The 57671-nt window shown below is 49.9% G+C and carries 55 protein-coding genes and 1 pseudogene (2 of these 56 cut by a window edge); 23 read left to right on the top strand and 33 right to left on the bottom strand.

All coding sequences use genetic code 11. From position 1 onward, the window contains the following. The 4 genes from HMPREF3119_RS05105 to HMPREF3119_RS05120 form a co-directional block, all read left to right on the top strand. Window positions 1-1034, top strand: partial view of an aminotransferase-like domain-containing protein gene (locus HMPREF3119_RS05105; RefSeq protein ID WP_070578716.1) — the 3' portion only. Its footprint begins 304 nt before the window's first position; only the last 1034 of its 1338 coding nucleotides appear in the window; its start codon lies off the left edge, out of view; its stop codon occupies window positions 1032-1034. A 4-nt stretch (window positions 1035-1038) separates the two neighbouring features. Beyond that, a complete protein-coding gene (locus HMPREF3119_RS05110) occupies window positions 1039-1485 on the top strand; it encodes a GNAT family N-acetyltransferase (protein ID WP_070578719.1) in 447 nt (148 codons plus the stop codon). 669 nt (window positions 1486-2154) lie between these two features. Then, window positions 2155-4851 (top strand): magnesium-translocating P-type ATPase, encoded by a 2697-nt coding sequence (gene mgtA / locus HMPREF3119_RS05115; protein ID WP_070578722.1) that lies wholly within the window; start codon window positions 2155-2157, stop codon window positions 4849-4851. Between the two features lie 82 nt (window positions 4852-4933). Next, the gene (locus tag HMPREF3119_RS05120; protein ID WP_049241023.1) at window positions 4934-5419 is read left to right on the top strand and encodes a GNAT family N-acetyltransferase; all 486 of its coding nucleotides are present in this window, start codon (window positions 4934-4936) and stop codon (window positions 5417-5419) included. 13 nt (window positions 5420-5432) lie between these two features. On the opposite strand, the gene HMPREF3119_RS19640 is transcribed toward HMPREF3119_RS05120, so the two are convergent. Beyond that, window positions 5433-5840, bottom strand: a complete 408-nt coding sequence (locus HMPREF3119_RS19640; RefSeq protein WP_015422704.1) for a hypothetical protein — start codon at window positions 5838-5840, stop codon at window positions 5433-5435. Between the two features lie 143 nt (window positions 5841-5983). Next, window positions 5984-7105, bottom strand: coding sequence for a ribosomal protein uL16 3-hydroxylase (locus tag HMPREF3119_RS05125; protein WP_070578725.1), 1122 nt, complete (start codon window positions 7103-7105; stop codon window positions 5984-5986). Window positions 7106-7729: 624 nt separating this feature from the next. Between HMPREF3119_RS05125 and HMPREF3119_RS05130 the strand changes: the two genes are divergently transcribed. Next, window positions 7730-7996: a VF530 family protein gene (locus HMPREF3119_RS05130; RefSeq protein WP_070578729.1), complete on the top strand. Its 267-nt coding sequence runs from the start codon at window positions 7730-7732 to the stop codon at window positions 7994-7996. A 55-nt stretch (window positions 7997-8051) separates the two neighbouring features. On the opposite strand, the gene HMPREF3119_RS05135 is transcribed toward HMPREF3119_RS05130, so the two are convergent. Both HMPREF3119_RS05135 and HMPREF3119_RS05140 read right to left on the bottom strand, forming a co-directional pair. Further along, window positions 8052-9422, bottom strand: a complete 1371-nt coding sequence (locus HMPREF3119_RS05135; RefSeq protein WP_004237571.1) for a rhodanese-like domain-containing protein — start codon at window positions 9420-9422, stop codon at window positions 8052-8054. 8 nt (window positions 9423-9430) lie between these two features. Next, complete coding sequence (locus HMPREF3119_RS05140) at window positions 9431-10423, bottom strand: YeeE/YedE family protein (RefSeq protein WP_046024580.1); 993 nt, start codon at window positions 10421-10423, stop codon at window positions 9431-9433. A gap of 540 nt (window positions 10424-10963) precedes the next feature. Here HMPREF3119_RS05140 and HMPREF3119_RS05145 point away from each other — a divergent pair. The 4 genes from HMPREF3119_RS05145 to HMPREF3119_RS05160 are packed head-to-tail and all read left to right on the top strand — an operon-like array spanning window position 10964 to window position 15755. Next, window positions 10964-13111 (top strand): TonB-dependent receptor plug domain-containing protein, encoded by a 2148-nt coding sequence (locus HMPREF3119_RS05145; protein WP_070578731.1) that lies wholly within the window; start codon window positions 10964-10966, stop codon window positions 13109-13111. A 9-nt stretch (window positions 13112-13120) separates the two neighbouring features. Beyond that, window positions 13121-14032, top strand: a complete 912-nt coding sequence (locus HMPREF3119_RS05150) for an ABC transporter substrate-binding protein (protein WP_070578734.1) — start codon at window positions 13121-13123, stop codon at window positions 14030-14032. Then, window positions 14029-15012 (top strand): FecCD family ABC transporter permease, encoded by a 984-nt coding sequence (locus HMPREF3119_RS05155; protein ID WP_015422705.1) that lies wholly within the window; start codon window positions 14029-14031, stop codon window positions 15010-15012. Before HMPREF3119_RS05150 ends, HMPREF3119_RS05155 begins: the two co-directional genes overlap by 4 nt. Beyond that, a complete protein-coding gene (locus tag HMPREF3119_RS05160; RefSeq protein ID WP_070578737.1) occupies window positions 15009-15755 on the top strand; it encodes an ABC transporter ATP-binding protein in 747 nt (248 codons plus the stop codon). Before HMPREF3119_RS05155 ends, HMPREF3119_RS05160 begins: the two co-directional genes overlap by 4 nt. A 41-nt stretch (window positions 15756-15796) precedes the next feature. On the opposite strand, the gene HMPREF3119_RS05165 is transcribed toward HMPREF3119_RS05160, so the two are convergent. The 6 genes from HMPREF3119_RS05165 to HMPREF3119_RS05190 form a co-directional block, all read right to left on the bottom strand. Further along, window positions 15797-16897: an alkene reductase gene (locus HMPREF3119_RS05165; protein WP_070578740.1), complete on the bottom strand. Its 1101-nt coding sequence runs from the start codon at window positions 16895-16897 to the stop codon at window positions 15797-15799. 76 nt (window positions 16898-16973) lie between these two features. Then, the gene (locus HMPREF3119_RS05170; protein WP_004237580.1) at window positions 16974-17570 is read right to left on the bottom strand and encodes a TetR/AcrR family transcriptional regulator; all 597 of its coding nucleotides are present in this window, start codon (window positions 17568-17570) and stop codon (window positions 16974-16976) included. A 37-nt stretch (window positions 17571-17607) separates the two neighbouring features. Next, on the bottom strand, window positions 17608-18960 hold the full coding sequence (gene yegD / locus HMPREF3119_RS05175) for a molecular chaperone (protein WP_070578836.1): 1353 nt from the start codon (window positions 18958-18960) through the stop codon (window positions 17608-17610). Between the two features lie 133 nt (window positions 18961-19093). After that, a complete protein-coding gene (locus HMPREF3119_RS05180) occupies window positions 19094-20023 on the bottom strand; it encodes a Dyp-type peroxidase (RefSeq protein ID WP_004237582.1) in 930 nt (309 codons plus the stop codon). A 152-nt stretch (window positions 20024-20175) separates the two neighbouring features. Further along, window positions 20176-21006: a haloacid dehalogenase-like hydrolase gene (locus HMPREF3119_RS05185; protein WP_004237584.1), complete on the bottom strand. Its 831-nt coding sequence runs from the start codon at window positions 21004-21006 to the stop codon at window positions 20176-20178. After that, the gene (locus HMPREF3119_RS05190; protein WP_049245758.1) at window positions 21003-22400 is read right to left on the bottom strand and encodes an amidohydrolase; all 1398 of its coding nucleotides are present in this window, start codon (window positions 22398-22400) and stop codon (window positions 21003-21005) included. Before HMPREF3119_RS05190 ends, HMPREF3119_RS05185 begins: the two co-directional genes overlap by 4 nt. 140 nt (window positions 22401-22540) lie before the next feature. On the opposite strand from HMPREF3119_RS05190, the gene HMPREF3119_RS05195 reads away from it, so the two are divergent. Continuing rightward, a complete protein-coding gene (locus HMPREF3119_RS05195) occupies window positions 22541-23002 on the top strand; it encodes a YehS family protein (protein WP_070578742.1) in 462 nt (153 codons plus the stop codon). Window positions 23003-23039: 37 nt separating this feature from the next. On the opposite strand, the gene HMPREF3119_RS05200 is transcribed toward HMPREF3119_RS05195, so the two are convergent. Next, a complete protein-coding gene (locus tag HMPREF3119_RS05200) occupies window positions 23040-23645 on the bottom strand; it encodes a rhomboid family intramembrane serine protease (protein WP_004239338.1) in 606 nt (201 codons plus the stop codon). Between the two features lie 124 nt (window positions 23646-23769). Between HMPREF3119_RS05200 and HMPREF3119_RS05205 the strand changes: the two genes are divergently transcribed. Further along, the gene (locus HMPREF3119_RS05205; protein WP_165763939.1) at window positions 23770-24177 is read left to right on the top strand and encodes a TonB-dependent receptor domain-containing protein; all 408 of its coding nucleotides are present in this window, start codon (window positions 23770-23772) and stop codon (window positions 24175-24177) included. Here the strand turns inward: HMPREF3119_RS05205 and HMPREF3119_RS05210 are convergent. Continuing rightward, window positions 24147-24335: pseudogene (locus HMPREF3119_RS05210) on the bottom strand (LysE family transporter); the annotation flags it as partial. The gene HMPREF3119_RS05205 and the pseudogene HMPREF3119_RS05210 sit on opposite strands and share 31 nt — an antisense overlap. A 128-nt stretch (window positions 24336-24463) precedes the next feature. On the opposite strand from HMPREF3119_RS05210, the gene HMPREF3119_RS05215 reads away from it, so the two are divergent. Beyond that, entirely contained in the window at window positions 24464-25552 is a 1089-nt protein-coding gene (locus HMPREF3119_RS05215; RefSeq protein ID WP_070578750.1) for an efflux RND transporter periplasmic adaptor subunit, read from the top strand. Continuing rightward, window positions 25549-28635: an efflux RND transporter permease subunit gene (locus HMPREF3119_RS05220; protein ID WP_070578753.1), complete on the top strand. Its 3087-nt coding sequence runs from the start codon at window positions 25549-25551 to the stop codon at window positions 28633-28635. The genes HMPREF3119_RS05215 and HMPREF3119_RS05220 overlap by 4 nt, the downstream gene beginning before the upstream one ends. Window positions 28636-28708: 73 nt before the next feature. Here HMPREF3119_RS05220 and HMPREF3119_RS05225 read toward each other — a convergent pair whose 3' ends face one another. The 5 genes from HMPREF3119_RS05225 to HMPREF3119_RS05245 all read right to left on the bottom strand — a co-directional run bounded on the left by HMPREF3119_RS05225 (window position 28709) and on the right by HMPREF3119_RS05245 (window position 32896). Beyond that, window positions 28709-29509 carry a hypothetical protein gene (locus HMPREF3119_RS05225; protein ID WP_004237591.1) on the bottom strand — a complete coding sequence of 267 codons (801 nt, stop codon included), beginning with the start codon at window positions 29507-29509 and terminating at the stop codon, window positions 28709-28711. A gap of 192 nt (window positions 29510-29701) precedes the next feature. Next, entirely contained in the window at window positions 29702-30190 is a 489-nt protein-coding gene (locus tag HMPREF3119_RS05230) for a RidA family protein (protein ID WP_004237592.1), read from the bottom strand. A 40-nt stretch (window positions 30191-30230) separates the two neighbouring features. Continuing rightward, a complete protein-coding gene (locus HMPREF3119_RS05235) occupies window positions 30231-31655 on the bottom strand; it encodes an NAD(P)/FAD-dependent oxidoreductase (protein ID WP_070578756.1) in 1425 nt (474 codons plus the stop codon). 365 nt (window positions 31656-32020) lie between these two features. After that, complete coding sequence (locus HMPREF3119_RS05240; protein WP_015422708.1) at window positions 32021-32485, bottom strand: YaiI/YqxD family protein; 465 nt, start codon at window positions 32483-32485, stop codon at window positions 32021-32023. A gap of 48 nt (window positions 32486-32533) precedes the next feature. Beyond that, complete coding sequence (locus HMPREF3119_RS05245; RefSeq protein ID WP_036417200.1) at window positions 32534-32896, bottom strand: DUF4184 family protein; 363 nt, start codon at window positions 32894-32896, stop codon at window positions 32534-32536. A gap of 137 nt (window positions 32897-33033) precedes the next feature. Here HMPREF3119_RS05245 and HMPREF3119_RS05250 point away from each other — a divergent pair, with 137 nt between their 5' ends. The 3 genes from HMPREF3119_RS05250 to HMPREF3119_RS05260 all read left to right on the top strand — a co-directional run bounded on the left by HMPREF3119_RS05250 (window position 33034) and on the right by HMPREF3119_RS05260 (window position 35875). Then, window positions 33034-33465 carry a hypothetical protein gene (locus tag HMPREF3119_RS05250; RefSeq protein WP_064483112.1) on the top strand — a complete coding sequence of 144 codons (432 nt, stop codon included), beginning with the start codon at window positions 33034-33036 and terminating at the stop codon, window positions 33463-33465. 117 nt (window positions 33466-33582) lie between these two features. After that, window positions 33583-35190 carry an ABC-F family ATPase gene (locus HMPREF3119_RS05255; protein ID WP_071592711.1) on the top strand — a complete coding sequence of 536 codons (1608 nt, stop codon included), beginning with the start codon at window positions 33583-33585 and terminating at the stop codon, window positions 35188-35190. A 229-nt stretch (window positions 35191-35419) separates the two neighbouring features. Further along, the gene (locus HMPREF3119_RS05260; protein ID WP_004237600.1) at window positions 35420-35875 is read left to right on the top strand and encodes an Lrp/AsnC family transcriptional regulator; all 456 of its coding nucleotides are present in this window, start codon (window positions 35420-35422) and stop codon (window positions 35873-35875) included. 48 nt (window positions 35876-35923) lie between these two features. On the opposite strand, the gene sugE is transcribed toward HMPREF3119_RS05260, so the two are convergent. Then, window positions 35924-36244 (bottom strand): quaternary ammonium compound efflux SMR transporter SugE, encoded by a 321-nt coding sequence (gene sugE, locus HMPREF3119_RS05265; protein WP_004237601.1) that lies wholly within the window; start codon window positions 36242-36244, stop codon window positions 35924-35926. Window positions 36245-36419: 175 nt separating this feature from the next. Between sugE and HMPREF3119_RS05270 the strand changes: the two genes are divergently transcribed. After that, complete coding sequence (locus HMPREF3119_RS05270) at window positions 36420-37016, top strand: TetR/AcrR family transcriptional regulator (RefSeq protein WP_004237602.1); 597 nt, start codon at window positions 36420-36422, stop codon at window positions 37014-37016. On the opposite strand, the gene HMPREF3119_RS05275 is transcribed toward HMPREF3119_RS05270, so the two are convergent. The 6 genes from HMPREF3119_RS05275 to HMPREF3119_RS05300 form a co-directional block, all read right to left on the bottom strand. After that, a complete protein-coding gene (locus HMPREF3119_RS05275) occupies window positions 37003-37494 on the bottom strand; it encodes a P-loop nucleotide/nucleoside kinase family protein (protein WP_070578759.1) in 492 nt (163 codons plus the stop codon). The genes HMPREF3119_RS05270 and HMPREF3119_RS05275 overlap by 14 nt on opposite strands. 197 nt (window positions 37495-37691) lie before the next feature. Next, window positions 37692-38597, bottom strand: coding sequence for a DMT family transporter (locus HMPREF3119_RS05280; protein ID WP_004237604.1), 906 nt, complete (start codon window positions 38595-38597; stop codon window positions 37692-37694). A gap of 294 nt (window positions 38598-38891) precedes the next feature. Beyond that, window positions 38892-39407, bottom strand: a complete 516-nt coding sequence (locus HMPREF3119_RS05285) for a DUF3828 domain-containing protein (RefSeq protein WP_004237605.1) — start codon at window positions 39405-39407, stop codon at window positions 38892-38894. Further along, a complete protein-coding gene (locus tag HMPREF3119_RS05290) occupies window positions 39404-39766 on the bottom strand; it encodes an aminoglycoside adenylyltransferase domain-containing protein (protein WP_070578762.1) in 363 nt (120 codons plus the stop codon). The genes HMPREF3119_RS05285 and HMPREF3119_RS05290 overlap by 4 nt, the downstream gene beginning before the upstream one ends. Before the next feature lie 64 nt (window positions 39767-39830). Next, window positions 39831-40334 carry a DUF4274 domain-containing protein gene (locus HMPREF3119_RS05295; RefSeq protein WP_004237607.1) on the bottom strand — a complete coding sequence of 168 codons (504 nt, stop codon included), beginning with the start codon at window positions 40332-40334 and terminating at the stop codon, window positions 39831-39833. Then, entirely contained in the window at window positions 40331-40918 is a 588-nt protein-coding gene (locus HMPREF3119_RS05300) for an NUDIX hydrolase (RefSeq protein ID WP_004237608.1), read from the bottom strand. Before HMPREF3119_RS05300 ends, HMPREF3119_RS05295 begins: the two co-directional genes overlap by 4 nt. Before the next feature lie 153 nt (window positions 40919-41071). Here HMPREF3119_RS05300 and HMPREF3119_RS05305 point away from each other — a divergent pair, with 153 nt between their 5' ends. Continuing rightward, complete coding sequence (locus HMPREF3119_RS05305) at window positions 41072-41722, top strand: GNAT family N-acetyltransferase (protein ID WP_046024572.1); 651 nt, start codon at window positions 41072-41074, stop codon at window positions 41720-41722. On the opposite strand, the gene HMPREF3119_RS05310 is transcribed toward HMPREF3119_RS05305, so the two are convergent. Then, window positions 41692-42681 carry a LysR family transcriptional regulator gene (locus HMPREF3119_RS05310; protein ID WP_004237610.1) on the bottom strand — a complete coding sequence of 330 codons (990 nt, stop codon included), beginning with the start codon at window positions 42679-42681 and terminating at the stop codon, window positions 41692-41694. The genes HMPREF3119_RS05305 and HMPREF3119_RS05310 overlap by 31 nt on opposite strands. A 137-nt stretch (window positions 42682-42818) precedes the next feature. Here HMPREF3119_RS05310 and HMPREF3119_RS05315 point away from each other — a divergent pair, with 137 nt between their 5' ends. Continuing rightward, entirely contained in the window at window positions 42819-44105 is a 1287-nt protein-coding gene (locus HMPREF3119_RS05315; protein WP_004237614.1) for an amino acid permease, read from the top strand. A gap of 40 nt (window positions 44106-44145) precedes the next feature. After that, window positions 44146-45321: a cystathionine beta-lyase gene (metC, locus tag HMPREF3119_RS05320; protein WP_070578765.1), complete on the top strand. Its 1176-nt coding sequence runs from the start codon at window positions 44146-44148 to the stop codon at window positions 45319-45321. Window positions 45322-45559: 238 nt separating this feature from the next. On the opposite strand, the gene HMPREF3119_RS05325 is transcribed toward metC, so the two are convergent. Further along, the gene (locus tag HMPREF3119_RS05325) at window positions 45560-46150 is read right to left on the bottom strand and encodes a phosphatase PAP2 family protein (protein ID WP_004237617.1); all 591 of its coding nucleotides are present in this window, start codon (window positions 46148-46150) and stop codon (window positions 45560-45562) included. Between the two features lie 520 nt (window positions 46151-46670). On the opposite strand from HMPREF3119_RS05325, the gene HMPREF3119_RS05330 reads away from it, so the two are divergent. Further along, window positions 46671-47888 (top strand): hypothetical protein, encoded by a 1218-nt coding sequence (locus tag HMPREF3119_RS05330; RefSeq protein WP_070578768.1) that lies wholly within the window; start codon window positions 46671-46673, stop codon window positions 47886-47888. A gap of 46 nt (window positions 47889-47934) precedes the next feature. On the opposite strand, the gene HMPREF3119_RS05335 is transcribed toward HMPREF3119_RS05330, so the two are convergent. The 5 genes from HMPREF3119_RS05335 to HMPREF3119_RS05360 form a co-directional block, all read right to left on the bottom strand. Beyond that, window positions 47935-48927, bottom strand: a complete 993-nt coding sequence (locus HMPREF3119_RS05335) for an ABC transporter substrate-binding protein (protein ID WP_004237620.1) — start codon at window positions 48925-48927, stop codon at window positions 47935-47937. Between the two features lie 15 nt (window positions 48928-48942). Beyond that, entirely contained in the window at window positions 48943-51102 is a 2160-nt protein-coding gene (locus tag HMPREF3119_RS05340) for a TonB-dependent receptor (protein WP_070578772.1), read from the bottom strand. Between the two features lie 132 nt (window positions 51103-51234). Then, complete coding sequence (locus HMPREF3119_RS05345; RefSeq protein ID WP_070578775.1) at window positions 51235-52380, bottom strand: MFS transporter; 1146 nt, start codon at window positions 52378-52380, stop codon at window positions 51235-51237. Between the two features lie 265 nt (window positions 52381-52645). After that, window positions 52646-53104: a nucleoside deaminase gene (locus HMPREF3119_RS05355; RefSeq protein ID WP_070578778.1), complete on the bottom strand. Its 459-nt coding sequence runs from the start codon at window positions 53102-53104 to the stop codon at window positions 52646-52648. Between the two features lie 3 nt (window positions 53105-53107). Further along, on the bottom strand, window positions 53108-54079 hold the full coding sequence (locus HMPREF3119_RS05360) for a LysR family transcriptional regulator (RefSeq protein ID WP_080939490.1): 972 nt from the start codon (window positions 54077-54079) through the stop codon (window positions 53108-53110). A 72-nt stretch (window positions 54080-54151) separates the two neighbouring features. Here HMPREF3119_RS05360 and HMPREF3119_RS05365 point away from each other — a divergent pair, with 72 nt between their 5' ends. Then, window positions 54152-55372, top strand: a complete 1221-nt coding sequence (locus tag HMPREF3119_RS05365; RefSeq protein WP_046024565.1) for an MFS transporter — start codon at window positions 54152-54154, stop codon at window positions 55370-55372. On the opposite strand, the gene HMPREF3119_RS05370 is transcribed toward HMPREF3119_RS05365, so the two are convergent. Together HMPREF3119_RS05370 and HMPREF3119_RS05375 are read right to left on the bottom strand one after the other, a co-directional pair. Beyond that, a complete protein-coding gene (locus HMPREF3119_RS05370; protein ID WP_004239294.1) occupies window positions 55325-55723 on the bottom strand; it encodes a VOC family protein in 399 nt (132 codons plus the stop codon). The two genes, HMPREF3119_RS05365 and HMPREF3119_RS05370, sit on opposite strands and share 48 nt — an antisense overlap. A gap of 107 nt (window positions 55724-55830) precedes the next feature. Continuing rightward, on the bottom strand, window positions 55831-57252 hold the full coding sequence (locus HMPREF3119_RS05375; protein WP_036417222.1) for an MFS transporter: 1422 nt from the start codon (window positions 57250-57252) through the stop codon (window positions 55831-55833). 134 nt (window positions 57253-57386) lie between these two features. Between HMPREF3119_RS05375 and HMPREF3119_RS05380 the strand changes: the two genes are divergently transcribed. Next, window positions 57387-57671 carry the start of a helix-turn-helix transcriptional regulator gene (locus HMPREF3119_RS05380; RefSeq protein WP_004237629.1) on the top strand. The gene runs 513 nt beyond the window's last position, so 285 of the gene's 798 nt are visible here — the first part of the coding sequence; its start codon is at window positions 57387-57389; the stop codon falls past the right edge of the window.

The following is a 57671-nucleotide window of genomic DNA, read 5'->3' on the forward strand; positions in this document are numbered from 1 at the left end:
CATTACTGCGCCACACGCTGCGCCGGTTATCCATGAGCGGCCATCTGGAAAGTCTGCTGCATTACCTGCCTCACGCCGGGCGGCATCAGGAGAGGGTTGTTGTTGCTGATCACCTGAAGTTGCGTGGTTTTTCTGCCGTTGACCCGGATACTGTTGTCATGGTCAGCGGAGCCCAGCACGGTCTGGCCTCTGTTGTACTGAGCATGTTCAGCCCCGGTGATGTAATTGCGGCGGATGCACTGACTTATCCCGGCTTTAAAGCACTGGCACAAACCTGTCATATCGAATTGGTTCCGGTGCCGGTTACCCCGGAAGGCCCGGATTTGGCAGCGCTGGCACAATTATGCCGCCAGCGGAAAATCCGCGGCTATTTCACCATGCCGACACTGCATAATCCGCTCGGCTGGGTGATGGATCTGACATTCCGTAGGAAGCTGATAAGTCTGGCCCGGGAAAACCGTTTTTTTCTGATAGAAGACGGCTCCTATGCTTTTCTGCAGAAACCAGCACCAGCTCCGCTGGCAGAACTGGCGCCGGATATCACATTTTATGTCACCGGATTTTCCAAAAATATCGCCACCGGCTTGCGGGTCGGATTAATTGTTGCTCCTCCGGAATATATTGCTGAGCTGGAAAAAATTATCCGCATCACTACCTGGAACACACCAGCACTGATGACCGGTATTGTCCGTGAGTGGCTGGAGCAGGGAGAAGCCGAAAAACTGGAGCAGAAAAAGCGCCGCGATGCCAAAGCCCGGCAAAAAATTGTCAGCCGGATTTTTGCTGATTTACCCCATATCGCACATCCGGCCGGCTATTTTTTGTGGATCCCGTTACCGGAAAATGTACGCTGCGATGCGGTTATCAGCCGCCTGAGAGCGGCCAATATTGCCGTCAGTCCTGCAGAGTCTTATGCCGTAACCCGCGATATCCCGCAGGCTATCCGTGTGGCTGTCAGCACACTGCCGTATGATGACCTGGAATCCGCGCTGATGGCTGTCAGAGACACCATTACCTATCTGATGGATTTATGATGTTATGAAAAGCATTCACGAATGGCATGACCGGCACTATACCGTAACAACGGATATCACCAGGCTGGATATCGGTAAAATTCATGACTATCTGACGCATTCCGCATGGACGGAAGGGATCAGCCGGGAGTTGGTCAATGAAAGTATATTGAACAGCCTGTGTTTCGGGTTATTTGCCGGTACAGAACAAATCGGTTTTGCACGGCTTGTCACCGATGGGGTTACATTCGGGTATCTCTGCGATGTTTATATTATCGATGAATATCAGAAACAAGGACTCGGCCGCTGGCTGATGGAGTGCTGTCAGTCACATCCGGTGATGAACCGGCTGAGACGCATTATGCTGGTCACATCGTCAGCGCCGTGGTTATATGAAAAATCGGGTTACAGCCCGGTCAACCGGGAGAATTATATCTGGCAGATTGTCAGACCGGATATTTATAAACAGTGAAAAGGGATACTGTTTTATCGTATATACGCTGTTAAATCAGTGTGTTGTTTAACTAAATAATACTATTATATATATTGTTTCTCCCTCAGAGAAAACGATTTACTTTGTGATTTTACGGGAATATACTCCATGTGTTTATTTCTTGCGGAGAACACGTAATTGGACAGTCATAGATTATTTATCAAAATACATTGATCCTGCCGGTAATTCTGTTTTCCTCTGACTGCCGGCAGTAATACTGCGGCAGTACCTCTCTTTATAATGGTACTTCCTTATTTAATTTCGCTTATCTTTCACGGGATAGGCCCGAAAGGACGGATTTATCATGAATCTCTATATGCTGGCGTTATTCCCTCCTAACTGATTGTTTTTCGGTTAATTCATTTTAAATTGCCGTGTTTGCGCACCGTATCCTGCTATTCCGTCTATTCAGAACGGAAGGGGCATGGCTTTTTATTAAAAAATCCACAGTACGTATTCATTTATGAATAAGCGTACAGGCTATCTTTTGCTGATAAGGAATATATGGACACACCACCCGGTCCCGGAAATATATCATTTCCCGGACTGTCCGTTATCATGACAGTTATTTAAATTAATTGTTAAATCAGACAGTCCGGTGAAAAATAAATGACTCAGTTTATCTGAGGAAATAAAAGGAATCGTACCATGACTGTCAACGTTAACCGCACTGTCACTCCGGCTGTGCGCGATAATAATGCTTTCCCTGCGGCGGTATATGCCGCAAAAAAACCAGACGAAACATTAGCAGAATTACATTCTGATATGCTGGGGCTGGATGAAATTGATGCCCTTGACCGCCTGATAGAACATCAGGAAAACGTGGTAGCACATGACAAAGCACCTCCCGCGTTTATTCAGTTTATTTCCGCATTTCATAATCCGTTTATTTATGTATTGCTGGCGCTGGCCGTTATCAGCTTTATGACGGATTATCTGATCCCCCTGCAACAGGGCGAAGACACTGACCTCACCGGTGTACTGATCATCGGAACGATGGTTTTTCTGAGTGTGGTACTGCGTTTCTGGCAGGAATACCGGACCAACAAAGCCGCAGAAGCCCTGAAATCACTGGTAAAAACCACTGCCACAGTACTCCGGCGTAAAAAAGGACGATCTGTCCGGGCAGAACTGCCGGTAAAATGTCTGGTTCCGGGGGATATAGTAGTTCTGAGCGCCGGGGATATGATACCGGCGGACTTGCGGCTGCTCCGTTCCCGTGATCTTTTTATCAGCCAGGCCATTCTGACCGGGGAATCGGTTCCGGTAGAGAAATATGATACTCAGGGAGATATCCATGAAAAAGATGCCGCAACGATAACGGAAAACGGACAATCACTGACGGAATCGGGCAATATCTGCCTGATGGGCACCAATGTGGCCAGCGGCACGGCACTGGGTGTTGTGGTGGCAACCGGTGACAAAACCTATTTTGGCTCACTGGCGAAATCCATTGTCGGGACACGCTCACAGACGTCATTCGATCGCGGGGTGAATAGTGTCAGTATCCTGCTGATCCGCTTTATGTTGGTGATGGTGCCGGTTGTCCTGCTGATTAACGGATTTACCAAAGGCGACTGGTTTGACGCCACACTCTTTGCTCTTGCTGTCGCAGTCGGGTTAACCCCGGAAATGCTGCCGATGATTGTCAGCTCTAACCTGGCAAAAGGCGCAATTGCAATGTCACGGCGAAAAGTTATCGTTAAACGGCTGAATGCAATACAAAATTTTGGTGCGATGGATATCCTGTGCACGGATAAAACAGGGACGCTGACACAGGACAATATTATCCTCGAGCATCATCTTGATACGGAAGGTAATACCGATGAAGCCATACTGGGACTGGCGTGGCTGAACAGTTTTCACCAGAGCGGCACACGTAACCTGATGGATCAGGCGATCATCCGTTTTGGGCGCGGCAAAGCCGAAACAGAATCTCTGCACAGTTATCAGAAAATTGACGAACTGCCGTTTGATTTTGTCCGCAGACGTCTGTCTGTATCAGTAAGAAAACCGGATGGTACCGCCTTGCTTATCTGTAAAGGTGCGGCGGAAGAGATGCTGGCGTGCTGTTCTCTGATCCGGACCGGCAATCATATTTCACCGGCGGATGATAAGAAAAAACAGGCCATTATGGCGCTGGTCAATCATTATAATGAAACCGGATTCAGAGTGCTGCTGCTCGCAGAGCGGGTTCTGGACAGCAAAGAGCAGGGATTGCCGCTCTCCGCAGACAGTGAACAAAATATGATTTTATGCGGAATTCTGACCTTCCTGGATCCGCCGAAAGACAGTGCGGCAAAAGCTCTTAAAGCACTGAAGCATAACGGGGTAACCGTAAAAGTGCTTACCGGGGACAATGCGGTTGTCACAGCAAAAATCTGTCGTGAAGTCGGGCTGGATGCCTCGATGAGTATCAGTGGTGATCAATTGGCGCTCCTCGGTGATGAGGAACTGAAACAGGTGGCGCAAACACACACTATTTTCTGCAAACTGACGCCGCTGCAAAAATCAGCCCTGGTCCGGATTTTACAGTCCGCCGGCCATACCGTTGGTTTTCTCGGGGACGGAATTAATGACGCACCGGCACTGCGGGATGCGGACGTCGGAATTTCCGTGGACAGCGGAACGGATATCGCCAAAGAATCCGCGGATATTATCCTGCTGGAAAAAGATCTGATGGTTCTGGAGGAGGGGGTCATTAAAGGGCGCGAGACATTCGGTAATATTATTAAATACCTGAATATGACCGCCAGCTCTAACTTCGGTAATGTATTTTCTGTTCTTATCGCCAGTGCCTTTATTCCGTTCCTGCCGATGCTGGCCATTCAGTTACTGATTCAGAACCTGCTTTATGATATGTCTCAGCTTGCGCTGCCGTGGGATAAAATGGATAAAGAATTCCTGCGCAAACCCCGTAAATGGGATGCGGGCAATATCCGGCGCTTTATGATCTGGATTGGCCCGACATCGTCTGTATTTGATATCACCACCTTTGCATTATTATGGTTTGTTTTCGGGGCAAACAGTCCGGACAGTCAGGTTTTATTCCATTCCGGCTGGTTTGTTGAGGGGTTATTATCACAAACGCTGGTCGTGCATATGCTGAGAACACAACGGATCCCGTTTATTCAGAGCACAGCAACACTGCCGGTATTATTGGTTACCGGGATTGTTATGGCCATCGGGATCTGGCTGCCGTTTTCACCAATCGGAAGTTATATCGGGCTTGAGCCGTTACCGTGGGAATATTTCCCGTGGCTTGCTGCTACGCTGGTCAGCTATTGCGGTCTGGCACAAATCATGAAGGGTATTTATATCCGCCGTTTCGGAATGTGGCTGTAAGTTAAGATATGTTGTACCTGTTATTCAGCTGATTTTTACTGAATAATAGGTACAATCAGAGTATCAAAATAAAAGGAATACTATGCACTTAGAATTTAAACGGCTCACTCAGATAAAACCGGCCGATATTACCGCACTGAACAATCACCCAAAAGTGTTACAGCAAATGCCGCTGGGTAGTCCGGATTTTGATGATGGAAAAAGCCGCAACTGGGCAGAAGAAAAAGACGCTCAGTGGGAAATAAATGGATATGGCCCTTGGGCATTTGTGATCGACGATGTATTTGCAGGCTGGGGAGGGCTTCAGAAAGAAGGTGATGATGCTGACCTGGCGCTGGTACTTCATCCTGATTTCTGGGGAACGGGAAAAATCATCTGTGATGAAATTATCCGCCACGCATTTGATGAAATACACTTAACCAGTATCACCATTTTATTACCGTTATCCCGAAAAGTTTCCCGGTTTATAACACGTTACGGATTTCAGCCGGATGGTTCTGTTAACTATGATGGTGTGGATTTCCGGCGATTCCGGTTATTTTCAGATCATACAGATGGATATGATTAAATAACGATAGATTTTATTTGTAATTTATAATCTGATATATAAAGTATCCCGCTGCCAGTGGGATGACAAACGGAATAATGAGCATCAGATACAATCCGCCAAGCCCCCGGGGGCTACTACCATTAATAACATCCTCAAATGTTGATTCTGAAAAATAATGACGAAGGACATCATCACTGCATTTTTTAGCAAACGGAAATAAAGGTAAACAAATGCAGGCATAGATTATCCATAAAAAATGAATGGTTACATTATCATTTAATGAATAAATAAACATGCCAAAAACAAAAAGGCCAAGGCAGGATTTACCCCAAAAATCCCAACTTTTGATAAAAAGACGAATAGGGTGTTTTCTTTTTTTATTTGCTATATGGCGCTGTCTTATTTTTTCTTTTGTATAGTTTCTTCCACTCTTACTCATTGAACTATCTCATAAAAAAGGAAATATTTTGGGATGGACATCCGGCCAATTTATCATGGCTGAGCGTAGTGAACGAGAGGTTTTTGAAACGCGGAGATAAAACACCCGTCAGCGGGTGTTCTATCTTGTCGGGCTGATGTGACTTATTCGTCGAAATACCAATATCCCTGATTGATAAATTCGGTTAATTCCGCAACAAAAACCGGGTTCTCCAGTGCTTCACCGAGCTCATTCACGCCGACTTCGGTTAACCGGCACAATGTATCCGCACCTTTAATTTCGGTGGTCATCCAGCCTTCGGTATTAACGAAGAAATGTTCCCCGATACGCAGAACACGCAGTCCGCTCAGTCGTATCAGTTTTTCACCGGCATTCAGAGCACTAAGTACTTCTTCCGGCTCATACGGCGGTTCCGAAGGTGCAATATCCAGCTCATGGCGCGGGGTAGTTGCAAAACGGCCTAACCACTGTTCGAAATCACCTGGCTTGTTGATCATTTCAATCATCATGGCACGCAGGCGTTCAACCTCATAAGATTCCATTGAACCTGAGTTTTCACGTACTTTCAGGTCAGGGTCGCCATAATTGACGCCACCCAGATCCTGTTCCAGAGCGTAGTCTGCAAAACTGCTCAGCAAATCACGTCCGGTCGGTCCGCGAAAGCCGACAGAATAGTTCATGGTATCTTCGAAGGTGAAACCATCGTGAGGAAATCCCGGCGGAATATACAGAATATCGCCCGGCGCCATTTCCACATCAATTATCGGCTCAAGCGGGTCGACATGCAGTAATGCCGGATGTGCGCAGAACTGACGCATGGGAAGGGCGTCACCCACACGCCAGCGACGGCGGCCCATGCCCTGGATAATGAAAACATCATAGTTATCAATATGTGGTCCGACACCACCGCCGGGCACTGAGTAGGAAATCATCAGGTCATCAAGACGCCACTCAGGCAGCACGCGGAACGGTTTTACCAATTCCGCAGCCGGCATATGCCAATGGTTGACAGCCTGTACCAGCAATGACCATCCTTTTTCACCTAACTGGCTGTAGTCCTCAAACGGACCGTGACTCGCTTCCCATTTGTTATCAATGAAGCTGACCAGGCGGCTGTCAACTTCCGGCTCCATAGCCAGGCCGGCCAGTTCATCCGGCGTGATAGGGTCGGCAAAATCAGGAAATGCATTTTTCAGTACAACGGGTTTTTTCTGCCAGTATTTTTCTAAAAATTCAGGCCAGTTAAGATTCAGTTTGTTAACCATGTGACCACATCTATATGAGGAAATAAGCGGATAATTATAGAAGCAATGCGCTGTCATATTTTTGTTTGGGGTCAAGTGCGGGTCAATAACTTTTGCGGGGAGATTCGTGGGCTTATAGTGATTCAGTTGTCGGACGGTCGGAGACAAGAAATCGTTATCCACGATAAATGAACCAGCATGATTTGGCATTTGGCCTGGCGGAATAACAGATTTCGTTATTTCATACTTTAGTTCGCATAATGTATATTATGTTAAATGATATTCATGGGCACCGGCACTCTGATACACGTCACTACCCCAATTAAATATGCCATCTTTAACGGTAATGGTGGTTTTTGTCAGTAGTAACTGTCCGTGACGGACGGTTATATGGCCCGTTCAAATATTATCACGACTCCGCCAGTAATGGGGTCTATATACAAGGTACAATGGAAAACGGTGCCCTTACCGGCTCAGTTAAACAATTCGATACTGCCGGAAAATTAGTCAGTGAAGGTAAGGTGACTAACGGAAGAATGCAGATCCTGAAGTAATACGGAATGAGTCTGCCGTGAGGGATAATTGTCATACTCCGGCGTTTGCGGTATTCTTCCCGGCTCAGGCAAAATAACAGGATATTCATTCATGACAGCCCACAAATCCAACGATCCGCTGCATGGCGTTACTCTCGAAATGCAGGTTAATGCACTGGTCGAAAAATATGGCTGGGCAAAGCTGGGTAAGTTAATCAATATTAACTGTTTTAAGAATGACCCCAGTGTAAAATCAAGTCTGAAATTTCTCCGCCGCACTCCCTGGGCCCGTACCGAGGTTGAGAATTTATATCTCGATTTACTGGATGATGATGCTGCCAAAAAAACAGACAGCATCTGGCCGGAAGGCCCATGGTAAATAACCAATAATACCGGCTTCCGTTATTTCTGCGGAAACCGGTGTTTCAGTTAAATCAGCTTTTACAGGATTGTCCCGGTTTTTTGATTATTTCACCATAATCATTCAGTGCTGCCGGTTTTTGGCTCTGAATATTATTTAATACCGGTAATGTCGGATCCATCTGCCAGGCATTCCAGCCGCCGTCATAAATCCGGCTGTTTTCCCAGCCCGCCAGTTGGGTCATAAACCAGGAAACACTTGCCCGCCAGCCGGTGCCGCAGTAAAACGCGACCTGGTCTGTCGGTTCAATACCCTGCGTTTTCCATAAAGCAAAAATCTCTTCCGGATTACGTAATGTGCCGTCCGGGTCATAGTAATCGGACATATCATTCGAATTTTTACCGCCGAATCCCCATATTGCCCCGGCCGGTTCACCTTTGCGCGGAATATAGTCATAACCGGAGATTTTGCCGGTATGTTCATCCCATGTCCGGTTGCTGATAAGTTTAAGGCCGGATTTCTGACCCTGTATGGCTTCTGCCGGCATGGCAATAGTGACCTGCGGATTAACCGGAATTTCCGCACCAAAATCCGCAACCGGTACCGGAATATTCAGGGTGGTTTCCGTTGGTAATTCCGCATCCGTCCAGACATTTAAACCGCCGTTCAGGAAACGGACATCCTCAACACCCGCCCATTTCAGTGCCCATAATACCCGCAATGCTGCCATCTGATTTTCAGAATAGACGACAACCGGGGTATCTTTGCGGATCCCGTTTTTCAGCAGATTATTTTTGATAACGTCAGGTTCGGATAAATTCCAGACCGGCGCATTTTCTATCCAGTCGGTATTAAAATGGAAAGCACCTTTAATATGCGTTGCATAGGATTTTGATTGCTCCGCATCCCCCCACGACACTTCAAATATCACCGGTTTTTGATCACTGGTATAACTTTCCGGTTTTTCACCGTTCAGTGCGGCCTGAACCCAGGCGGGAGAAACACTCAGAAAGTAATTCGGGTATTTATCCATCGGCAGATCAGAATTGCTGTACTGGATAAAGGATTTAAATGCCCTGACCTGAAAACCTTTGGCAGCAAATTCAGCAGTAATACGTTCCAGTGAATCCGGGTCACTGTCGTAAAATACCAGGGTTTTTTCTTTGGAAATCCCCTTTTCTTCGACAAACGTATCAAATTTATTCTCATCGATAAAATCCAGCCAGCCGGTAGTAAACTGCATCGCACCTTTAATATGGCCGCCGCGGGCCGCGCCTTTATCTTTAAAACCGAAATATAAACTGTCCGGCCGGGTATCGATAATAATGTATTCCGGGTTGTTCAGGTTCTCCGACAATTCTTCAATGCCGATCTCTTTTACCACCGTCTGGTCACAACCTGAGAGTAATAACGGTATCAGAAGAAAGAGTGATTTTGTTTTCATATGTGATCCTATAAACGACATTGCCCTGAACGGAAAAAATAACTGGTGATCCAAACACCAGCCATAATCATGAATGTGGAAATCCATCCCTGCCAGGAGAAATAAGCGGTTGCCACAAGGGAATTCGTGACGGTACAGCCGCCTGCCAGTGTTGCCCCTGCTCCCATAACAATCCCGCCGGTCAGGCGTTTAACGACGGTAATACCATCAGGCGGAAGTCTTAATCTGAATTCTTTGCGGATAACCGCACTTATCATTGAACCGGCGAAAATACCGATAACAAATAAGGTTCCCCAGTTAAAATAACGCTGCTGTCCGGTGATCAGATACTGAATAACATTACCGGAAGGAACAGCAACGCCATAGCCAAAATTACGTCCGGCCTCAGCACTGAAAACCCAGGCAATAATCCCGAGAATACCGATCAGCATACCGGTAATATTCAGCGGCAGATAATTAAAGCGTCCCTGTGAAGGTGGCGTATAACGGGGATGATAATGCTGATAAATCAGTAATCCGGCGGTGAGAATAATTAAAAACGCGACCAGAAACCACGGAGAGATATCCAGTGTTTTATAAATCGTATCCGGCTGTGCGGGATGCTGTAATAAGGGTTCAAACCAATGTTTCAGGCTGCCTTTCTGAGCGGCCGCCATGGTAACAACAAAGGCAAATAAGGCAATCCAGGTACCGGTTAATCCTTCACCGGAACGAAACCATGCGCCGCTGCCGCAACAACCGGCCAGTACCATGCCCGCACCAAATAAAAGACCACCGGCAAGTGTTGCGGTGATTGGCAGATTTCCTTCCGGTATATGTAATAATCCGGCGGATTCCAGAGCAAAGAAACCTGCGGACTGAATAGTGACCGCAATCAGCAGTGCGGTAAGAAACCGGGTATTTCGCTGGTAAAGAATGTTTCTGAATCCGGAAACAAAACAGAACTGACCTGACTGGAGCAATCCGCCGAACAGGATGCCGATAAATAAACCACTGACCATGAAGAAACCCCGGGGAATAAACAACTGCGTGTATCTGTGAATTTTACCCGCCCCATTATTCGCCGTTATGGCGCAAAATCAAGTTAAGGATAGTTAACCTCTTATCAGATATATCTGCTGTCCCGGCGGTGAACACTCTCTTACCCTGTTCAGACACTAGACGGTAAGGAACACAACGCACTGATAACCGGGACCGTAAATCTTCTGGCGCAACAGAGAATTAAACCGCCAATCCGGAAAAGCGGCAACGCTACCGGTGCCGCCGACTTTTTAACAACGCAGCATATTTTCAACATCTGCTCACCTTTTTTATAATTCACCCATGTGATTATAACGGTTTATTTTCAATTACCTTGACCGCTTTCCCGTTTCGGACTTTTAGTCATATTTTTTAGTGACTTAGCCTTTCCTGTTTTCTTAAGATGAAAACGGGTCGCATTAACACTTGATGTTACTTATTCCAGAAAAATTGTTTCAGGGAAATTCACCGGTAACAGCCGGTGTTTTGGTCAGGCATTATATAAAAATGAGTTTTTAACAATGAAAATAAACAGCAGGAAACTGGCACTGGTTTCACTGATCCTGTCATATCCGCAATTTTCCGCTGCGGCAGAAAATAACGTAAAACAGGATCCGGACAGTGACACATTAATCGTCACCGCTTCAGGGCGTGAAGAACAGCAGCGAAAATCCACCGTCACCACCCAGGTTATCGACAGCGACCAGATTGAACGCTCACGGGCGGAAAGTCTGACCGAATTACTGGCACAGAACAGCGTTGGCTTTTTCAGTGAATGGAGTCCCGGGCAGACATCCATTAATATCCGCGGTGCCGCAACGGATGGTCAGGGAAAAGATTTTGCCGGACAGGTGCTGGTATTAGTTAACGGCCGCCGGGCAGGAACCGCGAACTTATCCAAATTATCACCGAAAGATGTCAGCCGGATTGAAGTTATCCGGGGCCCTTCTTCGGTTATTTACGGCTCCCAGGCGATGGGCGGCGTGATTAATATTTTCCTGAAAAACGGATTAACCGACGAAGGCGGGAAAATCTCAGCAGAAACCGGATCCTGGGGACTGGCACAGACTTACGGCGGCTATGGTTTTCAGAATGATGACGGCGATATTTACGGCTATGTCGGGTTTGAAGCCGGACGCCGCGATGATTACCATTCCGGGAAAGGCGGCCACAAACAGGAAAATACCAACTGGGAACGCTTTGGTTTAAGCGGTAATTTAGGCTGGCAGATCAACGAAAGTAACCTGCTCGATGTGTCACTGCGGACTGACGGTATTTATGACGGCGGTTTCCGGGGATCAACCGGGAATATTTACGCCAAAGATACCCGTTATAACCGTTCAGCGGATGTGGTCTGGAAAAACGGCACTGACGACAGTATTTTCAGAATGAACAGCCACGCCTATTTTGTGCAGGATGTGGACAATTTCCGCTGGGCATCACCGTTAACCGCAAAAACCCGCAGTGATCATAACCGCCGCCAACTGGATATTTACGGCGTGAAATTCCAGCCGGTGATTAAACTCCATGAGCAGAACGATCTGTTATTAGGGGTGGATTACGAATACAGCCGTCTGCGTTCAGAACGGGATCAGGTCAGTGTCAGCGGCAACCCGCTGAAACAATCCGCGCCGTATGATAATAACCAGACTGAAAATCAGTATGCCGTTTATTTCGATGACCGGCAGAGTTTATTTGATGACAGCTGGATAATCCGCGGCGGGATGCGTTATACCTACGGGAAAACCAATTTCGATAAAACACCGAACCTGGATAATCAGTTCACCGGCAGTGCCTCATATAATAAGTTAACCTGGAGTCTCGGTACCAACTATCAGGTCAATGACTGGCTGAACCTGAAATCCTCTGTCGCCACCGGCTACCGTGCACCGACCGCCACACAGCTGGGCGCGGATTATATTACGCTGTCCGGTACGCAATATCTGGGCAACAGTTCCCTGAAAGCGGAAAGTAACCGTCAGTTTGAAGTGGGCGCGACACTCGGTGATTCCCTGAATTCAGTCGATATTGCCCTCTTTCAGAATACGATTCAAAACAGAATACAGACCAACGTTCTGGCACCGAATGTCTATCAGTACGCCAACAGCGACGATGATATTGTGGTACGCGGGCTGGAAGTTAACAGCCGTGCCACCGTTAACCGTGTATTTGACTGGCAGACAGACTGGGATTGGGTGATGCGTTTAAACGGCAGCTGGAATTTCGATATGGAAGATAAAGGCGCCAAAATAACCGCAACCAATAACAGTAATAAAGTTCAGCGCATGTATCAGTATCAGGCGGCGTTTATTAACGAGCTCTATTTTACCAATGCCCGTTATCCGTGGAGTCTTCAGTTACAGGGAATTCTGCGCGGGCCGATGTGGTATAAAACAGAGGAAGGAATTATCCCGGATGTCCGCCCTTATTCTTCTTATGTGATGCGCAAAGCGCCGTTTATGGTCTGGAATCTTCAGGCGGATGTGGATATCAGCCAGTCACTGACGCTGTACGGACGGATAGACAATATTCTGGATAAAAACGAGCATCCGGTATTTTTTGCCCTGGATGAAGACCCGTATATTATGCTGCCGTCAAAATCCAACGGCAGTCTGGGAACCTCTATGCCGGGCCGGTCATTTATTGCCGGTGTGACATACCGTTTTTAACCGGCAATAATGAAAGTCCTGATTATAATTATCACTCTGAGCATGGCCCTGTGCCGTGCTCTGCCTGCTTTCAGTATGATGGCGCAATTATCTGCGCCGGTCACGCTGAACGAAAAACCGCAGCGTATTGTGACTATCTTTTCATCAAATACCGAAATTGTGGCGATCCTCGGACTGGCTGACAATATCGCCGGTATTGATGCCTACACCTATTTCCCGGATGAAATCAAAAATAAACCGTTAATCGGCGGCCGCCTCGGGTTTTCCCTTGAGCGGATCATTGAACAGAAACCGGATCTGGTGATTATGACCCCTGTCCGCCAGGCCACGCATCAGTTATTAACACCGCTGCGTAAATTCGGCATTCCTGTGCTGGTGCTGGAGGGAAACAGTATTGAGGAAATTATTCATAATATCCGTCTGGTGGCACAGGTCACCAAAACAACGGAAAAAGGCGAACAGGTGGCGGCAGAAATAGAACAGCGGCTGCACAATGTTCAGCAAAAGCCCGCAGGTTACCGCGCACCAAGGGTCATTATGATCACCGGTCAGGTCAGTAACGGGTTATTACTGGTTGCCAGGCCGCAGGTGTATAAAAAAACACCGGGTTACACCGCCGATTCCATTTTAAAAGCGGGCGGAACCCTGGCGCTGGAGGAATATAAACAGGCCGGACCGGTGCTGAAACAGGTATCTCCGGAAGCGGTTATCGCCGCCGACCCGGATATTATTTTGTACACCATTTCCGGAGACAAAATCCGGGATTTACTGACACTTCCCGGCTGGTCACAAATGAAAGCTGTTAAAAATAATGATATTTATCCGGTCAAAAGTGCGTATGTGCTTATTCCCGGCCCGCGGATTATTGATGGCATTGAATATATGTCTGACATCTTTGAGCAATGGAGCCTGAGACAGTGAAAATAGTCAGTCTGTTACTCATTTTCTTCGCCGCATTTATTTTCTCCGCCTGTGCGGGACATACATGGGAAAGTCCGCTGAAGGTGGTAAGCGCCCTGTTTTACAGTGATGATTTGACATCCCGCTTATTAACAGAATGGCGTTTACCGCGTGTGATTACCGCCGGATTTACCGGCGCATTACTGGGATTAAGCGGTGCCATTTTTCAGGGAGTATTCCGCAATCCGCTGGCAGAGCCGTGGTTATTAGGATCCTCCGGCGGGGCCGCGATCGGCGGAACAGTGGCATTATTAGTGCCGCTCGGCTTACCGCTGGCGGTATCGCTGCCCTTATTTGCCTTCAGCGGGGCACTGGCGGCGATATTTATTGTGTTATCCGTCTCCCGGATTGCGGGGTCACTGGATACCGCCACGCTGTTATTAACCGGGGTGGCCGTCAGCGCGGTATTAAATGCCGCCCGTTCGTTTATGATGATGGCATTATCCGATGAAAGTACCAGCCTCCAGGTGGTATTAAGCTGGATTCTGGGCGGAATACAAACTCCGTCCGGAGAAGGTCTGATCATCAGCCTGATATTAACCCTGGCCGCCATTTTATTATCCGTTTATCTGTTATCTGACGGGCTGGATTTAATGGGACTGGACAGAACAATGGCTATGAGTTTCGGTTTATCTGTTGAACGGTTTACCGTGCTGGCCTTAATTGCCGGGTCTGCCATTGTCGCGATTGCCGTTTCACTCGGCGGCGTTGTTGGTTTTATCGGGCTGATTGCTCCGCATATTGCCCGCTGGCAGGTCGGTGCCCGTCATAAATATGTACTGCCCGCCTCAGCTGTTATTGGTGCCGCACTGGTAATGTTCTCCGATGCATTATCGCGCAGCCTGCTGCCGCCGGGGGAAATACCGCTCGGGCTGATCACCGCCTTTATCGGCGGCCCTTTCTTTATTTATCTGCTGGCGAAACGGGTGAGAAAATCATGATCACAGTGAATAAACTGAACGTCCGTAAAAAGGATAAAACAATACTGACAGTTGATTCCCTGCATTTACCCGCCAGAGGCAGCATTGCCCTTATCGGCCCGAACGGCTCCGGTAAATCCACCCTGATAAAGGCCTTATCCGGGCTTGACCCGGAGGTATTCAGCGCCGTTACCCTGGGCGGGAAAAATATCAGCCGTTATAAGGGAGCGGCGCGGATGCAGAAAATCGGTCTTATTCCGCAGAGTTTTAATCCCTGCTGGGATCAGCGCACAGAGGAATTAATTTCACTGGCCGCAGAGCGGGCATCTGACCCGAAAGCCGCAAAAGAAGCCGCCTGCCGCAAATATGAATTACAGCCGTTACTGGATAAACACTGGCATATATTATCAGGCGGGGAAAAAAGCCGGGTACTGACCGCAATGGCACTGATGTGTGATCCGCCGGTGATATTTGCCGATGAACCGGGTGCGGCGCTGGATATAAAACACCGCATGCAGCTGATTGAAGATTTAACGGCACAGGGAAAAGAAAAACTGGTGGTGGTGTGTCTGCACGAGCTGGATATGGTATTCCGCTATTTTGAATCGGTTATTGTGTTATCACAGGGACAACTGCGCTATTTCGGTTCATCCGCCGCACTGCTGGAATCCTCTTTATTAAATGAAGTCTTTGATGTGGAATTCCGCAAAATAGAGATGGATGGTTACAGTACGGTGTATGCACATACGATTATCCGTCCGTAAAAATAACCCGGCGGCTGTTTTCTGCCGCCGGATTAATGTTTTTATGACATAAACGGATAATCGGTATACCCTTCGGCACCACCGCCGTAGAAGGATTCCGGACGCTGCGGGTTCAGCGGTACTTTTTTCGCCAGACGCGCGGCCAGATCCGGGTTGGCGATATAATCACGGCCAAATGCCACCGCATCAATCAGCCCTTTTTCAATCAGATCTTCTGCTTTTTCCGGGGTATAAGCCCCGGCACCGATAATCACACCACGGAACAGAGAACGAACCTTACGACGGAAATCTTCGCTGTACGGCTTGCCGCCTGCCCAGTCCGGTTCAGACATATGCAGATAGGCGATATTGCGTTTATTCAGTTCCTCAATCAGATACAGGGCATCCGCCTCTTCATCCGGGCCGTTGCTCATATTCTGGAAAGAACCGATTGGTGACACACGGATCCCGATGTGTTCCGGTCCCCACTCTGCACAGACTGCATCCACCACTTCCAGCACCAGACGGGCGCGGTTTTCGCGGCTGCCGCCGTACTGATCGGTACGGTGGTTGGCATCCGGTGGTAAGAACTGGTGCAGCAGATAACCGTGAGCGGAATGCAGCTCTGCCATATCAAACCCGGCCTCGCGGGCATTAGCTACCGCCTGACGGAAATCATTCACAATCCCCGGGATTTCACTGGTTTCCAGCGCACGCGGCATGGAAGTATCAACACGGATAGCATGACCGTTTTCATCACGCAGTGAGGTGCGGGTACCGGCACTGATCGCAGACGGTGCTACCGGTGCCTGTTGTCCCGGCTGAATGCTGTTATGAGAAATCCGCCCTGTATGCCACAACTGGACAGCAATGTGGCCGCCTGCGTCATGCACACCGGCCGTGATTTTTTTCCAGGCCGCAATCTGTTCCGGGCTGTGCAGACCCGGCGCACCGGCATAGCCTTTGGCCTGTGCCGAAATCTGAGTGGCTTCCGAGATAATCAGCCCTGCACCGGCACGCTGGCGGTAATATTCACCCATCAGCGGGGTCGGGATATCGCCGGGTTCGATACTGCGCAGCCGGGTCAGCGGCGCCATAAATACGCGGTTCGGTGCGGTAAAGGCGCCTACTTTCAGCGGGGTAAACAGTTTTTTCTGTGACAATGGTTGTTGTGACATAGTATCTCCGGATTAGACCAGTCGACTAGTTTTCAGATAAATAAAAACGCCTGCGAAAAAATTACTCAGGCGCGGTAATCAGTGTTTCAACATGCGCCAGTGCACTTTCCAGCGGCGCGGTACTGCGGGAAATTTTTGCCTGCAAATTTGCCCCCAGCCATAATGAATAAAATACCTGTGCGGCGTGCTGCGAATCGCCCTGAAACGTCAGTGAATTTTCTTTTCGTCCGTTTTCCAGGGTTTGTGCCAGCAGCGCAATCACTTTACTGACGCCCTTATCCATCGCGGCATTCATATCTTCCGATAAATCACACACTTCGGCCGATAATTTGACCGTCAGACAGCCCTGAATACGGCTGTGCTGACAGGCATTTTTCAGAATATCGCCGTAATACGCGAGAAAGCGATCACGGTAATTCCCCGGGCCGTGCTCAAAATGACCGGTCAGGCGTTCCAGGTAATCTTCGTAATAGCGTTCCAGCAGAGCTACGCCGAATAATTCCTTGGAGCGAAAATAGTGATAAAACGAGCCCTTCGGCACCCCGGCCGTTTTCAGCAGCTCACTCAGCCCCATGCCGGTAAAGCCGCGCTGAAGACACAGGCGTTCGCCGGTAGCCAGAAGATGTTCGCGGGTATCATGTTCAGTGTGTTTGTTCATGACAATACTTTAATAGACCGACCGGTCTGTTGCAAGTTTATTTAAAACAAATTTCGCCCCAGCGTGCCAGACCGGCGGTTACCGAGCCGAAATCGTTTCCTCTGACCACCGGAATACCCGGTAATTGTGCCTCAATCGCGCGGCATAACACCGGTGAACGGCCTGAACCGCCGGTGATAAAGATAGCATCCGGTGTTGCGCCGCCCTGCTGCACTGCATCATTCACCAGGGAAATCATTTTATCTTTCGGGGAGGAAATCGATTCTTCCATTTCAGCCGCGCTGATGTCTGTTTCCAGCGTTTCACTGAGCAGGCGGATTGCCGCACGATACTCCGGTGAGGCGGAAAGCGCGATTTTTGCCTCTTCCGCCCGGCGGACAATGCTGTAGCCCAGGCTCTGGTTATACACTTCCAGCAGGCGCAGCAGTTTTTCCGGCTCTGCCGCATCCCGCTTCAGTTGCTGTAACAGTGTGAGATTCTGACGGGAGTAGAACTCTTTCTGTGCTTCCACATTATTAATGGCGATCGGGTTCCAGAATTGCATCAGCGGCATTTCGATACCGGAAGCCGCGCGGCTGTTCATCCCGAACAGCGGCATCAGCTGTTTAAAGGCCAGATAGATATCAAGATCGTTTCCGCCGATCCGCTGCCCGCTGTGTGCCAGCAGACTGCCGGTGCGATCGGCCTGACCCCGGTAACCCGGCCCCATGCGGATGAGTGAGCAGTCGGTGGTACCGCCGCCGATATCCACCACCAGCACCGTCTGATCCGTATTCAGTACCGACTCATATTCCAGCCCGGCCGCCACCGGTTCAAACTGAAAGGTAATCTGCTGAAAACCGGCACGTTTTGCCGCCCGCAGAAGAATGGCCTCCGCCTGCTGATTGGCGGTTTCGCCGCCCAGTCCGTGGAAGTTAACCGGTCTGCCGATCACCGTTTCGGTGATAGTTTCCTGTGTTGAACGCTCTGCCTGAGATTTGATATTTGCCATCATGGCGCAGACCAGATCCTCAAAGAAGCTGATTTGCACATCATGCAGCCCTGAGGCGCCGAGAAAGGATTTCGGGGATTTGACGTAATACACGTCACGCGGATCATTAAGATAGAGTTCCAGCGCAGCCTGGCCGAACAAAATATCCTCCGGCACCAGCTCAATACTTTCTTCGCGGTTAAAGGCGATAGAGCGGCGCAATAACTGTTCGCCGGTATTATCTGACGGCAGAATATCGCGGTGACGGAATAAGTGTTCGGAGACGGATTCGCGTGTCGGTGCACACAGGGTGGACGGAATATAGACATTATCCCCCTCCAGCGGTAATAACACCGGAGTGTCCTCTTTCATCACTGCCACTGAGCAGTTGGATGTTCCGTAATCAAAACCAATAAACATAATGCCTCCGCTGTTTGCCATGCCGGAAAAAAGCCGGAAACTTTACCGCAGACAACGGGGAAATACCAATAAAAAACGCGGAAACAACAGGCGGGAAAAACGAACCGGGGGCGAATCCCCCGGATCAGGTCAGTTATTCAACATCATCCAGCATGGCCGGTGACGGAATAAAGAACAGTGTACCGGTCACGGCGGTACTGAATTTCAGTAATTCATCGGTGGCACCGGTTTCTTTTCCGGCAAACATATTTTCCAGCATCCGCCGGGTGGTGGAGAAATAACGGGCGTAGCCGATAAAATAGGTACCGTGCTCATTTTTGGCCGGGTTGGAGAACGGCATATTGGCGCGGACTATTTTCAGGTCATTGCCCTCTTCGTCCTGAATATTGGTCACCACATTGTGGGAGCCGGGGATTTTCTGCTCATCGGTCAGTTCGACATCATTGAATTTATGACGGCCGATGACTTTTTCCTGATCTTCGGTGCTCAGGCTCTGCCAGGCATCCATATCGTGAATGTATTTCTGCACAAAGGCATAGCTGCCGCCGGCAAATCCCGGATCTTCGTCGCCGATAACCGCATACTCTTTGCGCTCATCCTCAAATTCCGGGTTTTCTGTCCCGTCGACAAAGCCGATAATTGCGCGTCCGTCCATATAACGGAAACCGTGAACTTCATCCTCACAGGTCACTGCACCGCTCAGAGCACGGCTGATAATAGAGCCCAGCTCGTAACAGGCGGACACATTCAGGGCGCGGATATGAAAGAAGATATCACCGGGGGTGGATACGGCGGTAAAGCGCGGTCCCTTAATTGCTTCAAAAGTATTCAGTTCACGGGGTTTGCCCGCATCCGGAAACAGTTTTTGCCACGCATCCGCCCCGAAGCCCATCACACAACTGACTTCCAGTTTCGGAAAGCGGTTACGGATGCTGCGCAGAATACCGGACAGGTTATTACACAGCGTAACAACCGTCTCCCGCGTTTGCGGGGTATCTGTCAGATTAAAAACGAGGAAATAGGAATTCTCACCGGGCGTGTCAGTCACATTTTGGTATTTCATACTTTCTCCATACATTTCTTATTCTGAATAGTATCTGTCGTTATGGTACACCAATTGACAGGCTACGGACGGTGACCGGGCAAAAATATTCTGAACGGACATGTAATACCCGTATTTTATGTGACAGTGTCACCAATAAGGGTTTGCAGATATCAGCGCTTACGGCGGAACAGCTGTAACAGTCCTTTTACGGTCACATCCAGCTGGCTGCCTTCCTCATAGTTTGCGGGTACCACATAATTTGCCCGCTCTTCTGCGATCAGCTTGCCGACCTTGTTCTGTGTTTCTGGGTTGCCCCATTTCTTCTGATCAAACACTGCCAGTGAGAAACCGCCCTGATAACGCACCATCTTCATGGCCGGGATATCGGTATCACCATCACCGAAATAGATCATATGGCGGAACTGCACAGCGCGTTCTTCCTGCTCGATAAAATGATTAACCGCCACATTATCCCACGAGTTATGTATTCCCTTGTTTATCCGGAATAAAAACTGTGTTTTGGTGGTGTAGTTGATAGCCTGAGCGGGCCACTGTGCTGTTTTTCCGTCAGCGGAATAGTGATATTTACAGGCAAAAATATCGCGGAATTCATGGCCGATAGCCGTACCACGAATCATACCGTCCAGTCCGCTGGACAGAATATAGTGTTCCGGGTCCAGCCCCTGCTCATGGGCCCAGGCATTGATCCGGGTGAACCACTCTGTCACCCCGGGAAACAACGGAATCGTCGCACCGTGTTTCTTCAGGTTTTCAATACTCAGTTCCTCTGACTTTTTATTCGCGGCCTTGGCGGCCAGTAATCCCATATAGGAGAGGATTTCGTCGCCGTCATCTGCTTTGGCAAACCGCTTCACTTCCCGCCAGAATGCTTTCGTGTCACTGATACCCAATGCGGGCATCAGCCCGTGTTCCGGACAATCACCTTCAGCCAGGGTGCCGTCAAAATCATAAATCAGCGCACATTTGAGTTTTTCTGTCATTTCACCTCTTCCCCTGAAGCGCGCACGGTTTCACGGACTTTTTCCGCAAAACGCTGTGCATCCTGAATAATTTCATTTTCATTGACGGTCAGTAACTGCCGGTCTTCCATCAGGATCACACCGTCAACAATGGTATGACGGACATTGGCGCCGTTTGCGCCATAAACCAGGGCGGCATACGGACTATACACCGGCACCATATTAGGTGCTTTGGTATCCACCACAATGATATCTGCCAGTTTTCCGGTTTCCAGCGAGCCGATTTTATCATCCATATGCAGTGCACGGGCCGATCCCTTGGTCGCCATTTCAACCACGGTCAGCGGCGGCATGGCCGCGCGGTTTTTGGTTTCCAGTTTATGGATTTTACCGACCAGATTGAGTTCATTCATGGTGGTTAATGTATTGGAGGACATCGGCCCGTCGGTACCGAGACCGGTGCGGATCCCTTTTTCCAGCATTTGCGTGACCGGTGCCACACCTTTGGCGGATTTGGTGTTGGCACTGATATTGTGTGCCACCCCGACATCATATTTTTTCAGCAGATCCAGGTCATTATCATCGGCCATAATGACATGTGCCGCCAGCAGGCGGTTATTCAGCACGCCGATATCCGCCATATACTGTACCGGGCTTTTCCCGCCGGTGCGTTTGGCTATCTCTTCTTTTTCGCGATCCGTTTCCGCCAGATGGATCATCACCGGTACATTCAGCTCTTCAGACAGTGCCGCGATTTTCTGTAAGTTTTCAGTGGTATTGGTATACGGGGCATGCGGGGCGAATGCCGGTGTGATGCGCGGATGATCTTTGTATTCATTGATAAAGCGTACCGCATACGCGATCCCTTCTTCCGGCGTCTGTGCATCCGCAACCGGGAAATTAATGATGGTCTCACCCAGCACGGCGCGTAAACCCGCCTTATCTACGGTCTTCGCAACCTCATCTTCGAAATAATACATATCCGCATAGGTGGTCACGCCGCCTTTAATCATTTCGATATTGGCCAGATTGGCACCGGTGCGCACCATATCGCGGGAAACCAGTTTATTTTCCAGCGGGAAAATATAGCGGTGCAGACGATCCGGCACATCATCCCCGAGAGAGCGGAAAACCGTCATTGAGCCGTGAGTGTGGGTGTTTATCAGCCCCGGCATGACAATATCGCCTTTTACATCCAGCACTTTCTTTGCCTGATATTTCGCTGTCAGCTCAGGGCCGCCGACGGCGACAATTTTTCCGTCACTGACCACCACGGTACCGTGTTCAAACACCGTATTTTCCGGGTTCATGGTCAGCACAGTGCCGTCCGTTATCATCAGATCTGCCGGGTCGGCAGCATAAGCGGAGCAGGCAGCAGCAAGCAGTGTGGTGGCAAACGCGCGGGACAATGACATAGTAACCTCATGACTGAACGGAAAAACCTACTATATCACCGCCATTAATCCACTTCCAACCAGCGGATTTCATTGAAATGCGGACGGATAATCACTAGTATTGCAGGGTTTATAACTCCTTCCATGGATAACCCCTGTTTATGCTGAATAACTATGTTCTGCGCAGTGTCCGCGACATGCTGGATCTGAGTGACGCAAAAATGGCCGAAATCACCGGACTTGCCGGATTAACTGTCACCAAAGCGCAGATGAGCGACTGGCTGAAAAAAGAAGATGAAGCGGATTATCAGCTTTGTGATGATAATGTGACCGGTCATTTTCTCAACGGACTGATTATTTTCCGCCGCGGCAAAGATGAAAGCCGCCCGGTACCGGCGGTAGATGCCCGTCTGACCAACAATATTATCCTGAAAAAATTGCGCGTTGCGTTTGAACTGAAGGATACGGATATGGCTGATATTTTTCAGCGTGCCGACTTCCGGGTGTCAAAACCGGAAATCAGCGCTCTGTTCCGCAATCCGGATCATAAAAATTACCGCGACTGCGGTGATCAGCTGCTGCGTTATTTCCTGAAAGGTCTGACATCCCGCATCCGCGGCTGACAGATTATGATGCCGGGTGTTATCACCCGGCAGAGTGTTATACCGGTTTGTTATTCTGTTTCTGCTTGCGGTATTGCAGCCAGCCGAATAAAACCCCGGCGGCGGCACCGCTCAGATGGGATTCAACTGAGACGAATTGCTGTCCCGGAAACAGTCCGCTGATCATGCCGCCGTAATAAATCAGCACCACAATGCCGATAATAATATCCAGTGGTTTGCGGCGGAAAATCCCCTGATAAATCAGTAACGCCCACAGACCGAATATCCAGCCGCTCGCCCCGACATGTACGGCCGTCCGCCCGAATAACCAGACCAGTAATCCGCCGACGATAATAATAAACAGGGACGCCTTAATATAATGTTTCACTGACGGGATCATCAGTAACACACTGAGAATTAACAGCGGTGGCAGGTTACTGAATAAATGCCCCCAACTGCTGTGAATAAAAGGCGCAAGGAAAATACCGAACAGCCCGTTAACCGTACGCGGCTCAATACCCAGCGCAGTTAATCCCCCGCCGGTCAGTGTGGTCAGTAACTGTACTGCCATTAAAAACAGCACAAAATACAGCCCGTTTCTCAGATAGATTTTTATACCGCTCTGTGCAGACTGTTCTGTGTTATTCAGTGTATTTTTTGTCATTTCCCGGTCCGTTGGGTGATGGAATCCGCCCCACTATAGCGAAATTTTGTGTCCCTTCCATCCTGATTTTTTAAATGCAAATGAAAACAATTACCACCATTATTGACTGATGGTCGGTCAATGTATGTACTGCCGCTGTTCTGATCAACTGAGAAAAACCCTCACCGGCCCGGTATCCCATGAAATTCTGACCGGCTTTGATCTTCAGACCGGTAAGCTAGATAAGGACTGGTCAGGCTCGCAAACGGTAACATTTGATCCGTACGGTTCTCACTACCGCCCGCAGTTTACGCCGCACATGACATCATCCACCTCCACCGGACAGACTTACCGGCGCTATGGTGTTTATATGCAGGATCATCTGCGCTGGCAGCAATGGAGCCTGATTTTAAGCGGCCGTTATGATGATTCCTCACTGAAAACCACCAACAACCTCAGCGGAACAACACAAAACAGTGATACCTCAGTTTACAGCCACCGTGCGGGGCTGACCTACACCTTCACCAGCCCGAATAATCCCAGCCCCGAGTAAATCGCATTGCCCAGCACCACGCCGTAACCGCAGGTCAGCCCCGCTTTTTGTCCGGAACTCAGTGTGGTCTGCACCACAATAAACAGATTTACCCCGGGATTGAAAAAAGTCAGGACAAACAGAAAAAGCGTGACGGCAATGCTGTGCAGCGGATCCATAACGGGGTTCTCCCCGGAAAAGCTTAATTCAGCTTAACGAAAAATCGCGGCTTAACGCGGGTTTAAGGAAAATTAGACTATTTAGTTTATTTTAGCGGGCAATGCTTCCGGACGGAAATTGTACCACGATGAAAAACCGTATTTTGATAGTAACCACACTCTTTTTATTTTCTGTATCACCTGCCGGCCTGGCAGATGATGTGCGGGTCAGTGTGACGCATCCGCAAATAATCCGCTCTGCACCGGTCATTACCTTGCCGGGAAAATTTGTGGCCAGAAATGAAATTGCTATCGGCTCGCCGCTGCAGCAACAGACGGTGACGGCAGTATTTGCTGAGGAAGGTCAGCCGGTGGAGAAAAATCAGTTGCTGGCAACCCTGGAATCCCCTTTGCAAAGTGCCGCTGTCCGGCAGTTGCAGGCAGAAACGGAAAAAGCAGCCGCGTATATCCGGCAGCAAAGTGTGCTGGCGGCGCAATCTCAGCGTGATCTGACCCGGATGACAAAACTCGCCCGCAGCGGCGTTATTTCCGCCAGTGAATTTGAAAAAGCCAAATCAGACACCCAGGCCCAGCGGGCACTGGTTGATGCCGGGCAGGCAGAACTGCGTCAGTTACAGGCGCAACTGGCACGGGAAAAAAGCCAGGAGGATAAATCAAAAATCTATGCTCCGGCCGCCGGGATTATCAGTGAGCGCCACGCGGTACAGGGCATGCTGTCTGATAACACCCTGCTGTTTAAGCTGATCGAAAACGGTGAGATCGAATTTGAGGCTACTGCGGGGGCTGATGAACTGGCGCAAATGCAGGAAACGTCGGCAGTCACGATGAAAACGGCCAACAACCGGCAACTGAACGGCACTGTCCGGTTTATTTCACCGGTACTTTCCTCTCTGACACAGTCCGGCCGTGTACGGGTCACTGTTACGGACGGCGCTGATTTACGGCAGGGACAGACCGGCGTACTGACATACACGGCCGCGCCCCGTGAGTATCAAAGCCTGCCTTACAGTGCGGTACGCACCGGTGCGAAAGGTGAACGCACAGTGTTTATCGTGAAAAATAACAGAGTGATGCAGCAGCCGGTGCAGACCGGCGCTATTGATAACGGGCAGATTACTGTCCTCAGCCCGCTTCCGCCGGATGCGGATGTGGTGGTCAATGCGCAGGCATTTTTAACTGATAATGACACCGTCACACCGGTGAAGGCCGCACAATGAAATTACAGCTTTCCTCATGGGCTATCACCCGTCCGGTTCCGGTCATTGTTATTTTTCTGGCGCTGACCATTGCCGGGTTATTTTCTTTTGCACAATTGCCGGTAACAGCCAATCCGGTGATTAACTTCCCGATTGTGACAGTGACGGTCACTCAGGACGGCTCCTCGCCGTCAGAGCTGGAAAATGCGGTGACCAAACAGGTCGAACGGGCCGTTTCCGGCATTCCCGGCATCCGTCATATTTCGTCTTCCGTAACAGAAGGTATTTCCTCAACGACGGTGGAATTTAACCTCGATGTTGATCCGTATATTGCCACTAATGATGTCCGCGAGCAGATCTCACAAATTCGGGGAGAACTGCCGCAAAGCATTGATGAACCGCTGATTAACCGGATAGACGTCGAAGGCGGTGCCATACTGCGCTACGCCGTATCATCCGATACCGTTCCGGCAGCCGATCTTTCCTGGTTTATTGATGACACCATCAGTAAGCAGCTGATTATGTTACCCGGCGTTCAGAAAGTCAGCCGTCAGGGCGGCGCTGACCGGGTGATCCGCATTGAACCGGACGCGGACAAACTCTCTGCCCTGAATCTGTCGGTGGTTACTGTGAATGAATGGCTGCGCGGTGTGCATCAGAACGCGGCAGGTGGCTCATCGCAGTATAATTCGCTGGCCCATACCATCCGTGTACTGGGTGAAAAAACAACGGCTGATGATATTAAAAGCATTCAGTTGCCTGCTGAAAATGAGCAATGGATAAAACTGGGTGATATTGCGGAGATCTATAACGGACAAAAAACCACCCGCAGTATTTCTCAGCTCAATGGCCGTGATGTGGCCGGGTTTGCTGTATTCCGCGCCAAAGGTGCCAGTGATACCGCCGTGGCGGAACAGGTAAATGCCGCCCTGACGGAGATCGCCGCCAAACATCCGGAACTGACGATTGAACTGATCTCATCCACCGTTACTTATACCGAATCAAGCTATCAGCTGACGATTAAAACCCTGCTGGAAGGGGCATTCCTGACCATCGTGATTGTCTTTTTCTTCCTGAAAAGCTGGCGGGCAACCCTGGTTGCGGCAGTGGCGCTGCCGTTATCCATATTACCGGCATTTTTTGTGCTGGCACTGTTTGATTACAGTCTCAACAGCATCACCCTGCTTGCACTGACACTGGTTATCGGGATCCTGGTTGATGACGCGATTGTGGAAATCGAGAATATCCAGAAATACATTGAGCGCGGTGAGCGCCCGTATCTTGCTGCACTCAAAGCCTCTGATGCTATTGGTTTTGCGATTGTTGCGATCACACTGACCATTGTGGCGGTTTTCCTGCCGGTCAGTTTTATCGGCGGATTTGTCGGCAAATATTTTGTGCCGTTCGGAGTGACGGTATCTGCGGCGGTGTTCTCATCTCTGCTGGTTGCACGGCTGGTTACGCCGCTGATGGCCGCGTATATCCTGTTACCGTCAAAGAAACCGCATCCGGAATCAGCCGTACCGCGCTGGATAGAAAAATACACCGGGTTGTTATCTGCAACACTGAAACATCGGAAAACCGCACTGGCGCTGGCATTAGTATTTCTGGTGGGTTCTGTGGCTTCCGTGACCCGGCTGCCTGTCGGCTTTATGCCGGAGGGCGATATCAGTGTGACACAGATTGAAGTGGAACTGCCGCCCGGCACGCCGGTTGAGCAGACACAGCAACGCCTGCGGACACTGACAAAATCCCTGAAAGACCGGCCGGAGATAAAATCCGTTTATACCATTGCGGGTGTGGCGGATGATGCGGATGGTATCGCGCAGCATAAGGGGGAAATCATTCTGACACTGGTTGATCCCGGTGGCCGTGAACTGTCACAGAAGGAATTTGAGCACGCAATCGCCCCGCTGTTCAGTGAACTGCCGGATGCCCGTTATAACTTCAGCAACAGTAACGGCGGCAAAGAGTTTTCGCTGGTTTTCACCGGCACAGACCCGGCTGAACTGGAAAGTGCCATGCAAAATCTGCGTAACGGTATTGCCCGCCTGCCGGGATTCAGTAATGTGCAGGTGATAAAACCGCTGCTGCGCAAAGAGCTGATTGTCACACCGCGTCCTGACGGCCCCGGGCGGACCGGCGTGAGTGTCAGTGAAATCGCTGACACGCTGCGGGTCGCTACCATGGGGGAATCAGGCTCCCGCAGTGCCAAATTCAATCTTCCGGACAGACAACTGGCATTACAGGTGGTACTGCCTGAATACCAGCGGAATGATATCCGTGTGCTGAATGATTTATCCGTACGAAGCACGGCTCAGGGAAATGTACCGCTGAAAGCGGTGGCAGCCATTGATTTCAGTGATGGGCCGGCACAAATCGACCGGATAAACCGTGCCCGGAAAATGTCGGTGGAAGCTAATCTGACCGGTTTATCACTCGGTGAAGCACTGAATGCAGTGATGGCGCTGCCGGAGTATCAGAACCTGCCAGTGACAGTGTCACAACTGGAATACGGCGATATGGAATATATGAATGATATGTTTATGCGTTTCAGCAGCACTATGATGTTCAGTATCCTGCTGGTGCTGGCGATTCTGATTGTACTGTTTAAAGATTTTCTCCAGCCGGTCACCATTCTCGCCGCCCTGCCGTTTTCTGTCGGCGGCGCGATTATCGCTCTCGTACTGTATGGGGCAATGATCGATCTGCCGGTGATTATCGGCATTCTGATGCTGATGGGCATTGTGACAAAAAACTCCATTCTGCTGGTGGAATTTATCCTGGAAAAAGAGCGCGCCGGGCTCAGCCGTGAACAGGCGGTAAAAGACGCGGGACGCGAGCGGATCCGCCCGATAATTATGACCACATTTGCCATGATTGCCGGCATGATCCCGCTGGTACTGACGTCCGGCGCAGATGCGGGGTTCCGCGCGCCGATGGCGATTGCGGTTATCGGCGGGCTGATAAGCTCCACTATTCTCAGTCTGTTGTTTGTACCAGTGATTTACACCTTTATCGATGATCTGAAAAAAGCATTATTACCACGTCTGGCAAAACTGACCTCCGTCACCAAAGCCGACCGGGATGTGAAGGAGTGGTAAAGTCCCGCTGCGAACAATAAGTAATTTACTGGTTGTTCGCAGCTTTAACACAGTAAAACCAGGAATATAAAGTTTATCCCTGATTATAACGACCCCGGAATAAGGTTTCCCCCTCTGCACCATTACTGTCAAGGGCAACCAAACGTACTTCTGTGCGGATATTTTTACCTACGGATTCAAAACGGATATGAATCGGCTCAAGGTTAATTGATGCGGTGGTAAAGGTATCCTCATAGTACAATTTATACCCGGCAGCAAAGGCAGTGAGGTCACCTTTACGAAACATGATACAGGTAGATGTGCTGCCGTGAAAAATAACAAAACCTTGTAATGGTTTATTTTCGCCGTCTTTTTCAAAAATTGTGACCGGCTGACTGCGGTCATTCAGCCCGGATAAAACCACACCGTCATATTCACCCATTTTAACCGTCAGGCCGATCGCATTATTGGCGGAATCAACAGGTAAATCCGTATATTTTTTGCCGCCGATGACAGCCTGATAATTATTATAACGGGTAACACTGCCTTCTTCGAACACAACCCGGGTTTGTGTTCCGGAATTGTCTATTTTGCCGCCGAATGGTTTAATTTCGGTTCCTTCCAGATAAACGGTCTCACTGGCTTCAGAACCCCGCGAACCATATATCCCGATCCGGCTGTTCCATACGATATCCTCTTCTGCCGGAACCAGAATTATATTTTCGCTGTCAATCTGTTCAGGTGACTGCCAGGTAATACCTTCAATAACAATATCATACTGGTCATAATAGCTCAGTTTCCCTTCCGGAAATTTTATCCCTTTACGCCATACCCCATTGTACTGATAATCCGTCAAATATCCGTTACGCGGTTTTTCAGAATTTGCTGTGGTCATTCTTATTTCTCCGAAGTATTCCGGCAATATGTCCGGGCTTCTTTTTTACATCAGAATAAGGTACAGGACAGTTCTATAATTTAACCACGGGGTATCCGGAATGCATCAGGCCGGATAATGTTCTGATATCAGGTAATAAAAAACGGGTTTGCCCCTTCCGGAGGCAAACCCGCTGTTAACGCGCTGATACCATTACGGACGAACAGCTGTCACTTCGATCTCTACACGCCATGCCGGGTTTGCTAATTTAGAAACCTGAACAGTGGTACGCGCCGGTAATATGTTACCGGAATCTTTGTCGTTGTAATATTTGGAGTAACCGGCCATAAAGCCCGCGAAATCCATATTACCGTCAGTCTCTTCGCCGCCGACCAGGAATACCTGCATTTTCACCACATCCTTCATTTCCAGACCTAAGCCAGCCAGGTGCGCCTTGATCTGTTCCATGATATTGATGGTCTGTGCTTCAGTATTGCCGTATGACGCCAGAACACCTTCCGGTGCGTCTTTGGAAATTTTGGTCGGTACTTTACCGCTGAGGAAAATAATATTTTTGCTGCTGCTGATTTCCACAGATTCAGAGATAGGCATACCGTTCAGTTTATGATGAACAACACCTTCTGACGCGTGAGCCGCGCCCCAGACCAGCGGAAGAGCTAACAGTAAACTTTTGTAACGCATATTAAGCCTCTTAATAGTATCAACGTAAGTAATCAGAAAATTAACTAAAACGTGAAAGACTAAACGGAGCCGGGTCAATAACCGGTTTTTTACCGGTCACGATATCCGCAGTGATTTCACCGGATGCCGGACCTTCTGTCATACCCCAGACAGTCGCGGTGTTGATCACCAGACCCGGATACTCTTTCACTTCAGAAATAATCGGCAGTTCGTCGTAGGTTGGTGCAACAACCGCGCCCCAGCGTTCAACGACTTTCGATTGTTCAAATACAGGGAATTCCGCTTTCATGCGGGCAAATACCGCATCCAGGTGTTCGGTATTCTGTGTGGCGGTTGCGATGCGGTAAGTCTCGAACGGTGTGACTTCATCGAGGTTCCAGGATGTTGCCATTTTGAAGGAGTTGAACAAATCTTCACCGATGGAGAATTCCAGCGGCAGCTCACCGCCGCCCAGCAGATGCAGGAATTTCGGCCCCAGCAGGAAGCTGTCTTTCACCACAGAGCTGGTGAAGATACGCGGTGCCACGGCATATGTGCCGTCTGCCTGCTCGCGGAAGTGAATGCCGCTCGGCAGATGCACGTTACCGCGTGGTGCGCCCGGAACGCCGGAAACACGCTGTTGTGACAGATAGACGTTCAGTGTCGGGATATCAATGCCCAGATTACCCATAAACAGGCGTGACCAGATACCGCCGGTCAGGACCACATGAGAGGTTTTGATTGCACCCTTCTCTGTGACCACATCAGAGACTTTACCACCGGCAGTTTCGATACCACGGACCGCGCAGTTAGTGTAGATTTTAACACCCAGGGATTTGGCATACTGCGCCAGAACCGGTACACCGGTTTCCGGGTCAACACTGCCTGAATCTTCTTCAAAACCGGCGATCGGCCAGTCTGTTTTGGCATCAACCAGGCGTTTTTTCAGTTCGTCGCCCTGAATGAAACGGGTGTTGAGCGGTGCTTCAAAATCAGCGGCCCACTCTTTGGCATTCTCAACCCAGGCCTGTGATTTTGCGAGATCTTCTGCGCTTGACGGTACCTCAACACGGCCCTGGGTACGATAGCTGGTATCCGCCCCGATTTTTTCATTCATACCGCGCCATAACATTTTGCCGTAATGGTGCAGCGGGAATATTTCTTTTGATGTTTTGTAGCTGATGATCTGGCTGTAAGCACGTCCGGCCTGCTCACCGGCGATTTCACCTTTTTCCAGGACGGTGACGCTCATGCCTCTTTCCGCCAGGTTAATCGCTGTCATGATCCCCATCATGCCGCCGCCGATAATGACTGCATCGGACTCTTTCGGTAATGCACCTTCGGTGCCGTCAACATGTTTTGCGCGTGAAGTCGATTCCACAAATTTGCCGTCGCGGCGAACCATAGGAACTAATACTGAAGCACCACCTGCCAGTACGCCGGCAGCACCAACCCCTAAAATTAACTTTCTGCGTGAGATTTTCATCTAAAGCCTCATCATTATCTGTAATATTTGTGTGGCATTTTTTTAATTAAGTAGCACACTAATTATAACAACTATCATTATAATGTTAATGAATATAGTGTGATGTTAATAATAACGAGACTTAAGGTAATCTTTATCAGGAATTGCCGATATAAAGTATCGGATTTGACGAGGTGATGAACAGGATTCAGGCCGGATCGTCTGCGGTAAAACCAGCGGTAAATATCATAAACCCTTGTTATTATAGTGGATAAGGCTAAATAGTGAGCTTTTTTAAGAAGTTGTTACATCAGGAATAAAAATAAAACGCCGGATACCACAGCAGCACCCGGCGTTTTATAAAGATATTAACAATAAGGGAAAGATCAGGCGGATGGCGTACGTTTTCTGAGCTGCAGAAACCATTTATCCAGTTCATTGGCAAACAACTGGCGATCACGCTGGTTCAGCGCCGCCGGCCCCCCGGTCTGGATACCGGAAGCCCGCATAGTGTCCATAAAATCACGCATGGTCAGGCGCTCACGGATAGTCGCCGGAGTATAACGTTCGCCGCGCGGGTTCAGTGCTACAGCACCCTTCTCCAGCACTTCAGCGGCCAGCGGAATATCAGCGGTGACGACAAGATCATCTTTCTGCACACGGCGGACAATTTCATTATCGGCCACATCAAATCCGGCAGAGACCTGCAATGTTTTTAAAAACGGTGACGGCGGTACCACCAGCCGCTGATTGGCCACAAAGGTGACTTCTGTTTTTTCCCGATCCGCTGCCCGGTAAAGGATCTCTTTGATAACTTTCGGACAGGCGTCCGCATCCACCCAAATCGCCACTGTTTACTTTCCTCTGTACTGCAAAATTTAATCCGCGATCATAACGCATTAACGCTTTCTGATAACCTGAAAAAGTGCCGCCAGAGCAACAAAACCGGCAAAAAATGAGACAGAAAACGACAATTCATAAAAGACAAAACGATTTATATGAACACCGGTTGCTGTCTGCGCCAGACGGTACGCCAGCGGCGCCGTACACAGTGCCGCCAGAACTGCCAGACACACCGGCAGTCCGGTATAAAACCAGCTGGTAAAATGGTGCGCCTCATCCGCTGCGCGGTACATCCCGGAAGAGTACAGCAAATCCGGCGATACACTGCCCGTAATGAGCGCGGGCAGATTCAGCCACCGCCCGTAACGGGATTGTTTCAGGGGAAAAACAATCGCCGGATGTGCAAAAGTCCATGGCATATATACTTATCCTGCTCCGGAAAACCGGAAATAAATTCATTTTTGTGCTAATAAATAGCCGGTCACAACAATTAATAACACACCGAACTCCGGACAATAACCTGTAAAGGCAGAAAAATGAAAAGTATCTTACCGGGATGATCGTAACCGGGCTGTTATCAGCCCCCGCGTTGGCTCAGGAGTTTACCTGTCAGCTGGAAAATAATAAATATGTCAGTGTGGTGGTGGAAAAAGGTAAAACGCCGGCATACCGCTACGGGACGCTGGCAAAGCCGGAAATTACCCTGCCGGTAAAAGGCAATGCGAAAAATGGTGTTTATGTCGGACAAACCATGTTTAGCGGCGGTGGTTCGGCGTATATCCGCTTTGAAAACGGCCCGTTTAACTATGTGGTATACAGCGGAATGGGCCGCGGCTGGGAATTTACCGGCCTGGCGGTCTATAAAGGCGATAAAGTCATCAATAAAAAGGTCTGTAAAACCGATTTGGGGATCTATGATGTTCTGAATTACGGACTACCGGAAGATGAATCCGGTGAAATCTATGCCATGGATCCGAACTCACAATAATATGTACTGCGGTGGCCTGCCGGGTTACCGCCCTTTTTTTATACATCTGTGCCTCGCCGCCCATCTGTGGCATAATGCCCGCCGTTTATTTTCTCCTTTAACTTATGAGTATTCGTCTTGTTAATCAGCAACAATATTACGATGCAGTTCGGCGCCAAGCCGCTGTTTGAAAATATCTCTGTCAAATTCGGCGGCGGTAACCGCTATGGCCTGATCGGCGCAAACGGCAGCGGTAAATCCACGTTTATGAAAATTCTCGGCGGTGATCTGGCGCCAAGCAGCGGCAACGTGTTTCTCGACCCGAACGAACGTCTGGGTAAACTGAAACAGGATCAGTTCGCCTATGAAGAATTTTCTGTGCTCGACACAGTCATTATGGGTCACACCGAACTGTGGGAAGTCAAACAGGAGCGTGACCGCATCTACAGCCTGCCGGACATGAGCGAAGAAGACGGTATGCGCGTGGCGGATCTCGAAGTGCAGTTTGCTGAAATGGACGGCTACACCGTGGAATCCCGCGCCGGTGAATTACTGCTGGGTGTGGGGATCCCGCTGGAACAGCATAACGGCCCGATGAGTGAAATCGCACCCGGCTGGAAACTGCGTGTGCTGCTGGCACAGGCGTTGTTTGCGGACCCGGATATTCTGCTGCTCGACGAACCGACCAACAACCTGGATATCGACACCATCCGCTGGCTGGAGCAGACGCTGAATGCGCGCAACAGCACCATGATCATCATTTCCCATGACCGCCACTTCCTGAATATGGTGTGCACGCACATGGCCGATCTGGACTACGGCAGCCTGAATGTGCATCCGGGCAACTACGATGAATATATGTTTGCCGCCACTCAGGCGCGCGAACGTCTGTTAGCGGATAACGCGAAGAAGAAAGCACAAATCAGTGAATTGCAGTCATTTGTCAGCCGTTTCAGCGCAAATGCCTCCAAGTCCCGTCAGGCGACTTCCCGCGCCAAACAGATTGAAAAAATTCAGCTGACCGAGATTAAAGCGTCCAGCCGTCAGAACCCGTTTATCCGTTTTGAGCAGGATAAAAAATTATTCCGTAATGCGCTGGAAGTGGAAAACCTGTCCAAAGGCTATGACGGTAACGCCCCGCTGTTCAAAAACGTCAATATGATGATGGAAGTGGGTGAAAAAGTCGCGGTTCTGGGTATGAACGGTGTGGGTAAATCCACCTTCCTGAAAACCCTGGTCGGTGAGCTGACACCGGATACCGGTCGTTATAAGTGGTCTGAAAACGCCAATATCGGTTACTACGCGCAGGATCACGCCACCGATTTTGAAGTTGATATGACGGTTTTTGACTGGATGAGCCTGTGGATGCAGCCGGGTGATGATGAGCAGTCCGTCCGTAGTGTATTGGGCCGCCTGCTGTTCTCCCAGGATGACATTAAAAAATCCGTACAGGTGTTATCCGGGGGTGAAAAAGGCCGGATGTTATTTGGTAAGTTAATGATGACCAAACCAAACATTCTGATTATGGATGAACCGACCAACCACCTCGACATGGAATCCATTGAATCCCTGAATATGGCGCTGGAGTTATATCAGGGAACATTAGTGTTTGTTTCCCATGACCGTGAGTTCGTCAGTTCCCTGGCGACCCGCATCATCGAAATTACACCGGAGAAAGTCACTGACTTTACCGGCAGTTACGATGAGTACCTGCGCAGCCGCGGTATTGAATCAGAAAACAACTGATTTCCGTTCTGCCAATAAGAAAAGCCCCGTTTCAGAGCCATGAAACGGGGCTTTTTGTTTTCGTCAGACCCGGCGGGGGCGGTTGCCGGCATATCTGACATTTTTCAGAAACCAGTTCCCGCATACCTCTGTCCTGTACCGGAAACTGATAGGAAGAATATCTGTATTCGGGTAGAATGTGCTTGCTAATCAGACCCTGATTTACCTTATTTGAGGGAGAAAATCATCAATGGACAGCTTTGACAGGAAGATTCTTTCTGAATTACAACTCGACGGACGATTAACTGTCACTGAGCTGGCAGATCGCGTGGGTCTGAGTTTATCCCCCTGCCACCGGCGGCTGAAAGCACTGGAGCAATCCGGGGCTATCTGTGACTACCGCGCACAGCTTGATCCGCGCGTGCTGGGGCTGAATTTCTCCGCACTGGTGTTTGTCACTATGAAAGACGGCAACCAGGAAAGTATGAGCAAATTTGAGACAGCGGTGGCGGATATTCCGCAAATTATCGAAGCTAAACGGCTGTTTGGCGATCCGGACTATATGCTGACCGTTGTGGTCAAAGATATCGATGCCTTTCAGAAATTATACGACAGCCGCCTGGCCGCCATGCCGGGGGTTCAGCGCCTGACCTCCACCCTGGTGATGAAAGATGTGATCCCGGCGCGGGAACTGCCCCTGCTGTAACAAAAAAGCCGGCAATATCTGCCGGCAAGCAACACAGTACTGAATTTTTTATGCCGGGCTGGCTAATTTCATCATCACCAGCCCGGAGATAATTAATACCCCTGCGATAATCCGCATCATGTTTGCGGGTTCACCCAGCACCACAATCCCGACGATAAAGGCACCGATAGCGCCAATCCCGGTCCAGATGGTGTAAGCCGTCCCCAGCGGCAGTGCCCGCATGGCCATTGCCAGCAGCCCGAAGCTTATCAGCATGGCAATAATGGTGATCACTGACGGCCCCAGTTTGGTGAAACCCTCTGATTGTTTCATGGTAAATGCCCAGACGACTTCAAATAATCCGGCAGTAATTAATAAAATCCACGGCATGGTACATCCTCACTGATTTCTGGTTGCAGGTGAAACGTTTATAAGTTACCTTTGGTAACTTGTAAACACCTTTCCGATCTTTTTTCGATCTTTTCTGCCAGCTGACCGCGACCGGGAACTCTGTGATACACTTTCCGGCAGACAGAACGACTTTAATATCAATGAGGAGGCAGATTTGTCCGGACGTTTACAGCGCGACGAGCGCCAGATACAGCTGCTCAATGTCGCCAACAGCATTATCCTGGCGGAAGGCACCGATGCCCTGACCCTCATTACCCTTGCGGAAAAGGCGGGCGTGACCAAGCCGGTAACCTACAAACATTTCGGCAACCGCAAGTCTTTGCTGCACGCGCTGTTTAAATACAGTGATGATGTTCTGACTGAACGGATGAATACCGGGATGGAACAGCCGATAGCGGACCTCGATCAGGCCGTTTCTGTCTTTATCACGACCTATTTTGATGTGATGGCGGATGACGGGGAAGCCTTCAATGCCACCGTGGCGGCACTGAAAGCCTATCCTGAATATGCGGGGATCAGCCGCGAAGTGCAGGATTTTTTCTGCCAGATCCTGCAACGTGCACTGCAGCGCTGGTTGCCGGATAATTTCCGGATCCCGGAATGGACTTCTGTGATGATTTTCGGTGCAACCGAGTCACTGTGCCTGATGATGTTTGCTGACCCGGCGCTGAAAGCAAAAGTCTGTGAAGAAGCCATCTGGCTGGTCAAAACCCTGCTGGCCGACCAGCTTAAGCGGTTCACCGGCCGCTGATGACCAGTTCTTCCTCTTCTGACGGATAACTGAAGTGCGCGGTGATCAGGTCAAACTGCTCCGCTGAGGTGGTGAACGGGTTTTCCCCGCTCAGATTCCTTGCGGCCAGGCGCCGTTTACACTCTTCATCACTCACATTCAGCACATGACAGCAATAGCTGCATCCGGCCTGCTCTGCCAGTCCTTTCAGCCACTGGCGTTGTTCCGGGGTATTCGCCGGAAAATCCAGTACCAGTGTTATTCCTTTTTGTAATAACGTCACCAGATGCAGCTCCAGGGTGGATTTCAGCAGACGGCTTTTTTCAATATAATCAGCCAGCTGTGTGATTTGTCCCGGATACAGTGCCGCCAGCCAGGTATCTTCAGACAGCAGAACAGCCTGTTGTCCGCGGACTAATTGTTGTGCCAGTGTCGATTTCCCTGAGGCGATTTTGCCGCAGAGGAAATGCAGTGTGGCGGAAGATTGTGTTTCTGACATGATTGCTCCCTGTCTGTTATGCCGCTGAGAGAGCAATAAAAAACCCGCTCAGGCGGCGGGTTCTGAATACAGCACATCCCCCGCTATGGTGCGGAGATAATAATCATGCCGGATGCGCTGTATAAATTCATGGTATTAACCTTATTGAAATAATCATCATTTCAGTGATTCTGTTTTAGCAGAGTCTGCCGCGGATGTCAGGCAGTTTTTTTCGGCCGTTTAATACTTATCACCGCCAGTGCCAGCACAATCATCACGATCCCTGCCGTTTCTGTGCTGCCCGGCTCCTCACCCAGCAGCCACCATGAGAACAGCACACCGCAGACCGGCACCGCCAGTGTGCTCAGACTGGCAATCCCCGCCGGTAATTTTCTCAGCACAAACAGCCATAAACTCCAGGCAACGGCGGTCGCCAGAATAGCGCTGTAACTCAGTGCCCAGAAGACATAGGGCTGCCAGTCAATCGTGCGCTGCGGTACCAGCAGCGCCACCACGGTCATAATAATTGCGGCATACACCATCTGCCAGGTGGTGAGAGAGAGTAAATCCACCTGCGGATAGCGGCTGTAGAGTTTTTTCGCCACAATCGCGCTCGCCCCCCAGCTGATACCGGATGCCACGGCCAGAAAGGCACTTTTCATAGAGGCGAAATCGAGCGTCCAGGGCTGGATCACACACAATAGCCCTGCACCGGCAACTGAAATAGCCGCATACTGGAGGCGGCGCATCCGCTCACCGAGCAATACTGCTGCCATAATCACCACCCAGAACGGCATGGTATAACTGAGGATCGCCACCTTCCCCGCACCGCCGCTGACCAGCGCCCATTGTGCCAGCCCGACCATACCGCAGGTCTGAAGGACGGCTATCCCCAGCGTGTAGCGGAATGGCGTAAAGCGGATTTTCCGCCCCATCGCGCGTTCGCGGATATACAGCACCAGTAATAACATAATGGCGCTGAATACACAGCGCATCGCCGTAAAGTCAAACGCACCAATATAGTGCGTGACCTGCTTCATAGCGATCCAGCTGTAACTCCAGATCAGTGTTAAAATGACCAGGCCGGTAATGGCGATGGCATTGTCTTTTTCCCGTAAAGCCATAATATCCTGTGACCACTTCACGGCAGTACCCGTCTGTACCCCGCGTGCGGCTCCTGTTTTTATAGTACCATAACCGGAATAATATGCCGGATGCCCGCAGACGGACTGACCTCATGCAATCTGCATTTCTGCCAGTTTACACCCGGTTTGAAAGAAGGGAAAAGATCTGCGCTCATTAATACCAGAAGGAAGAACGGGTGTTAAGTATGACGCAATTTTTCCCCGGCATTTTCCCTGTTGTAATGCTGTCTGAACCTGAATGAATATAAGCCTGCCGGGTATAACCCCACAGCCTCACTCAAGCATCACAATACTATCAATTTTCCACTGTCCGTTTTGCTGAATCAGTTTTACCCGGAATGACCGCAGCGGCTCCGGTGCTTTACCCAGTGTGATGCGCACTGTGGCAGTATCCGGGGTTTGTGATTCAGTATGTGCCGCGCGCTCTGTCATCCACGAATCCGGGTAATCCTGTGACTTGGTGTAATAATTGACATCATTTTCCACCCAATGCTCTCCCCACAGACAGATATAACTATATTCGGTTTCTTTGCAGGGACGCGGCTGGTCGCAGAACGCCTGATCAGTGCCCGGACCATCGAAATTACAACTGAGGGATTCACTGATGCTTTCCTGCAACGCCGGACTGACATACAAATCCTGGCTTTTTGCATAACCATCAGAAGGCGGATCCTGCAAATTGAGACGGTAGAAATCCAATACCACATTTTCCGGTGATAATTGTGCAGCAACCGCTGATAACGGCAATAGCAGAGACAAAATCAGCGGGAGGTATTTTGTTGTTTTCATGATAATTTTTCGTCACATAAAGCCCGCAGAGAAAGAATGCAACAGCTGATTGCCTGTTTATCAGAAACCGGAAATGATTCACCGGTCAGATAGCTATGCTTTGCTGCCTGCAACAGTTGCTGCAGTTGCGGATCGGAAATTGATTCAGCCAGCCACGCCGCAGCGTCTACTTTGGATGCAATGTGCCAGGTTGTCAGAGTATAAGCAATGCGCGACAAAGCCAGAATGATATTGCACTCATCATTTTCCCAATCCTCCGGTGTGTTCCATTGTGCAAGTGTCGCGGAAAATGCCCGTTTCAGATCGGTCTGCGGAACGGCGTCAAATATCACTGCCGCATCACCATTAAGTAACGGCATATTATGCAACCTGGCTGCGGATAGTAACCGGGACATGATTCAGGTTGATTTTCATCAGCAAATGCTATTCATAGAGTGCATACAACTGCTCTGCCAGCGGTAATGGTAAACCGTCATCATAAGCCTCATCATCCAAATCAACATACACATCACCGGGTGCGGCGATCAGCATGGTGTCAGGCACAGGCCGCCTGACCGGCAGGTCCGGGTAGTCATCCGGCCGTCCGCCTTCTGACTGCATCGGGTCAAACCAGATACCATGATCGGCATAAAACCCCGCAGAATAGCGGGTTTCAATTAACCGGATCAATGCCAGTGTTTGCCGTGAATAGTCCGGTACATCATCATCATGGCCATACTGCACATACCAGGCAGCACCCAAAGACCAGTACATCAGCAGTGCGGATGCCCGATCCAGTTGCGGATCCGCCGCCAGTTCGTTCAGTGCATCATAATTACTGTCATAATTAGACCGGGCGATAAACAAGTGCCGCTGTTCCGGCGTTGCATTTGTCAGAAAATCACGGATTAACTGTGCTTCTTTCTGTTCTTTTTCTTCGTCCGTCATGCCATTCTCCCCGACAACGCCAGATGCTGTAACAACATAATCGTTTTGCCATCATTTATTTCACCGCTTTTGATCGCTGCGAGAGCCTGCGGGAACGGCATTTCCAGCACTTCCACATCTTCGCCCTCTTCCGGCAGGCCGCCACCGGCCGTCTGCCGGTTATTGTCTTCGTATTCGGCAATAAAAAAATAAAGTTTCTCGGTGACAGCTCCCGGGCTCATAAAGGCTTCAAAGACTTTTTCAACATCGGTAATGCGAAAACCAGTCTCTTCCTCTGCTTCCGCTTTGATGCGGGATACCGGATCCTGCTCTTCCAGCAGACCGGCGGCCGCTTCAATCAGAAAGCCGTCATGGCCGTTGACATACACCGGCAAACGGAACTGACGGATCAGAATGACGCTGTTTTTCTGGCGGTTATACAGCAGAATAACCGCACCGTTACCGCGGTCATAGACCTCCCGCTCCAGACGCTGGCGGGTGCCGTCGCGGCGCAGATAATCAACGACATATTTTTTGAGGATATACCAGTTATCGGAAAGCGTGATGGTATCAATAATACGGACAGTGCTCTGTTCGGAAGTCATAGTTCACCGGATGTCAGCAAAATTGCGGGTTTGCAGAACACTCTAATCGCTTTATCCGCCTCCGGCAATGGCAAAACTGCCAGCATTATTTGCAGGCATATTAATGCTGACGATATAATCTGCCGCAGATAATCCACAAACAAGGCGGGTTGCATGAGTGACACTCAGGCACTGAGTTACAGCGAATTACACACAATATCTGATGCAGATATCGCACAAATTAATGAATTAATTATCACCACCTGGGATTACCGTAGTTGGATCCCGAAAGAGAAAGTTCTGCCGATGGCGGAATTTTTGCTGGATGATGTCATTCTGACCTCATCACGAATTTTTGTGGTGCGGGATGGCGATACCATCGCCGGTATTATGGCGGTCACGGCATCTGCCGATTTGCGGGAGAAAGTCCACGCCAAAACCCGTCAGTATTCTGCCCTGAAAAATATTATCGCCCGTGACCCGCAGGAAGAAACCCTGTTTGATATGTATCTGAATACGCTGATTATCAACGGAAATCTGCTGGCTTCCTGTGACGGGAATTTCGATGCCTCTCTGAATTTGTTTATGATAGATGCCCGCTTCCGCGGACACGGTATCGGTAACCGGCTCTGGCAGCTGGCGATGGATTATCTGCGGGAAAAACAATCCGCCCGTTATTTCCTCTGGACAGACAGTGATTCCGATTTCGGTTTTTATGAACACAAAGGATTACAGCGTATCGCCGCGCAAGCCTATGACTGGGGCGGCCATGACGTGACTGAAACCTATTATGTTTATGCCGGGGAACTCCCTGCTCTGTCCTGATGCATCCAGCTGTCCCACGGCGGGTCAAGCGGCAGCTTATCCGCCAGGAAATCAATAAAGGTGCGGATTTTCGGGGCATGGGTGTGCGCCGGGCTGTAAAGTGCATAGAGCGCGAACGGCGTGGTTTTCGGATTGTAATCCAGTAATACCGGCAATAATTCACCGTTATCAATATAGTTTCCCAGCATATAGGTCGGCAGGCAGACAATCCCCTGATGACAGCGCGCCGCCTCCAGTAATCCCAGGCTGCTGTTGACCTCAATCATATTGTTGATCGCCAGCGGATAGGCTACACCGTCTTTATCATTCATCCGCCAGGTGTCCGGGATATTCGGATTAATTAAACAATTGTGCCGGGCAATATCCGCCGGTGACTGCGGGATCCCGTTTTGTTCAAAATAATGACGGCTGCCGCAATAGATCCAATTTATATTGCATAGTTTCCGTAATGCAAAATTTTCCGGCGGATGACTGGTAATACGCAATGCAATATCAAAGTCAGTTTCATTTAAATTAATTAATGCATCGTTCAGATCAACGGATAAGCTGACCTGCGGATTTATTTCCCGGTATTCGCTGTAAAGCCGCATTAAATGGCAGACGCCGAAGGCAATTGAACAGGTTATTTTTAGCTGTCCCTGTGCATGCTGATAAAAACTCGCCGTATTCACTAATGAGTCATCGAGATCTGTCAGTAACTGTTGCGCCCTCTGCAATAAATAACGTCCGGCTTCAGTCAGGATAAAATTGCGGGTGGTTCGTTTCAGCAGAACCACACCGAGCTGCTCTTCCAGCTGCTGTAAGCCACGGCTGACAGACGACGGTGTTACATTGAGTTTTCGTGCCGCACCGCTGAAACTGTTGCACTCCACAATTTTGATAAACAGCTCCAGATGGCGAAAAATCGCGTAGCTGTCAATTTTTGCTTTAAACGCAAAAGTGTTTTTATTTATTAGCATAGTCGTACCCTGTTCAGCCTGCGTGTTACCCCTTACTATAACAATGGCTTTATAACACTGTATCCATACAACATAAATATATTCACGTTGTTCCTGACTTTTTAAATAATTAAATCTATAACGTTGAGGAATTGACTATGCAAGACAGCATTCAGACAGGTGCAAATGCAAATAGTGATTTAAAAAAGATACCCTTTACCAAATATGATGCCGGGTGGGTTGTATTATGTATCGGGATGGCGATCGGTTCCGGGATTGTTTTTATGCCGGTTCAGATTGGTATTAAAGGCATCTGGGTATTTATTGCCGCCACATTATTGTCATATCCGGCGATTTACTGGCTGCAGAATTTATATCTGAGGACATTATCAGAATCGGAAGAATGTGAAGACTATGCCAGCGTTATCACGCAGTATCTGGGGAAAAACTGGGGGGTTGCCCTTGGTATCGCCTATTTCCTGATGCTGCTGCACGGCATGTTTTCCTATTCACTCGCCGTGACCTTTGACAGTGCCTCCTACATCAAAACATTCGGTTTAACGGAAGGACTGTTATCCGATTCGGTGTGGTACGGGCTGATTATCCTGACAGTTCTGGTGGCTATCGCCGCACAGGGGGAGCGCCTGTTATTTAAAGTCTCCGGCCCGATGGTAATAGTGAAATTCGGGATTATCGTATTACTCGGGATTGTAATGGTGCCTTACTGGAACTTTGCCAATATCAGCGCGTTCCCGGACTTCCTGCCGTTCCTGCGGGATGTGTTTCTGACACTGCCGTTTACCCTGTTCTCCATTCTGTTCGTGCAGATTTTAAGCCCGATGAACATTGCCTACCGCAGACTGGAAAAAGACAAGCGTGTCGCAACTTACCGCGCGGTACGGGCAAACCGGGTGGCGTATATTATTCTGGCCGTTGCTGTTCTGTTCTTTGCCTTCTCGTTTACGTTCTCGATAAGCCACGACCAGGCCGTCTCAGCGTTTGAGCAGAATATCTCGGCACTGGCAATTGCCGCACAGGTAATTCCGGGCTCCGTTGTTAAAGTCATGACCGCAATGCTGAATATTTTCGCGATTCTGACCGCGTTTCTCGGTATTTATCTGGGTTTCCAGGAAGCGATTAAAGGTATTGTGGTGAATATCCTGACCCGCTTTATGCCGCAGGAGCGCATTAATCAGACCGTACTGCATTACGGTGTATGTATCGGGGTGATCCTGTCCCTGTGGTTCTGGGTCTCCACCCGCTTCTCAATTCTGTTCTTTATGCAGCTCGGCGGGCCGTTATTCGGCGTGGTTTCCTGCCTGATCCCGTGCTATCTGGTTTACCGCGTGCCGGTCTTACATAAATTCAAAGGTGCAACAGTCTGGTTTATTATCTTCTTCGGCGTGCTGTTGTGTCTCTCTCCGTTCTTTAAGTTTTTCGAATAACGCTGTAAATGAATAATGACGTATTACGCGTGAGGATGTTATGACTAAAAAAACCGTTTCAGATTTTCATATTGATACACAGATAACGCAGCTGGGACGCGACCCGGCGTCTCAGTCCGGTTTTGTTAATGCTCCGGTTTACCGGGGATCTACCGTGGTTTTCCCGACGATGGATGCCCTGCTCAATAACCGGGCTGAGTTTAACTACGGCACTGCGGGCACGCCGACCATTAAGAACCTCGAGCAATCCTGGAGCGCCCTTGCGGGCGCCGAAGGAACCGTGCTGTCACCATCCGGGCTGGGCGCCATTGTGCTGGCGCTGCTGACCACACTGAAAAGCGGCGATAACCTGCTGATGCCGGACAGTGTTTATCGTCCGACCCGCAATTTCTGCCGTGGTCTGCTGGAAAAAATGGGGATCACCATTACCTATTACGATCCGATGATCGGCAGCGACATTGAGTCTCTGATAAAAAGCAACACCAGCACGATCTTCCTGGAGTCCCCGGGATCGCAGAGCTTTGAGGTTCAGGATGTGCCGGCCATTACGGCGGTGGCGAAAAAATACAATATCGCGACGATTATTGATAATACCTGGGCAACCCCGCTGTTTTTCAGGGCGCACGATATGGGCTGCGACCTCTCCCTTGAGGCCGGTACCAAATATCTGGGCGGTCATTCCGATCTGCTGATGGGAATTGTCTCCGCCAACGCGGAATGGTGGCCGAAACTGCGGGAAACCTATGATCTGATGGCAATGCTGCCGGGCGCGGAAGATTGCTTCCTGGCACTGCGCGGGCTGCGTACCCTGTCAATCCGCCTGAAAGAAGCGCAGTCACGGGCGCTGGATATTGCACACTGGCTGAAATCGCGTCCGGAAGTGATCCGCGTGCTGCATCCGGCCTTTGAAGACTGCCCGGGGCACGAGATCTGGAAACGTGACTTCACCGGCTCTTCCGGCCTGTTCTCAGTGGTCCTGGATCCGAAATTTACACAGGATGACGTCGGCAGGTTACTGGACGGCCTCTCCATCTTCGGCATGGGTTATTCCTGGGGTGGTTTTGAAAGCCTGATCACACCGTTTGATTGCGCGGAATACCGCACCGTCACACAGTGGAATCCGGGCGGGCGGACACTGCGCCTGCAAATCGGGCTGGAAGATGTTGATGACCTGAAGCGTGATTTGGCGGATGGATTTGCGCGTATGGCGCATTGATATTCCGCCGGAAAAAAGCAATAGTAAGGTATACCCAAAAACCTGCATTTTGCAGGTTTTTTGTTGATTCCATTCAACAAATGCCCTTGCGACGAACTTACCTTACCGATATTTCCGGACTTATCATCTATATGATCCTCGCCTGGCTCAGTCTGAATTTTTTCAGTATCAGTGAATATAACCAGAATCCGGGCAAAAAAAATGCCGCACTGAATGCGGCAATTAAGTCATGAGGGTATTATATTAATACTACATAACATTGATAAGCCAGCCAGCCGAGTACGGCACCTGCTGGTAAATCAATAATATAATGCTGTTTGGTGAACATGCAGGATAAGGCGATTAACAGCGGGAACATGAATACCCATGGTCCGAGAGTGGCATAGGCCAGCAGCGCGGTTAATGTGGCAACAGAGACGTGCATGCTCGGGAAACAGTTGGATGTATCGTCGAATTTCTGCACAAACAGCAGGAATTTTTCGGACGCTTTCTTCCCGGTATTCATTTCACGCCAGTGCGGCGGCGTGGCAACCGGATACACCACAAAGAAAAACATCTGCATCAGTAACAGGATAACATAGCTGAATACGATGATGATAAACTGACGTGAATCCTGAATAATCCAGTTCAGATAGAGAATCGCCGGATAATAAAGAAAGCTGTAGATCCAGGACCACCAGGGCCAGAAAGGAATTTTTTCATCCAGTGCAGAGTTAAATGTTTTAACCGGCCTGACCATATGACGTTGCGTAAAGAAATAAAACTGATAGACACCTACGATAATAATACCACTGAGCACCAGGTGAATAACCCTGTCGATAAACATCATCTGAAAATTTCCTTTTAAAAAAAATCAATTAAACTGCTTTTCTGATTTTCAGCACACCGTGTTTTAGCATACCAGGGCACGAAATACTATCGTGTCATTTTATGTTGAATTGTAAAATCAGAATAATATCAAGGTACTACAGTCATTTACCACAACAAGGAAAATTCCTAATTTCTCAGTAAAATAGTGTCACTCTATTGATTTGACGGATAATATTTTATAAATCCTTCAGGTTCCGGTTTAATTTATCCGGCAGGCTGTTTTAAAAGCGTAAAACCAGCAGGTAACTATTTATGTCAGCAATGCCGGATATTCCGCGTACCGCTATCATTTTTCTGCTTCCCGGGATTCAGAAACAGAACTGAATGCTTACCCGGACAATGAATATCATCCGCAGGTTACGGAAAAATCACTGTAATAGCGTTTCTCATAAATCTGATAAAAATGAGTCTGTTACCGGCAGATAAGCAGCCATAAACTGATTTCCCCTTATCTGTTTATTATCTGCCGGAGAAACATTATGACTCAGACTTCTGCCTTTCACCTTGCCGCAGAAAGTACCCAGCCACAGTTGCATATGCTGACGTTACAGGCACTGAATATGATCCCGCCCGCCTCTTTCGCCGTACCCGCCACTTCACCGCAGGGAATTGCCACCACCATTCTCAGCATGGTGCTGAAATTGGTTTATAAAAAAATGACAGAGCCAAAGGAAGTGGATGTTATTGGTATTATTCAGGAAACACTGATGAAAAATACCTCTGAATGGCTGGAATCGGAATATCAGGCCGTCCGCAAAGATGCCGAAAGTCTGCAGGATGCTATCAGTTCCTGGCAAAATTCACCGACAGAAGAGGCGCGCCAGCTGATTGTGGTACGCAATGAAATTGCTGTCGCGGATATGCGCCGGTTATGTATTCTCAGCATCAATACCGCAAAAAGCAGAGGTATTGTCCGGCTGTGCGGTGTGTGTGCCCTGTCCTGCCTGCTCTATTTCTTTACATTACGCGATACCCTGGTATTCGGCAAGAGCTGGGGCTATGCCTCCGATATGCTGGAAAAGTACAGCAAAGCCCTGACGGAACAGGCGGATATTATGTTTAAGGACGTACTGACCGCAGAAATCAATAATTACACCGAAAATGATGATTTTTATGACCCGGAAAGCCAGGCCAAACGCTCCGTTATTTACTGGACATCCGGATACACCAACATTCAGGATCACCTGACTTACGGCGCGCAGCAAAAATCCACACGGGTCTGCCCTGAACGCGGCGATATAGCTGCCAATCCGGTTAATGCTGACAACCACACGGTTTATCTCGGCAATCTGTTTCTGACCGCCGGGAATTCTTCTGCGAACGGTAGCTATAATTATTTATCCGCCACCGAACCCCGCAGCTATGACAGAGGCGGTGACCCGGTCATACTGCCGGTCAGAAGTGCCGGGCAGTATAATATCCGGCTGTATTATGCCTATATGACCAACTCCCTCAGTTTTGATTATGAAACTCAGTTGCGGATTGAACAGGCCGGAAAAATCATCACCGATGCCCATCTGACAGATTTAACCAAAACGGTGCTGACACCGTATAAATCCGGGTCAAATTACGGCCCGGTCATTTACCGGGAGACCCGGGTGAACCTTGAGGAAGGCGATATTGTGCTGACATTACATGAGGACCGTTCCCTTTCCGGCGGCGGGTTGCTGCAGCATATTGAATTTGTGAAAGTATAAAAGAGGTACAATGCCGTCACCGGAAACCGGCGACGGCATATCCGGATCACTCCGGTTGCAGAATATCCGTGATCTGCTGCGGTGTCAGCGTAATCCCATAAAACGTCTGATAAAACGTGGCTGTTTCATTTCTCATATCAATATCCGCAAAGGCGTCCGGGTACAGCACTGTAGCCAGCCAGAGAAACTGCAATGCCTCCTCTGACGTTTCGCGGCACCACCAGAACATACCACGCGGATTGGTATAGATCCGCCCGTTACGCACGGCATCAATTGACTGCCATTGCGGCGATTGCTGAATAAATTCCGCATCCCGCCGGTTCATCGCAATAATCACCTGCGGATCAGCCGCGATAATCTGCTCTGATGATACCTCTCCGTTCGCGCTGCTGTGTGCAGGGAACCAATTTCCCGCCACATTGACCGCGCCGGCCAGATCCATCCAGTCCTGATTGAGCGACGGCCGCCCGGAGGTATACAGTGGATTTCCCATACTGTGATACACCCGCAGACGGGCAGACGCCGGAACATTTTTCAGTCGTTCCTGCACCCGGCGGATATTGTCACGGAAATAGCGCTCATATTGCGCCGCCTTCTCTGCCGCATCCGGGCCAAGCGCCTCGCCGGTCAGTTTTACCCGCTCCCGCAGGGCATCCATACTGTTAGCCTTAAAAGCCAGCACACGAACACCGGCCTGTGTCAGTACCTCCTGCTGCGGAACGCGGATCCCGTCATGAATAAATAAAATATCTGTCCTCAGACTCAGAATTTGTTCAATATTCAGCTCATTTCCGCCGGTTGTGCCGATGACCGGTACATTATCAATCTGCGGCAGCATCTGACGGAACAGCGGGATCTGTTTGGCAACCCGCGAGGTTCCGGTGATATTACTGCCGTAACCCAGCATCATAATAATCGCATTCTGCGCCGGCCACGGTGTTGCTATCCGCAGTGCCGGCTCCGGCGGGGTTTCTGCCGGGGCACTGAAGACACAGGTACTGACAAATAACAGGCATAACGCTGATAAATAGTGCCGCATCACGCTGCCTCCGTGTTAAAAATCAAATGATACGGTGGCCCGGAATTCACGGCCAGCACCGGTAAAGGCATTGGCGCCGCCATTTTTACCGTTACTGTTGCCGGGGAAAATAGACGCCCAGTAATGCTCGTTGGTAACGTTATCCGCAGAGATCCGCAGCGTGACCGGCACATTTTCTATCTGAGTGGTATAGCGGGCACCGAGATCCAGCGTGATATAGCTGTCCGCCCAACTGGTGTTGGTATCATTTGCCGCCCGTTTGCCGGTGTAATGAATGTTGGCACTGTATACCCACTGCGGAACAGTTGGCAGACTGTATTCCATCAGCAGGTTTGCCTGTACTTTCGGCACCCCGACAACCCGTTTATCCTCAGTCTTACTGTTTCCGGTATCCGTCAGTTCTGCTTTCAGGAACGTGACACCGCTGTAGATATTCAGCCCCTGCCAGACATTGCCGGTGGCGGTCAGTTCCAGCCCGTCATTCACCTGTTCGCCCTGTTTTTTGAAGATCTGGTCGCTGTCGGTATAGGCAAACGGCCGTTTCAGACGGAAAACTGCGGCACTCAGGTTCATATTGCCGGTATTGGCTTTAATACCCCATTCATATTGTGTACTGCGGTACGGGCTGAGTGTTTCACCCCGGTTTTTGACTTTATCATCATCCGGCGCGGTATCCCCGGGCTGGAGAGAATCGGCATAACTGATATAAGTCATCACATCCGGGGTGATTTTGTACATCAGCGCCATATTCGGGCTGGTGCCGGTCTGCTGATCACGGTCAGTTTTGTGTCCCTGCTTATCGAAGTTACGGGTCGTGATCCAGCTCTGACTGACATACACCATGGCAGACCATTGCGGGTTAAAAGTGACAGTGTCACCAATGATAATGCTCTGCTGCTGGTTTTCACTGGCTTTGTAGCGTTCCCCGCCGGTTCTGATGCGGCCATCGGAAGGTTCGGTCATGGAAGACGGGTCATACATATTGGTATTGCCGAGCTGAAAGGTTTTACCCCGCTCTTTGGTACTGTAAATTGACCAGGTATAACCGGTGGTGGCGAGAGCAACATCATGGTTTACGGAGCCGGTATCAAACTGACCGTTCAGTGCGAGATTATTACTCAGCACGCGGAAACGACCGGCAGCCGGAGAATCCGTGATCGAGCGGCTGATAGTTCCTTTACTGTCCAGAATTTGCGACGAAACGGAGCGCATTGCCCGATCCGCCTGCTGATAGCCGATACCGCCGCTCAGTGACCAGTCATCATTCATATAATGGGTGAAACGGGTACTGACAGAATCTGTTGTCAGGTCATTACCGGCGGTATTCAGTGCAAGGTCAGGGTTGGAGCTGTCCGGCGCATTCGGTAAATCAATATCCGGGCCGTAACCAAAGCTGCCGGGAAATCCTTTGGTCACAAAATGGTAGTGACTGGCGTCCAGCTGTATCTGTGTTCCCGGCCGGATCTGCCAGTCCAGGGCAACTGCGGCCAGCTGACGGCGGATTTTACTGTTTCGGACATAACCTTCCCCCTCTTCATCCAGCAAATTCAGGCGATAGCCGAAAGTCTTCTCTTCATCCACCTGACCGCCAAGATCCAGATGCGCACTGTAAGCATTACGGTTCTGATATCCTACCGTCACCCGGTGCAGCGGATCCTGAGTCGGTCGTTTGGAGATAAAATTAAACTGACCGGAAGGGCTGGCCGGGCCGTAAATTGCGCCGGTCAGGCTGTTCACGGCATCCAGCCGCTCCAGCATTTCCACCGGAAACGCGGTGGTGGAGACAATATTCAGGCCGTTCAGTCTGCTGTTTTCCACCACGCTGCCCTGCATTCCCCGGCTCTGCGGACGGCCTACATCCATACCGCCGCGGGCCTGCATCTGAGAAGACGGCAGATATTTCAGCATTTCACTGACACTTTTACTTTGCTGATTACGGATCATCGCTTCGCTGACCGTATTGCTGCTGTAGGGAATATCCAGCCACTGGCGGGTACCAAGCGGCCCCATATCAATATCTGTCGCCACAAAACCGGCACCGGCTTGTGTTTGCGGGGTGATATGAGAAGGCTTGTCCGTCACAATTATGGTATCTGCCAGTGCCTGCTGCGCCGGAAAAAGGGCAACAGAAATCAGCGCAGGCAGCAGTGCCCGCGAAATATAGTTAGTCTTCATAGAACCATCCGTTATCGTTTTACTGTCATCGTTATATATTTATATATACAGCGTAAATGATATTGATTTTCGCTTCGGGTAAACGTGATCGGTATCAATGAGTTCCGGAAGAGATAATTTCTCTCGTTATTATTACTTTTTGCAATATATCGGACTGAGAATGTACCCCGTCAGTGCCGTTGCACAAAACAATAGCGCGGTAACTGCAGGTAATAATATCTGACTATCCTGCTGTGCCGCTGCCACCGGTAATAAAATAAAAATACTCAGATTATTCATACTTTCTGACAATGCCAGTGCCTCTCCTTTACGTGTTCCGGCATGCTCAGCAATGATGGCTGTACTGACGGGAGCGGCAATCCCCAGCGCGCATCCCTGCAATAACATCCACAACATCATCCCGGGAAGCCCGCCTGTTCCGCTGATAAATCCGGCAATCATCACACTCATCACTATCAGGCTGATGAGCAGCAGCCGGGTATCTGTGCCACTTAACCGCCGGAACAGCGGCATCAAAAGATTCCCGGTCAGTAATCCGCCACCGAATATTGCACTGATAAGCCCTATCGTTTCTGTATTCAGCCCGAACCGGTCACGCAGCAATTCACCACTGAGAACAAACATAACCACTGCAGTACCGTTCCACAGACCTTTTGCCGCGATCAGCCCCGATAATGCCGGTGAATAGTATTTACCGGGCCGGATTGATGGTTGAGAGGAAACCCGGCTGACGCCGCGAAACACAAAACAACAGGCTATCCACATGACCAGACTTCCGGCAGCAGTCAGCAGAAAAGGTGCATACCAGCCGCAGCGGACTGTCAGCCATCCGGCAATCACCGGGCCGGAGATAATACCGGCTGTCATACCCGTCATCACCAACCCCATAGCAGAAGCCTGTCTGTCATGCGGAAATTGTTCCGCAATCAATGCAAAAACAGATGGGATCAACGCAGCAGACGCCAGACCACCCAGGATACGCAAGCCCACAGCCACACTGAAACACGGTGCCAGTGCCAGTGCGATACCATCTGCCACAAACAACAATAATGCGGCACGCAACATCCGGTAACGGCCGATACGGTCTGATAATCGTCCCAGCATCGGTGCGGCGAGCGCATACGATAAGGTATACACCGCAATCAGCCATGAGGCTTGCGCGGGTGTGACATCAAATGCAGCCGCCAGCGGCGTGAGCATCGGTGAAACCATAAATTCAGTAACGCCGGTAAAAAATACCGTGAATGCCAGTACCGGCAATGTATAAGGTGAAATCATAAAAATCCTGTATAACGAAATGAAAATAAACGGGTTACGGATTGAATTCACTCATCAGGGGAAGATAAAACAGACGAAATGACAGGCGGCAGACAGAGGGTGCACTGCAGATAAACAGCAGCATATTCAGAGGATAAATAAGAGGGATGTGAAACAGAGCGGAAAATACAGAAGGTAAAAATACGAAACCGGCAGAGGATACCGGCGGGTATGGTATCAGGAATACCGGCTGCCGGAAACCCGGCAGCATCAGTGGCAACTATAATCAGTTCTGTTTTTGCTGCCAGAAATCATACAGTGACGGTTCACCTTCCGGTTTTTGCTGTGTAAAAGAGAAGCCGGGCTGTTCATGCGGATCTGCCCGTAAAGCCTGTGCGATGGATGCTGTTGATAAACCGTAAGGTTCCGCATCTGCATTGGAATAAGCATAGACGGCACGGGTCACACCTGCCATCCGCATTGCGGCAAGACACATCGGGCATGGCTGTCCGCTGGCATACACCACACAATCTTCCAGCCGGGTCTGCCGGAGGTTGTTACCGGCATGGCGCAGAGCCAGCAATTCCGCATGAGCGGTCGGGTCATGCAGCTCAAGCATCTGATTAACCCCTTCACCGACAATTTCCCCGTTTCTGACCACAACGGCACCAAACGGGCGACCGCCCTTTTCGGCATTCCGGCGGGCCAGTGCTATCGCCTGAGCCAGAAATTCACTATCTGTCATCAGTTATTCCTTATGATTGATTAACGGGGATTCCCATATGGCTTTCCCCTGCCATTGTGTTTCCAGTGTATTGAGAAACTCGCGGACTTTCGGCGCCAGAAATTGTTTTGACGGATATACCGCACACACGGGTTCTCCGGGCGGTGTAAATGCAGTCAGTACCGGCTGCAATGCCCCTTTCGCTATCTCAGGCCCGGCCAGAAAAGCACCCAACTGGCAAATTCCGCCATCAGCCAGTGCAGCATCAAGAACCGCGCCGGTATCTCCCAGACTGAACCGGCCGCTGACCGGATGCAACTGAACGTTTTTATCCCGCATAAACTGCCAGGGAACATTTCGTCCCCGGTGGCGGAAGATAAGACACTCATGTGCTGCTAACTGTTCCGGTGTTTCAGGTATACCGTGCCGTTCCAGATAACCCGGTGACGCACAGGTCACCAGGCGATGCGGCGCCAGAACTTTACGCACCAGGCGGCTGTCATCATTACCGCCGATACGCACGGCCACATCAATACCTTCCTGAATCAGATCACAGTAATCATCAGAAAAACTGACATCAATATCAACATCGGGCCATTGTGCGGCATACTGTTGTATCACCGGCATCACATAATTGCGGCCAAAAACCACAGGAACAGCGACCCGCAATGTGCCGGAAGGTTTTTGTCTGCCTTCATATAATGCATTTTCCGCATCATCCACCTCGGATAATATCCGTTTGGCATGCAGATAAAAACATTCGCCCTCTTCTGTGAGACGCAACCGCCGTGTGGTCCGGTGAAGCAGGCGGGTACTGACACGGTTTTCCAGGCGCTGAAGGCATTTTCCGGCAGCGGAACGTGAAATCTGTAGTTTTTCAGCTGCTGATGTGAAATTACCGGTTTCACTGACCCGTACAAAAACCAGCACATCGAATAAGTTATCCAGCAGTAAACCATTTTTATCTGCCACGATTTGTCCCCGGTGTTTGGCCAAAGATGATATTTATCTGTCATACTGGCGCAGATAGACTCTCTTCTCAAGTAAAGTTATTACCATGAGGAATGTATGTCAGACAGTCATTGTTTATCACTTTCATTGCCGCCAGCCCGCCGGGGATGGTTTTCCGTTGTTGCGCTGACTCTCGCAACCTTTGCTGTGGTGACTACGGAAATGCTGCCGGTCGGGTTACTGACACCGGTTGCGGCAGAGTTCCGGGTGCCACAGGCGTATGTCAGCCTGATGCTAACCATACCAGCCCTGGTCGCTGCACTCTGTTCCCCCCTGATTATTCTGTTCACCGGCCGCCTGAACCGCCGTTATTTACTGATGATACTGATGCTGTTATTAATGGTGGCCAATATCTGTGCGGCAACAGCCACCCACTTCTCTGTTCTGGTCGCGGCCAGGATTATTGTCGGGCTGAGTATCGGCGGGATCTGGGCAATCGCCGGCGGAATAGCTGTCAGGCTGGTCGATTCCCGGCATGTGGCGCTTGCCACCTCTCTGATATTTGCCGGTGTTGCCGCTGCATCCGTACTGGGAATTCCCGCCGGGGTGATCCTCGGTGAATGGGTCGGCTGGCGTGGCGTGTTTGGTATCATGAGCCTGTTTTCCCTGGCAGTGTTGCTGCTGATGCTGAATCTTCCCTCTCTGCCGCCGGTTCAGGCACCGGTTGTCCGTGATTTTCTGACCCAACTCCGCCGCCCGGTTATCCGGACAGGCTTGCTGATCACATTACTGCTGGTGACTGCCCACTTTATGGCATTTACCTTTGTCCGCCCGCTTCTGCAACAGGATCCTCAGTTGCAGGCACATGAACTCAGCGGGTTACTGGCGCTGTATGGCATTGCAGGTATTGCCGGTAATTTCGTGCTGGGGTTATTGTCAGGTCGTCATCTGTTCCGTGCCGTATTCTGTGTCACCGGCGGTATTGCCCTGAGCCTGGCTGGGTTACTCCTGTTGCCTGCCGTTCCTGTATCACACACCATCATTCTCACGCTCTGGGGAATGACATACGGCGGCGTATCTGTGACGCTGATGAACTGGATGATCCGCTACAGCGCACAAGCGATTGAAATAACCGGGTCACTTTATATCGCCTTTTTCAACACCGGTATTGCTGCCGGCTCTGCTGCCGGTGGCATGATGGTGTCTGCGTTCTCCTTACAGGGAAATGTCATTGCAGCACTCATCTGTGCTGCAATAGTGCTGATATTGATTTGCGATTTTGTTATCCGCTTATACCGGCCGGGACGTCACCGGCAGGCCAATCTCGATCAGGTTTAAATCCGGGTCACGGAAATAGACTGATATTATCGGGCCGGTTGCCCCCGTGCGTTCCACCGGCCCCTCTTCCACAACAATTTTTTCTTTTGCCAGATGCGCCAGCGTCTGTTCAACCGGGGTTCCGGTGAGAAAGCAAAGATCTGCTGAACCGGGTACCGGTTTATCCGCATTCGGCAGAAATTCATTTCCTGCCTGATGTAAATTAATTTTCTGACGGCCAAACACCAGAGCCCTGCGATCCCCGCGAAATGTAATGACCGAAAACCCCAGTACGCGGCGGTAAAAATCACAGGTTTTTTCAACATCGGCCACAGTCAGAACCAGATGGTCAAGGTGTGAAATTGTAATCATCAGACAACTCCCTGTATCGCTGTTATTCGTACATTACGTGGTATCACATTGGCTGAAAATACACAATTCGGGGTATTTGCTTTTTTTAATACATCCGTAATGATGCACTACAGACAGGAAACTATTTCCGGCTGCCGGGCGCGTGTTATGCGGTAAATCAGATATGCGGCACACAGTGCCATCAGCACATTGAACCCGAGGCTGACACTGTAAACTGCGGCCGGGGTGGATAACAGTACCGTATCTCCGCTGTGCCGGAGTGAAAACTGTAAAATAACCGATACTGCGGTTGCACCGGTTGCCGCACCAATCTGCTGTAATGTGGCCGTCAGTCCGGATGCCATCCCAGCCTGTGCCGGTGTAACCCGGGACAGCACAATGTTCAGCATCGGGGTCATAATCATGCCCTGTGTGAACCCGACCAAAAACAGAAACAGGCTGAGTATCGTATTTGCGGTGCTTTGCGGCAGGAAATTCAGCCCGGCAATTAATACCAGATAACTGGCGGCATACCCTAATGCACCGTAATAAATCACCGGTTCGCCCCGTCCGATAATCATTCGCGGGGTAATAAAGGAGGCAATAACAAAGCCGATACTGGACGGTACAAAAATCAGCCCGGCTTCCAGCGGTGTAGCCCCCATACCGTTTTGCAGTAACAGGGAAAGTATCAGCGGAAATGCGGATGAGGTGGCATAGACACACAGCACAGCGCCGGTGCCGGTAACAAATGGCCGGTTACTCAATACCGCAATATCAAACAGCGGCGTTTGTCCGGTGCGTGATAAATGCTGCTGATAACGGACAAAACAGAACAACAGAACCATACCCGTAAACAGCAATCCGGCACTGAAAAGTGTCAGGCCCCAAACCGGTAACATCAGAAGCGGTAACAGAAATGCGGTAATTCCGGCAGCGGATAACAGTACGCCCGGCCAGTCAGTGGTGAGTCCGTCCGCAACGCGCCCCTCCTGTAAATGGCGGGACAATACCAGAGCCAGAATACCAACAGGGAGATTAACCAGAAAAATCAGCCGCCAGCTCATATCAAACAGATTCAGGGTAATAAGCCAGCCCCCCAGTGCCTGACCGGCAATCGCGGCCAGCCCCAGCGTCATCCCCAGCCAGCCGAATGCTTTTCTTGCCTGTGTTTCATCAAAATTCAGGCGAATACCTGCATACACCTGCGGGAACAGTAATGCGGCAGCCAGTCCCTGGATAAAACGGGCAATCACCAGTAATAAGGCTGTCGGTGCGACAGCACACAACAGTGACGCGAGTGTAAAAAAGGCCATTCCGGCCTGATATAACCGGCGGCGTCCGTAAATATCGCCCAACCGCCCACCGGTGATCAGCAGCAGGCCGAAAGCCAGTTCATACCCGGCAATAATCAGTGTCAGTTCAGTGAAACTGGCCTGTAAGCCGCGTTCGATACTGACTATCGCCACATTGACGACAAACAGATCAAAAATAGTGACAAACCCGGCGAGGACTAATACAAACAGTGCAATACGTTGCTGCTGATTCATGTTTTTCTCATTTTGCCATTTTTAAAAGCAGGAATGAGACTATAATCAGGTCGTTATTCTGTTACAATTTAACCGTTTATACTATTACTAATAGTGACAGGAACTCAGGGCAACATAGCATAAGGCATCTGATAATGAGTGAAAACCCGCGCACGCGGCCGGAACTGGCTGATTTTTTACGCACAAAACGCGAAAGTCTGACCCCGGAATGTGTGGGGCTGCCGCATACTTCGCGCCGCCGTACTCCCGGTCTGCGCCGCGAAGAAGTCGCCGCACTTGCCGGGGTGGGCCTGACCTGGTACACCTGGCTGGAACAAGGGCGTGAAATCGGAGTATCCACCCGCTTTCTGGACAACCTGGCACGGACACTGCGTCTGAATGAAGCAGAACGCCAGCACCTGTATCTGCTGGCTCACCAG

It is taken from the genome of Morganella sp. HMSC11D09 (assembly GCF_001807955.1).
GTDB lineage: Bacteria > Pseudomonadota > Gammaproteobacteria > Enterobacterales > Enterobacteriaceae > Morganella > Morganella morganii.

Bases quoted from the DNA above. Each gene is read 5' to 3' on its own strand.
- HMPREF3119_RS05110 (WP_070578719.1), top strand. From the start codon at position 1,039: ATGAAAAGCATTCACGAATGGCATGACCGGCACTATACCGTAACAACG.
- mgtA (WP_070578722.1), top strand. From the start codon at position 2,155: ATGACTGTCAACGTTAACCGCACTGTCACTCCGGCTGTGCGCGATAAT.
- HMPREF3119_RS05120 (WP_049241023.1), top strand. From the start codon at position 4,934: ATGCACTTAGAATTTAAACGGCTCACTCAGATAAAACCGGCCGATATT.
- HMPREF3119_RS19640 (WP_015422704.1), bottom strand. From the start codon at position 5,840: ATGAGTAAGAGTGGAAGAAACTATACAAAAGAAAAAATAAGACAGCGC.
- HMPREF3119_RS05125 (WP_070578725.1), bottom strand. From the start codon at position 7,105: ATGGTTAACAAACTGAATCTTAACTGGCCTGAATTTTTAGAAAAATAC.
- HMPREF3119_RS05130 (WP_070578729.1), top strand. From the start codon at position 7,730: ATGACAGCCCACAAATCCAACGATCCGCTGCATGGCGTTACTCTCGAA.
- HMPREF3119_RS05135 (WP_004237571.1), bottom strand. From the start codon at position 9,422: ATGAAAACAAAATCACTCTTTCTTCTGATACCGTTATTACTCTCAGGT.
- HMPREF3119_RS05140 (WP_046024580.1), bottom strand. From the start codon at position 10,423: ATGGTCAGTGGTTTATTTATCGGCATCCTGTTCGGCGGATTGCTCCAG.
- HMPREF3119_RS05145 (WP_070578731.1), top strand. From the start codon at position 10,964: ATGAAAATAAACAGCAGGAAACTGGCACTGGTTTCACTGATCCTGTCA.
- HMPREF3119_RS05150 (WP_070578734.1), top strand. From the start codon at position 13,121: ATGAAAGTCCTGATTATAATTATCACTCTGAGCATGGCCCTGTGCCGT.
- HMPREF3119_RS05160 (WP_070578737.1), top strand. From the start codon at position 15,009: ATGATCACAGTGAATAAACTGAACGTCCGTAAAAAGGATAAAACAATA.
- HMPREF3119_RS05170 (WP_004237580.1), bottom strand. From the start codon at position 17,570: ATGAACAAACACACTGAACATGATACCCGCGAACATCTTCTGGCTACC.
- yegD (WP_070578836.1), bottom strand. From the start codon at position 18,960: ATGTTTATTGGTTTTGATTACGGAACATCCAACTGCTCAGTGGCAGTG.
- HMPREF3119_RS05180 (WP_004237582.1), bottom strand. From the start codon at position 20,023: ATGAAATACCAAAATGTGACTGACACGCCCGGTGAGAATTCCTATTTC.
- HMPREF3119_RS05185 (WP_004237584.1), bottom strand. From the start codon at position 21,006: ATGACAGAAAAACTCAAATGTGCGCTGATTTATGATTTTGACGGCACC.
- HMPREF3119_RS05190 (WP_049245758.1), bottom strand. From the start codon at position 22,400: ATGTCATTGTCCCGCGCGTTTGCCACCACACTGCTTGCTGCTGCCTGC.
- HMPREF3119_RS05195 (WP_070578742.1), top strand. From the start codon at position 22,541: ATGCTGAATAACTATGTTCTGCGCAGTGTCCGCGACATGCTGGATCTG.
- HMPREF3119_RS05200 (WP_004239338.1), bottom strand. From the start codon at position 23,645: ATGACAAAAAATACACTGAATAACACAGAACAGTCTGCACAGAGCGGT.
- HMPREF3119_RS05205 (WP_165763939.1), top strand. From the start codon at position 23,770: ATGTACTGCCGCTGTTCTGATCAACTGAGAAAAACCCTCACCGGCCCG.
- HMPREF3119_RS05215 (WP_070578750.1), top strand. From the start codon at position 24,464: ATGAAAAACCGTATTTTGATAGTAACCACACTCTTTTTATTTTCTGTA.
- HMPREF3119_RS05220 (WP_070578753.1), top strand. From the start codon at position 25,549: ATGAAATTACAGCTTTCCTCATGGGCTATCACCCGTCCGGTTCCGGTC.
- HMPREF3119_RS05225 (WP_004237591.1), bottom strand. From the start codon at position 29,509: ATGACCACAGCAAATTCTGAAAAACCGCGTAACGGATATTTGACGGAT.
- HMPREF3119_RS05230 (WP_004237592.1), bottom strand. From the start codon at position 30,190: ATGCGTTACAAAAGTTTACTGTTAGCTCTTCCGCTGGTCTGGGGCGCG.
- HMPREF3119_RS05235 (WP_070578756.1), bottom strand. From the start codon at position 31,655: ATGAAAATCTCACGCAGAAAGTTAATTTTAGGGGTTGGTGCTGCCGGC.
- HMPREF3119_RS05245 (WP_036417200.1), bottom strand. From the start codon at position 32,896: ATGCCATGGACTTTTGCACATCCGGCGATTGTTTTTCCCCTGAAACAA.
- HMPREF3119_RS05250 (WP_064483112.1), top strand. From the start codon at position 33,034: ATGATCGTAACCGGGCTGTTATCAGCCCCCGCGTTGGCTCAGGAGTTT.
- HMPREF3119_RS05260 (WP_004237600.1), top strand. From the start codon at position 35,420: ATGGACAGCTTTGACAGGAAGATTCTTTCTGAATTACAACTCGACGGA.
- sugE (WP_004237601.1), bottom strand. From the start codon at position 36,244: ATGCCGTGGATTTTATTAATTACTGCCGGATTATTTGAAGTCGTCTGG.
- HMPREF3119_RS05275 (WP_070578759.1), bottom strand. From the start codon at position 37,494: ATGTCAGAAACACAATCTTCCGCCACACTGCATTTCCTCTGCGGCAAA.
- HMPREF3119_RS05280 (WP_004237604.1), bottom strand. From the start codon at position 38,597: ATGGCTTTACGGGAAAAAGACAATGCCATCGCCATTACCGGCCTGGTC.
- HMPREF3119_RS05285 (WP_004237605.1), bottom strand. From the start codon at position 39,407: ATGAAAACAACAAAATACCTCCCGCTGATTTTGTCTCTGCTATTGCCG.
- HMPREF3119_RS05290 (WP_070578762.1), bottom strand. From the start codon at position 39,766: ATGCCGTTACTTAATGGTGATGCGGCAGTGATATTTGACGCCGTTCCG.
- HMPREF3119_RS05295 (WP_004237607.1), bottom strand. From the start codon at position 40,334: ATGACGGACGAAGAAAAAGAACAGAAAGAAGCACAGTTAATCCGTGAT.
- HMPREF3119_RS05300 (WP_004237608.1), bottom strand. From the start codon at position 40,918: ATGACTTCCGAACAGAGCACTGTCCGTATTATTGATACCATCACGCTT.
- HMPREF3119_RS05305 (WP_046024572.1), top strand. From the start codon at position 41,072: ATGAGTGACACTCAGGCACTGAGTTACAGCGAATTACACACAATATCT.
- HMPREF3119_RS05310 (WP_004237610.1), bottom strand. From the start codon at position 42,681: ATGCTAATAAATAAAAACACTTTTGCGTTTAAAGCAAAAATTGACAGC.
- HMPREF3119_RS05315 (WP_004237614.1), top strand. From the start codon at position 42,819: ATGCAAGACAGCATTCAGACAGGTGCAAATGCAAATAGTGATTTAAAA.
- metC (WP_070578765.1), top strand. From the start codon at position 44,146: ATGACTAAAAAAACCGTTTCAGATTTTCATATTGATACACAGATAACG.
- HMPREF3119_RS05325 (WP_004237617.1), bottom strand. From the start codon at position 46,150: ATGATGTTTATCGACAGGGTTATTCACCTGGTGCTCAGTGGTATTATT.
- HMPREF3119_RS05330 (WP_070578768.1), top strand. From the start codon at position 46,671: ATGACTCAGACTTCTGCCTTTCACCTTGCCGCAGAAAGTACCCAGCCA.
- HMPREF3119_RS05335 (WP_004237620.1), bottom strand. From the start codon at position 48,927: ATGCGGCACTATTTATCAGCGTTATGCCTGTTATTTGTCAGTACCTGT.
- HMPREF3119_RS05340 (WP_070578772.1), bottom strand. From the start codon at position 51,102: ATGAAGACTAACTATATTTCGCGGGCACTGCTGCCTGCGCTGATTTCT.
- HMPREF3119_RS05345 (WP_070578775.1), bottom strand. From the start codon at position 52,380: ATGATTTCACCTTATACATTGCCGGTACTGGCATTCACGGTATTTTTT.
- HMPREF3119_RS05355 (WP_070578778.1), bottom strand. From the start codon at position 53,104: ATGACAGATAGTGAATTTCTGGCTCAGGCGATAGCACTGGCCCGCCGG.
- HMPREF3119_RS05365 (WP_046024565.1), top strand. From the start codon at position 54,152: ATGTCAGACAGTCATTGTTTATCACTTTCATTGCCGCCAGCCCGCCGG.
- HMPREF3119_RS05370 (WP_004239294.1), bottom strand. From the start codon at position 55,723: ATGATTACAATTTCACACCTTGACCATCTGGTTCTGACTGTGGCCGAT.
- HMPREF3119_RS05375 (WP_036417222.1), bottom strand. From the start codon at position 57,252: ATGAATCAGCAGCAACGTATTGCACTGTTTGTATTAGTCCTCGCCGGG.